Annotated in this window: 47 protein-coding genes, 1 tRNA gene and 1 pseudogene (1 of these 49 running past the window's edge); 21 read left to right on the top strand and 28 right to left on the bottom strand. The window is 70.2% G+C overall.

The genetic code is table 11. The annotated features are described in order from the left end of the window. From MKK75_RS26910 to MKK75_RS26895, 4 genes are all read right to left on the bottom strand, one after another. A protein-coding gene (locus MKK75_RS26910; protein WP_244045546.1) for a M20 family metallopeptidase crosses the window boundary here: on the bottom strand, window positions 1-784 show its 5' portion. The gene continues 377 nt to the left of window position 1, outside the view; 784 of the gene's 1,161 nt are visible here — the first part of the coding sequence; the start codon lies at window positions 782-784; its stop codon lies off the left edge, out of view. Between the two features lie 168 nt (window positions 785-952). Beyond that, window positions 953-2,779: a glutamine--fructose-6-phosphate transaminase (isomerizing) gene (glmS, locus tag MKK75_RS26905; protein WP_244045545.1), complete on the bottom strand. Its 1,827-nt coding sequence runs from the start codon at window positions 2,777-2,779 to the stop codon at window positions 953-955. Between the two features lie 100 nt (window positions 2,780-2,879). After that, complete coding sequence (locus MKK75_RS26900; protein WP_244045544.1) at window positions 2,880-3,806, bottom strand: bile acid:sodium symporter family protein; 927 nt, start codon at window positions 3,804-3,806, stop codon at window positions 2,880-2,882. A 376-nt stretch (window positions 3,807-4,182) separates the two neighbouring features. Then, window positions 4,183-5,436, bottom strand: coding sequence for a cation:proton antiporter (locus tag MKK75_RS26895; protein ID WP_244045543.1), 1,254 nt, complete (start codon window positions 5,434-5,436; stop codon window positions 4,183-4,185). A gap of 111 nt (window positions 5,437-5,547) precedes the next feature. Between MKK75_RS26895 and MKK75_RS26890 the strand changes: the two genes are divergently transcribed. Continuing rightward, on the top strand, window positions 5,548-6,864 hold the full coding sequence (locus MKK75_RS26890) for a DUF2254 domain-containing protein (RefSeq protein WP_244045542.1): 1,317 nt from the start codon (window positions 5,548-5,550) through the stop codon (window positions 6,862-6,864). A 475-nt stretch (window positions 6,865-7,339) separates the two neighbouring features. Here MKK75_RS26890 and glmU read toward each other — a convergent pair whose 3' ends face one another. From glmU to MKK75_RS26855, 7 genes are all read right to left on the bottom strand, one after another. Continuing rightward, window positions 7,340-8,716: a bifunctional UDP-N-acetylglucosamine diphosphorylase/glucosamine-1-phosphate N-acetyltransferase GlmU gene (glmU, locus tag MKK75_RS26885; RefSeq protein WP_244045541.1), complete on the bottom strand. Its 1,377-nt coding sequence runs from the start codon at window positions 8,714-8,716 to the stop codon at window positions 7,340-7,342. A gap of 67 nt (window positions 8,717-8,783) precedes the next feature. Continuing rightward, the gene (gene rpoN, locus MKK75_RS26880; protein ID WP_244045540.1) at window positions 8,784-10,355 is read right to left on the bottom strand and encodes an RNA polymerase factor sigma-54; all 1,572 of its coding nucleotides are present in this window, start codon (window positions 10,353-10,355) and stop codon (window positions 8,784-8,786) included. Window positions 10,356-10,837: 482 nt separating this feature from the next. Further along, window positions 10,838-11,218, bottom strand: coding sequence for a hypothetical protein (locus tag MKK75_RS26875; RefSeq protein ID WP_244045539.1), 381 nt, complete (start codon window positions 11,216-11,218; stop codon window positions 10,838-10,840). 4 nt (window positions 11,219-11,222) lie between these two features. After that, window positions 11,223-11,453 carry a hypothetical protein gene (locus MKK75_RS26870; protein WP_244045538.1) on the bottom strand — a complete coding sequence of 77 codons (231 nt, stop codon included), beginning with the start codon at window positions 11,451-11,453 and terminating at the stop codon, window positions 11,223-11,225. A gap of 104 nt (window positions 11,454-11,557) precedes the next feature. Continuing rightward, on the bottom strand, window positions 11,558-13,144 hold the full coding sequence (locus MKK75_RS26865; protein ID WP_244045537.1) for a glucan biosynthesis protein: 1,587 nt from the start codon (window positions 13,142-13,144) through the stop codon (window positions 11,558-11,560). Window positions 13,145-13,447: 303 nt separating this feature from the next. Beyond that, window positions 13,448-14,113, bottom strand: coding sequence for an SCO family protein (locus MKK75_RS26860; protein WP_244045536.1), 666 nt, complete (start codon window positions 14,111-14,113; stop codon window positions 13,448-13,450). A 437-nt stretch (window positions 14,114-14,550) separates the two neighbouring features. Next, window positions 14,551-14,898, bottom strand: coding sequence for an ArsR/SmtB family transcription factor (locus MKK75_RS26855; RefSeq protein ID WP_244045535.1), 348 nt, complete (start codon window positions 14,896-14,898; stop codon window positions 14,551-14,553). Window positions 14,899-15,004: 106 nt separating this feature from the next. Between MKK75_RS26855 and MKK75_RS26850 the strand changes: the two genes are divergently transcribed. Then, window positions 15,005-15,751: a glucose 1-dehydrogenase gene (locus tag MKK75_RS26850; RefSeq protein ID WP_244045534.1), complete on the top strand. Its 747-nt coding sequence runs from the start codon at window positions 15,005-15,007 to the stop codon at window positions 15,749-15,751. 95 nt (window positions 15,752-15,846) lie between these two features. Here MKK75_RS26850 and MKK75_RS26845 read toward each other — a convergent pair whose 3' ends face one another. The 10 genes from MKK75_RS26845 to MKK75_RS26800 form a co-directional block, all read right to left on the bottom strand. Next, window positions 15,847-17,433, bottom strand: coding sequence for a putative bifunctional diguanylate cyclase/phosphodiesterase (locus tag MKK75_RS26845; RefSeq protein ID WP_244045533.1), 1,587 nt, complete (start codon window positions 17,431-17,433; stop codon window positions 15,847-15,849). Window positions 17,434-17,678: 245 nt separating this feature from the next. Beyond that, complete coding sequence (locus tag MKK75_RS26840; protein WP_244045532.1) at window positions 17,679-18,923, bottom strand: O-antigen ligase family protein; 1,245 nt, start codon at window positions 18,921-18,923, stop codon at window positions 17,679-17,681. 73 nt (window positions 18,924-18,996) lie between these two features. After that, window positions 18,997-20,517: a lipopolysaccharide biosynthesis protein gene (locus tag MKK75_RS26835; RefSeq protein WP_244045531.1), complete on the bottom strand. Its 1,521-nt coding sequence runs from the start codon at window positions 20,515-20,517 to the stop codon at window positions 18,997-18,999. Beyond that, on the bottom strand, window positions 20,514-21,737 hold the full coding sequence (locus MKK75_RS26830; RefSeq protein ID WP_313901895.1) for a glycosyltransferase family 4 protein: 1,224 nt from the start codon (window positions 21,735-21,737) through the stop codon (window positions 20,514-20,516). Before MKK75_RS26830 ends, MKK75_RS26835 begins: the two co-directional genes overlap by 4 nt. 110 nt (window positions 21,738-21,847) lie before the next feature. Further along, the gene (locus tag MKK75_RS26825; RefSeq protein WP_244045529.1) at window positions 21,848-23,095 is read right to left on the bottom strand and encodes a glycosyltransferase family 4 protein; all 1,248 of its coding nucleotides are present in this window, start codon (window positions 23,093-23,095) and stop codon (window positions 21,848-21,850) included. Next, window positions 23,076-24,212, bottom strand: coding sequence for a glycosyltransferase family 4 protein (locus MKK75_RS26820; RefSeq protein ID WP_244045528.1), 1,137 nt, complete (start codon window positions 24,210-24,212; stop codon window positions 23,076-23,078). Before MKK75_RS26820 ends, MKK75_RS26825 begins: the two co-directional genes overlap by 20 nt. A gap of 39 nt (window positions 24,213-24,251) precedes the next feature. After that, entirely contained in the window at window positions 24,252-25,451 is a 1,200-nt protein-coding gene (locus tag MKK75_RS26815) for a glycosyltransferase (protein WP_244045527.1), read from the bottom strand. Continuing rightward, the gene (locus MKK75_RS26810) at window positions 25,448-27,649 is read right to left on the bottom strand and encodes a GumC family protein (RefSeq protein WP_244045526.1); all 2,202 of its coding nucleotides are present in this window, start codon (window positions 27,647-27,649) and stop codon (window positions 25,448-25,450) included. The genes MKK75_RS26815 and MKK75_RS26810 overlap by 4 nt, the downstream gene beginning before the upstream one ends. Window positions 27,650-27,654: 5 nt before the next feature. Further along, window positions 27,655-28,824, bottom strand: coding sequence for a glycosyltransferase (locus MKK75_RS26805; protein ID WP_244045525.1), 1,170 nt, complete (start codon window positions 28,822-28,824; stop codon window positions 27,655-27,657). A gap of 360 nt (window positions 28,825-29,184) precedes the next feature. After that, entirely contained in the window at window positions 29,185-30,273 is a 1,089-nt protein-coding gene (locus MKK75_RS26800; protein WP_244045524.1) for an acyltransferase family protein, read from the bottom strand. Between the two features lie 367 nt (window positions 30,274-30,640). Here MKK75_RS26800 and MKK75_RS26795 point away from each other — a divergent pair, with 367 nt between their 5' ends. The 9 genes from MKK75_RS26795 to MKK75_RS26755 all read left to right on the top strand — a co-directional run bounded on the left by MKK75_RS26795 (window position 30,641) and on the right by MKK75_RS26755 (window position 40,819). Next, complete coding sequence (locus tag MKK75_RS26795) at window positions 30,641-30,895, top strand: acyl carrier protein (RefSeq protein WP_409567615.1); 255 nt, start codon at window positions 30,641-30,643, stop codon at window positions 30,893-30,895. Then, the gene (locus MKK75_RS26790) at window positions 30,892-32,055 is read left to right on the top strand and encodes an acyl-CoA dehydrogenase family protein (protein WP_244045523.1); all 1,164 of its coding nucleotides are present in this window, start codon (window positions 30,892-30,894) and stop codon (window positions 32,053-32,055) included. Before MKK75_RS26795 ends, MKK75_RS26790 begins: the two co-directional genes overlap by 4 nt. Continuing rightward, entirely contained in the window at window positions 32,055-33,011 is a 957-nt protein-coding gene (locus tag MKK75_RS26785; protein WP_244045522.1) for an amino acid--[acyl-carrier-protein] ligase, read from the top strand. Before MKK75_RS26790 ends, MKK75_RS26785 begins: the two co-directional genes overlap by 1 nt. A 4-nt stretch (window positions 33,012-33,015) precedes the next feature. Continuing rightward, window positions 33,016-33,987: a DUF1839 family protein gene (locus MKK75_RS26780; RefSeq protein WP_244045521.1), complete on the top strand. Its 972-nt coding sequence runs from the start codon at window positions 33,016-33,018 to the stop codon at window positions 33,985-33,987. A 9-nt stretch (window positions 33,988-33,996) separates the two neighbouring features. Next, the gene (locus tag MKK75_RS26775; protein ID WP_244045520.1) at window positions 33,997-36,432 is read left to right on the top strand and encodes a glycoside hydrolase family 2 protein; all 2,436 of its coding nucleotides are present in this window, start codon (window positions 33,997-33,999) and stop codon (window positions 36,430-36,432) included. After that, window positions 36,422-38,209 (top strand): alpha/beta fold hydrolase, encoded by a 1,788-nt coding sequence (locus tag MKK75_RS26770; RefSeq protein ID WP_244045519.1) that lies wholly within the window; start codon window positions 36,422-36,424, stop codon window positions 38,207-38,209. Before MKK75_RS26775 ends, MKK75_RS26770 begins: the two co-directional genes overlap by 11 nt. After that, entirely contained in the window at window positions 38,206-39,483 is a 1,278-nt protein-coding gene (locus MKK75_RS26765; protein WP_244045518.1) for a hypothetical protein, read from the top strand. The genes MKK75_RS26770 and MKK75_RS26765 overlap by 4 nt, the downstream gene beginning before the upstream one ends. Window positions 39,484-39,656: 173 nt before the next feature. Beyond that, complete coding sequence (locus tag MKK75_RS26760) at window positions 39,657-40,481, top strand: alpha/beta hydrolase (protein WP_244045517.1); 825 nt, start codon at window positions 39,657-39,659, stop codon at window positions 40,479-40,481. Window positions 40,482-40,645: 164 nt separating this feature from the next. Next, window positions 40,646-40,819 carry a hypothetical protein gene (locus MKK75_RS26755; protein ID WP_244045516.1) on the top strand — a complete coding sequence of 58 codons (174 nt, stop codon included), beginning with the start codon at window positions 40,646-40,648 and terminating at the stop codon, window positions 40,817-40,819. A 279-nt stretch (window positions 40,820-41,098) separates the two neighbouring features. On the opposite strand, the gene MKK75_RS26750 is transcribed toward MKK75_RS26755, so the two are convergent. After that, window positions 41,099-41,175, bottom strand: a tRNA-Pro gene (locus MKK75_RS26750). Window positions 41,176-41,317: 142 nt separating this feature from the next. On the opposite strand from MKK75_RS26750, the gene MKK75_RS26745 reads away from it, so the two are divergent. From MKK75_RS26745 to MKK75_RS26705, 9 genes are all read left to right on the top strand, one after another. Beyond that, on the top strand, window positions 41,318-42,601 hold the full coding sequence (locus MKK75_RS26745) for a glycosyltransferase family 4 protein (protein ID WP_244045515.1): 1,284 nt from the start codon (window positions 41,318-41,320) through the stop codon (window positions 42,599-42,601). Between the two features lie 116 nt (window positions 42,602-42,717). After that, window positions 42,718-43,038 carry a rhodanese-like domain-containing protein gene (locus MKK75_RS26740; RefSeq protein WP_244045514.1) on the top strand — a complete coding sequence of 107 codons (321 nt, stop codon included), beginning with the start codon at window positions 42,718-42,720 and terminating at the stop codon, window positions 43,036-43,038. A 143-nt stretch (window positions 43,039-43,181) separates the two neighbouring features. Next, the gene (locus MKK75_RS26735; protein ID WP_244045513.1) at window positions 43,182-44,336 is read left to right on the top strand and encodes an efflux RND transporter periplasmic adaptor subunit; all 1,155 of its coding nucleotides are present in this window, start codon (window positions 43,182-43,184) and stop codon (window positions 44,334-44,336) included. 107 nt (window positions 44,337-44,443) lie between these two features. Beyond that, a complete protein-coding gene (locus MKK75_RS26730) occupies window positions 44,444-47,641 on the top strand; it encodes an efflux RND transporter permease subunit (protein ID WP_244045512.1) in 3,198 nt (1,065 codons plus the stop codon). Between the two features lie 97 nt (window positions 47,642-47,738). Continuing rightward, window positions 47,739-48,248: a hypothetical protein gene (locus MKK75_RS26725; protein WP_244045511.1), complete on the top strand. Its 510-nt coding sequence runs from the start codon at window positions 47,739-47,741 to the stop codon at window positions 48,246-48,248. A 117-nt stretch (window positions 48,249-48,365) separates the two neighbouring features. After that, window positions 48,366-49,145: a lysophospholipid acyltransferase family protein gene (locus MKK75_RS26720; protein ID WP_244045573.1), complete on the top strand. Its 780-nt coding sequence runs from the start codon at window positions 48,366-48,368 to the stop codon at window positions 49,143-49,145. Window positions 49,146-49,265: 120 nt separating this feature from the next. Next, window positions 49,266-49,712 (top strand): hypothetical protein, encoded by a 447-nt coding sequence (locus MKK75_RS26715; RefSeq protein ID WP_244045510.1) that lies wholly within the window; start codon window positions 49,266-49,268, stop codon window positions 49,710-49,712. A 137-nt stretch (window positions 49,713-49,849) separates the two neighbouring features. After that, on the top strand, window positions 49,850-50,956 hold the full coding sequence (locus tag MKK75_RS26710) for a DUF2125 domain-containing protein (RefSeq protein WP_244045509.1): 1,107 nt from the start codon (window positions 49,850-49,852) through the stop codon (window positions 50,954-50,956). 77 nt (window positions 50,957-51,033) lie between these two features. Beyond that, a complete protein-coding gene (locus tag MKK75_RS26705; protein ID WP_244045508.1) occupies window positions 51,034-51,696 on the top strand; it encodes a phosphoribosylanthranilate isomerase in 663 nt (220 codons plus the stop codon). A gap of 2 nt (window positions 51,697-51,698) precedes the next feature. Here the strand turns inward: MKK75_RS26705 and MKK75_RS26700 are convergent, their stop codons facing one another. From MKK75_RS26700 to rpsA, 5 genes are all read right to left on the bottom strand, one after another. Further along, on the bottom strand, window positions 51,699-52,067 hold the full coding sequence (locus tag MKK75_RS26700) for a LapA family protein (protein WP_244045507.1): 369 nt from the start codon (window positions 52,065-52,067) through the stop codon (window positions 51,699-51,701). 18 nt (window positions 52,068-52,085) lie between these two features. Next, window positions 52,086-52,397 carry an integration host factor subunit beta gene (locus tag MKK75_RS26695; protein WP_244045506.1) on the bottom strand — a complete coding sequence of 104 codons (312 nt, stop codon included), beginning with the start codon at window positions 52,395-52,397 and terminating at the stop codon, window positions 52,086-52,088. 50 nt (window positions 52,398-52,447) lie between these two features. Then, a complete protein-coding gene (gene sppA, locus MKK75_RS26690) occupies window positions 52,448-53,410 on the bottom strand; it encodes a signal peptide peptidase SppA (RefSeq protein WP_244045505.1) in 963 nt (320 codons plus the stop codon). Window positions 53,411-53,621: 211 nt separating this feature from the next. Then, complete coding sequence (locus MKK75_RS26685) at window positions 53,622-53,861, bottom strand: HigA family addiction module antitoxin (protein ID WP_244045572.1); 240 nt, start codon at window positions 53,859-53,861, stop codon at window positions 53,622-53,624. Window positions 53,862-54,298: 437 nt separating this feature from the next. Next, window positions 54,299-56,011 carry a 30S ribosomal protein S1 gene (rpsA, locus tag MKK75_RS26680; RefSeq protein ID WP_244045504.1) on the bottom strand — a complete coding sequence of 571 codons (1,713 nt, stop codon included), beginning with the start codon at window positions 56,009-56,011 and terminating at the stop codon, window positions 54,299-54,301. Between the two features lie 472 nt (window positions 56,012-56,483). On the opposite strand from rpsA, the gene MKK75_RS26675 reads away from it, so the two are divergent. After that, on the top strand, window positions 56,484-57,251 hold the full coding sequence (locus MKK75_RS26675; protein WP_244045503.1) for a Crp/Fnr family transcriptional regulator: 768 nt from the start codon (window positions 56,484-56,486) through the stop codon (window positions 57,249-57,251). An 18-nt stretch (window positions 57,252-57,269) separates the two neighbouring features. Here MKK75_RS26675 and MKK75_RS26670 read toward each other — a convergent pair. After that, a pseudogene (locus MKK75_RS26670) lies at window positions 57,270-57,671 on the bottom strand (transglutaminase family protein); the annotation flags it as partial.

Raw genomic sequence — 57,671 nt, 5'->3', positions numbered from 1 at the left:
GCAGGTCGATCTCGCAGATGGCCCGGGGCGCCACGGTGTTGACCGACTGGCCGCCGGAGACGAGCCCGACATTCACCGTGATGCCGCGGTCTAGATCCGTGATCGCGTGGAACGCCACGGTCTTGTGGGCCAGTTCGAGGATGGCGCTGCGGCCATCCGCGTAATTGCCGCCGGAATGGGCCGCCTTGCCCAGCACGTCGAGCTGCATGAACACGCCGCCCTTGCGGCCGGTGACGACGTTGCCGGTCGGCCGGCCCGGCTCGGAATTCAGCACCGCGCGGGCGCCGCGTGCGGTCTCCTCGATGATCGGCCGGCAGGCCGGCGAGCCGATCTCCTCGTCGCTGGTGAACAGGCCGACCAGCGGCACCGTCGCCCCGCCGGCCCGGTGATAGGCCGCCAGCACGAAGGCGTTCATCACGAGCCCGGCCTTCATGTCGGCGACGCCGGGGCCGTAGGCGCGGCCGTCGGCCACGTGGAACGGGCGGCGCGCCACCACGCCCTTCGGGAAGACCGTGTCGCGGTGACCCATCAGCACCACCGGCCGGTTGCCGCCGCCGGAGCCCGCGACCTCGGCCTTCAGAGCATCGCCGTAGCCCTCTACCGGGATCGTGGCGACGGGGATGCCCTCGCCGGCCAGGAACGCCGCGATGCGGGTGCCGACCGCGTCCACGCCCGGCTTGTCGTAGGAGCCCGAATCGATGTTCACGAGCTCTTCGAGGAGCGCCAGCATCGCGCCCTCCTGCCCATCGAGCCAGCGGAGTGCGTCGGTCTGACGTGCGGTCATGCGGAGCCTCGTTCCGGAATCAACTGAATTGCGCGAACCGTCTTCGCGCGCCCAGCGAAGCAAGCCAGGCGCGCGTGTAATCCGTGAACCTCGCGCCGACCGGATTGCTTCGCTCCGCTCGCAAAGACGGCGCCGTATCCAGACACACGCGGATGCGATCGGCCGCGCCTACTCCACCGTCACCGATTTTGCGAGATTCCGCGGCTGGTCGACGTCTTTCCCCATGAACACCGCCGTGTGATAGGCCAGCAGCTGGATCGGCACCGCATAGACGATCGGCGCCACGGTGGCGTCGAGCGCCGGCATGGTGAAGGTCGCGAGCGTCTCGAGCCCGTGCTCGGCCGCGCCCTTGGCGTCGCCGATCAGGACGATCCGCCCGCCGCGGGCTGCCACCTCCTGCATGTTCGAGACCGTCTTCTCGAACACCGCGTCGTGGGGCGCGATCACGATCACCGGGACGCTCTCGTCGATCAGGGCGATCGGCCCGTGCTTCAGCTCGCCCGCCGCGTAGCCCTCGGCGTGGATGTAGCTGATCTCCTTGAGCTTCAGCGCGCCCTCCAGCGCCATCGGGTAGCTGGTGCCGCGCCCGAGATAGAGCACGTCCCGCGCCTTCGCGACCTCACGGGCGAGGCCCTCGATCGCGCTCTCCTGGGTCAGCGCCTCGGCCATCAGGCCCGGCGCCTTGATCAGCGCGTCGACGAGACGCCGCTCGCCCGCCGCGTCGAGGGTGCCCCGCGCCCGGCCAGCCGCGATGGCGAGGCACAGCAGCACGGTGAGCTGGCAGGAGAACGCCTTGGTCGATGCCACGCCGATCTCCGGGCCGGCCAGTGTCGGCATCACCACGGAGGATTCCCGCGCGATGGTCGAGGTCGGCACGTTGACCACGCTCAGCGTGTGCTGGCCCTGCGATTTCGCGTAGCGCAGCGAGGCCAGGGTGTCGGCGGTCTCGCCCGATTGCGAGATGACCAGCGTCAGCCCGTCTCGCTCGAGCGGCGCCTCGCGGTAACGCGCCTCGGAGGCGACATCGATCTCGACCGGCAGGCGCGCCACCTGCTCGAACCAGTACCGGGCGACGAGGCCCGCGTAATAGGCCGTGCCGCAGGCGGTGATGGTGATGCGGCTGAGCTTGGCGAAATCGAAGGGCAGCGCCTCGGGCAGCATCACCCGGCCCTGCGCCAGGTCAACATAATGGGCGAGCGTGCGGCCGACGACCTCCGGCTGCTCGTGGATCTCCTTTGCCATGAAGTGGCGGTACTCGCCCTTGTCGATCCGGTAGGCCTGCGTGGCGATCTTTTGGCGCGGGCGCTCGACGGTGGCGCCCGACGCGTCGCGAATCTCGGCGCCGTCGCGGGTCAGGATCGCCCAGTCGCCTTCGTCGAGGTAGGTGAGTGCGTCGGTGAAGGGGGCGAGCGCCAGGGCGTCCGAGCCGAGATAGGTCTCGCCCTCGCCGAACCCGACCGCGAGCGGGGCGCCGTGCCGGGCGCCGATCAGCAGGTTCTCCTCACCGGCGAACAGGAAGCCCAGCGCGAAGGCGCCGCGCAGCCGCGGCAGGGCGGCGGCCACCGCCTCCACGGGGGCCATCTGCCGGTCCATGTTGCGGCTCACCAGCTGGGCGATGACTTCGGTGTCGGTCTCGGTCTCGAAGACGACGCCGTCGGCCTCCAGCTCCTGCTTCAGCTCGCGAAAGTTCTCGATGATGCCGTTGTGCACGACCGCCAGTCGCTTCGTGGCGTGCGGATGGGCGTTGGTCTCGTTGGGCCGGCCGTGGGTCGCCCAGCGGGTGTGGCCGATGCCGATCGTGCCGGTGAGCGGCTCCTTCGCGAGCCGCGCTTCCAGATTGACGAGCTTGCCCGACGCCCGGCGCCGCTCCAGCCGCCCGTGCTCCAAGGTGGCGATGCCGGCGGAATCGTACCCGCGGTATTCGAGCCGCCGCAGCGCCTCGATCACCTCTCCCGCCACCGCGTCGCGCCCGACGATGCCGACGATGCCGCACATGGGATTGTCTCTCGCTCTGTGGCCGGGATCGCCGCGCGGACGCGCCGCGCAAGGTCCGGACCGTTCGCTCAGGCCCAAGCCAAGCGTGACGTGTACCGGATCAAGGCCGTTCAGGGCCAGCCCCGGCCAGACCGCGGCTCGACCAGTAGCTGGCCAGCACCGAGCCCGACAGGTTGTGCCACACGGAGAAGACCGCCCCCGGCAGGGCGGCGAGCGGCGAGAAATAGAGCTTGCCGAGGGCCGCCGCGAGGCCGGAATTCTGCATGCCGACCTCCAGCGCCAGGGTGCGGCAGGTGCCCTCATCGAAGCCGAGCAGGCGCCCGCTCCAGTAGCCGCAGACCAGACCGGCTCCGTTGTGGAGCACCACCGCCAGCAGCACGAGGGGCCCGACCGCGGCGATGCTTCCCCGGCTGCCGGCCACGACGGCGCCGATGATCAGCAGGATGGCGGCCATTGAGATGGCGGGCAACGCGCGCTCGACGCGTCCGACGAGGCGCGGTGCGAGCTGGTTGAGCGCCAGTCCCAGGGCCACCGGCGCGGCCACGATCTGCGCGAGGCTGGCCAGGAGCCCCGCCACGTCCACCGGCACGGCGGCGTCGACGTAGAGGCGCACCAGAAGGGGCGTCGCCACGAGGCCGACCAGCGTCGAGGCCACCGCGACCGTGACCGACAGGGCGACATCGCCGCCGGCGATGTAGACCATCAGGGTGGAACTCGTGCCGCTGGCGACGCTGCCGACTAGAACCATGCCGGTCGTGAGGTCCGTGCCCATGCCGAGGGCGTGGGCGATGGCCCAGGCGGCGGCGGGCATCACGAGGTAATGGACGACCACGCCGGCCGCGACCGGCGCGGGGCGGGCCAGGATCCGCCCAAAATCCGCGGGCCGCAGCGTCACGCCGAGGGCGAACATGATCACGGCCAGCAGGACGGCGACGTGCGGGAGTATCGGGAGGAACGCGTCCGGCGCGACATAGGCCGTGGCCGCAGCCAGGACGGCGCAGACGGGAAACAGGCGGTTAAGCAGCATCGTGCGGGCCGATGTCCGGGGAGGCGGCGGCCGTGTCCCAGCTGCGCCGAAGCCCGTCAAGCGTGGGCCGCCCCGCGGGCCCCGCTGTTGGATCCGAGCCTGCCGCCGCCGGGGCGCGGCGGTCTTCCCGGCGCCGCCGGATCGACGGGTTGCCCGGGCCACGCGCGGGCGGCTGTCCGCAGGGCGGCCATCGGGTGTATGCCGAACGCGAGATCCGAGGGGAACCAGCTCTCGACGCCTGAACCGGAACCAGACATCCCGTCGCCGACCCGAGCGAGTCACTTCGTCTATCGTGCTGCTCGCCAGCGCGGGGACGTCGAGCCGCGCGGAGTAGAATTCAATTTCTGTAGCGAGGATAAAGAGATTTCGGTTCGACTTACTTCGCGTGGAGGGTCCGCCGCGCCACGAAGCGGAGGGTCGAGCCCTGGACGACGATGGTGAACAGCACCACCGCATAGGTCGCGGCCAGGATGGCGGGCTTGGCTTCGCTCTCCGGTATTGAGAGCGCCAGCGCCACCGAAATGCCGCCGCGCACGCCCGCCCAGGTCAGGAACGGTACGTTGCCGAAGGAGAGGTGGCCGCCCCAGCGGAACAGCAGGACAGGCGCCGAAACCGCCACGACGCGGCCGAGCAGCACGATCGGCACGGCGCAAGCGGCCAGCGTCAGCCCGGCGACCTGAAAGCGCAGGACGAGGACCTCCAATCCGATCAGGAGGAACAGGACCGAGTTCAGCACCTCGTCGATCAATGTCCACAGGGCGGATACGTACTTCTGGGTGTTGTCACTCATCGCGTAGCGCGGGGCGCGCTCGCCGACGAGCAGCCCGGCTGCCACGACCGCGAGGGGGCCGCTCGCGCCGAGCTTCTGCGCGAGCGCGTAGGTACCCGTGACGAGGGCGAGCGTGATCAGCACCTCGACCGGAAAATCGTCGATGGCCCGCATGGCCCGGTAGGCGGCGTAGCCGGTCGCCACGCCGAGGGCGAGGCCACCGCCCGCCTCCTGCAGGAGCAGCCGCGCGACGCCGCCGGCCTCCGTCGCCTCGCCGCCCGACCCGGCCGCGAACGCGACGAGCACCGTGAACAGGACGATGCCGATGCCGTCGTTGAACAGGGCCTCGCCCTGCATCTCGATTTCGAGGGCCTCCGGCACCTCCACGTTCTTCAGGGTCGCCAGGACCGCGACCGGATCCGTCGGGCTGATCAACGCTCCGAACACCAGCGCCCAGGGCAGCGGCACGGGGCGGCCGACGAAGTGCCCCGCGGCCCAGAAGGCGCCACCGACGAGCGCCGTCGAGATCAGGGTCCCGACGAGCGCCAGCGTCGCGACCGCAACGGCCCGGTCGCGCAGGGCCCGCAGATCGAGGCTCATCGCCCCCGCGAACAGGAGGAAGGCCAGCATGCCGTTCATCACCACCTCGGTGAAGTCGACTTGCTCCAGGATGCGGGTGAGATCGCCGTAGAGGTGCTGTTTCGGGAAGACGACGTCGAGGCTCACGAGGGCGAGCGAGGCGAGCAGCCCCATCACCAGGAGGCCGATGGTGTGCGGCATCCGCAAGAAGCGGCGGTTGAGCCAGCCGAACAGGGCCGACAGCGTCAGCAGCATCGCCGCGAGGTCGAAGATCGAGATCAAGGGAGGTCCTTCCCGCCCGCGGCCTTCCGGGCCGCCGCGTTCGATGTGCCACGACCGGAACGCCCCTACGTGCCGTCCGTTGCCGGCGTCGGAAGGTATCGGTCCGCAACGATGAACGCGCGCGTCAAAGCCTGGCTCGAGATCCTGGGCGACCTGTTCTGGCTCCGCCCGGCCCTGGTCGTCCTCGGCTGCATTCTGCTGGCCCAGTTCGGGGTCTGGCTGGAAACGGCCCACGTCGCCGGCTACGACACCTCCTCGCCCGACGCGAATTGGGGTTATTCCGGCGGCGCCGAGGGCGCGCGGGCGCTGCTCAGCGCTATCGCCTCCTCCAACATCGGGGTCGCCGGCACGACCTTCTCCATCACGATTGCCGCGCTGACCCTGGCGTCCGGCCAGATGGGTCCCCGCCTGCTGCGCAACTTCATCCGCGATGCCCGCAACCAGACGGTGCTCGGCATCTTCCTCGGGACCTTCGCCTACGCCCTGATGGTCCTGCGTACGGTGCGCACCGTGGAGGAGAACCCGTTCGTCCCGCACCTCGCCATCACCGGCGCTCTGGTCCTGGTGCTTGTCGCGGTCGGCACGCTGGTCTGGTTCGTCCACCACATCGCCACCAGCATCAACGTCGAAACCGTGGTCGACGTCGTCCAGCAGGATCTCTGCAGGGCCATCGCGAGCCATACCCGCGACGCGCCCGGGGCCGTCCGCCCCGCCGACGCGCCGACCGGACATGCCGTCGCCACGACCCGGGGCGGCTATGTCCAAGCCATGGACGATGCAGCGCTGGCGGACTGGGCCGATGCGAACGGGGCCATCGTCACCTTGCGGGTGCGGCCGGGCGACTACGTGCCTGTTGGATATCCGATCGCCTTCCTGTCGACGGAGGTCGAAGGGGCCGAGACCACCATCCTCGACGCGCTGAGGCTGGGCCGCCGTCCCGCCGCGCTCCAGGACCCGGAATACTCGGTCCGGCAGTTGGTGGAGATCGCGGTTCGCGCCCTCTCGCCCGGCATCAACGACCCGTTCACCGCCGGCAGCGTGGTCGACCATCTCGGCGATGCCCTGTGCCGGATCGCTCCGCGGCACCTCCCGACCGGGGTGATGCTCCGGGGCGGCCGAGCCGTACTCGTCCGTCCAGTTACGGACTACGACGGGCTGTGCGACGCCATGCTTCACATGATCCGGCAGAACTCTGCCGGCTCGGTCCACGTCCTCGGCCGGATGCTCGACGTCCTCGCCCGCGTCGCCGAGGTCGAGAGGCTGCCGGATCGGGTGGCCGAACTCTCCCGGCACGCCGGTCTCGTCATCGCCACCGCCCGCCGCGAAGTCGCCGACCCGTCCGACCTCGCCGAACTCGAAGACCGCTATCACCGGTTCCGCGATACCACGTCGGGCGATGGCTACGGGGCTTCCGATCGGGAATGTTGAGGCCCGTGCCGCAACATCTGCGGATCACCGTGTTCAACCCGTAGCGCCGCATCCCGCAGGTCGTGCAGCGGGAACGCACGGCGCGGCTGCTCCGCACCCCGTGAGCGAGGCGGACGAACACGGAAGTCAGCCGGGCCGTCGGTCCCGGTCGGGGAATGTCTACTTAATTCGCCGATGGCCGTGTCCCGACGTATCGCCCGAGGAGCGGCCCGTCCGCTTCCCGACCCGCTCGGATGGAGGGGCGGTTCCCGCCGATTGGCCGGAAACGGACCTTCCGGACTCCGGACAGGGCTCGTCCCTAACCCTGCCCTTGTCTGCACGGGAGAGGGGACCCGCGCCACATTCGGCGGGGATGGCGTGACTGTCGTCGGCCGTCGGCAGGCCAACGCTTCATCCGCTCAGGTCCTTGTTCGGCCCCAGGGTTCATCTCAGATTCGGAGGCCGCTTTCGCGGAATCTGCTCGGGCCAGCGCGTCTCAACGCCCGCCGCGCAAAGCCTTCTCGGCGAGCAGCGCGGCCCGCTTCAGCTTCGCCCAGCCGGGCTTGACCGCCTGTCGGCCGCGGGCGACGGCCATGGCGTCCGCCGGTACGTCGGCGGTGATGACCGAGCCCGACGCCACGTAGGCCCCCTCCCCCACGGTCACCGGGGCGACCAGCGCGGAGTTCGAGCCGATGAACGCGTGGGCGCCGATCGTGGTGCGGTGCTTGAGCACCCCGTCGTAATTGCAGGTGATCGTGCCGGCGCCGATATTGGCTTTCGCTCCGATCTCGGCATCGCCGAGATAGGTCAGGTGCGCGGCCTTGGCGCCGGCGCCCATGTGGGCGTTTTTCAGCTCGACGAAGTTGCCGAGTTCGGCGCCGCTCTCCAGCAGCGCATGCCCGCGCAGGCGCACGAAAGGCCCGATGCGGACGCCCGCCTTCAGCTCGGTCTCTGTGAGATGCGCGAAGGCCCGCACGGTGCAGCCGTCGCCGACCCGCACGCCGGGTCCGAACACCACGTTGGGCTCAACGATCACGTCGCGCCCGAGCACCGTGTCGTAGCTGAGGAACACCGTCTCGGGGGCGATCAGGGTGGCGCCGCCGAGCATCGCGTCGCGCCGAAGCCGGCCTTGGATCGCCGCCTCGGCGACGCCGAGCTGCACCCGGTCGTTGACGCCCTGCGCCTCGGCCTCGTCCACCGGCACGACGGTGACCGCGAGTCCGTCCGCCACCGCCAGCGCCACGGCATCCGGCAGATAGTATTCACCGGCGGCGTTATCGTTGCCGATGCGGGTGAGCAGGCCCAGCGCGTGCCGCCCGGAAAGCGCCATCAGCCCGGCATTGCACAGGGTCACGGCCCGCTCGGCCTCGCTCGCATCCTTCTCCTCGCGGATCGCCAGGACGCGGCTGCCCTCGGTGAGCACCCGCCCGTACCCGGTCGGGTTCGCGCCCTCGAAGGCCAGCACCGCCACCGCCGCACCGTCGGCCAAGGGCGCGCGCAACCGCAGAAACGTCTCGGCGGTGATGAGCGGCGTGTCGCCGAAGGCGATGACCAGGTCGTCGTCGGGACCGGCCAGCACGTCCCGGGCGGCCAGGACCGCGTGGGCCGTGCCGAGCCGCTCTGCCTGCGGAAAGACCCGCGCGCCGGGGGCGGCCTTCGCGATCTCGGCGGCGACGTCGTCGCGGCCGGGCTCGGCCACCACGGCGATCCGGCCGGCACCGGCCGCCTGGACCGCCGCCAGGACATGGCCGAGCATGCTCCGGCCGGCGATCGTGTGGAGCACCTTCGGCAGGTCCGAGCGCATCCGCGTGCCCTTCCCGGCCGCGAGCACGATGGCGGTGAGGCTGCGCGTTCCTGTTCCGGTCGGTGTCATCGCGAGTCCAGACGTCGGGATGGGGCGCCACCGATGGGCCGGACCCGCCCGCCGCGCAAGTCCGGACTCAGCGCAGCGCCAGCGCCGCGTGGTGGGCCGAACCGTTGGCGAAATGCTCCCGGCGGCGCTCGATCGAACTCGGGATCCGTAAGGATTCCCGATACTTCGCCACCGTCCGCCGGGCGATGTCGATGCCTTCGCCGCGCAGCTTCTGCACGAGCGCGTCGTCGGAGAACACGTCGTCCGGCGTCTCGCCGTCCACGAGTTGCTTGATCCGGTGGCGCACGGCCTCCGAGGAATGGGCCGCCGCGCCGGCCGCCCCCGGGATTGCCGCGGTGAAGAAGTACTTCATCTCCAGCGTGCCGCGGCTCGTGCCGATCGCCTTGTTGGAGGTGACCCGCGAGACGGTCGATTCGTGCATGCCGATCGCTTCCGCCACCGTCTTCAGGTTGAGCGGGCGCAGGTGCGCGACGCCGTACATGAAGAAGCCGTCCTGCTGTCGCACGATCTCGGTGGCGACCTTCAGGATCGTGCGGGCGCGCTGCTCCAGGGAGCGCGTGAGCCAGTTGGCGTTCTGGAGCGCTTCCGACAGGAAGGCCTTGTCGCCCTCGGCGGTCGCGCCGCGCACGACCCGGGCGTAATAGCTCTGGTTCACCAGGACCCGGGGCAGCGCCTCGCTGTTGAGTTCGACCAGCCAGGACCCGTCCGGCGCCGCACGCACGAACACGTCCGGGATCAGAACCTCCGCGGCGCTCGAGCCGAAAGCTCGGCCGGGCTTCGGATCGAGCCGGCGGATCTCGCCCAGCATGTCGACGAGATCCTCGTCGTCCACGCCGCAGAGCCGGCGCAGCGCCCCGAAATCGCGCTTGGCCACGAGATCGAGGCGCGAGACCAGCGCCTGCATGGCCGGATCGAACCGGTCACGCTCGCGCAACTGGATCGTCAGGCATTCCGCGAGGTCGCGGGCGGCGATCCCGGGCGGGTCGAAGGTCTGCACCAGGCTCAGGACCCGCGCCACGGTCTCCGTTTCGGCGCCCAGGCGCTCGGCCACGCCCTCGACCGATTCGCGCAGGTACCCGGCCTCGTCGACCGCATCGATCAGGAAGCCGCCGATCAGCCGCTCCTTCGGGTCTCGCGTTGCGAGGTCGAGCTGGCTCGCGAGATGGTCCCGCAGGGAGGTCTCGGCCGTGAGGGTAGCCTCGAAATCCGGGGCCTCGGCGTCGAAGCTGCCGCCGGTGCTGCCGTAGGGCGGCGGCGTCAGCGAGAGCATGTCGCCGCCGCCGACCTCCCGCGCCTGGACCGGCACCTCGTCGGGGAAGACGTTGTCGAGCCGCGTATCGAAATCGCTCTCGATCTCGCCCCGGCTCGGATCGAGATCCGATGAGAGCCAGGGTTCGGGCTCGGCCGCCTCGAAGCCGTCTCCGGCTCCGTCCTCTGCGTAGCCGGGTTCGGCCGGCTCGTCGGCACCGGCGGGCTCGGTTTCCGCCCGTTCAAGGAGGGGATTCCGTTCCAGCTCGGCCTCGACATAGGCGGCGAGGTCGAGCTGCGAGAGTTGGAGAAGCTTGATCGCTTGCAGGAGCTGCGGCGTCATCACCAGGGCTTGGCCCTGACGTACTTCCAGCCGTTGCACCAAACTCATGCGGGGCCCCGATGCCTTCCTGCGCGGTTCGCCGACAGCCGCCGAGGGACTGGCGGCATGAATTTTGCTTGGGTCAGTCTGTCCTCTCTAGCCCGATCGCGGCGGCGCGTCAAAGCGTGTGCGCGACGATCCTGCTCCCACGAATGCCGTCGAACGAATCGCGCACTGAACATGACGCATTTCACGTCGTCGCAGGCAACCTAGAGGTTTCCCTTCAACGAAGCTTTGCGCGCCGATCCCGTTGTCGGACCGAAAGTCCGTAGCAAGTTATCCCCATCTCGATCCGTCGCGATTGTCCGATTGCAGACGCTTTGAACGCCGGACACACTATCAGCTCGCATTCATGAGACGTTCCGAGCCCGGTTCGAACGCTGTCCTGGCTCACGAGGGTAAGCCTACGGCCGTACGTCTTGTCCTGCGTAAGCCTCGATGGATGAACACAATCGTCTTCTGACTGCTCTGTCCGTGTCGGACCGGGCGGCTCACCAGCCGCAATTCGGGACCGGCGGCTGAGCTTTCGCGAGCGCCGACTTCTCGATCTGCACCATGGCCCCCCAGGCGTATTTCTGAGCGTAGGGCGTGACGTTCGTGAATAGGCACCCGAGCTGGAAATGGGTCGCGCCCATCTCGCCCGAGAAGGCCATGCAGTCCACGAAGGTCCAGGTCTTGGGGACCGGGGTCATCGAGCGCCAGCGCGGCATCGCCACCGGCGAGCAGACCTTCACGGCGCCGGTCGCCGCATCCGCGTTGAGGGCATCTCCGGGCGCCTGAGCCGCCGCGGACCAGACGGCCGGGGCGAACGGGAGAAGCGCGGCGCACGCAGACAGGCGCGCGCAGGCGCGGAGACGGTCGTATCGCATCATCGGGTCAGTGCATCGTCCGCCAGAGGGTCGCGAGGATCGCGAAGCCGACGAGATTATACAGGATCGCCCAGAGCCAGACACCCAGGACGGCGCGGCTCGGCTGGCGCGGCCTCTGGCGGCCGAGCCGCGGGCGGTGCCGGTCCTCCGGCGTCGGCCAGATCGCGCTCTTGGGGGCCCGGAGCAGGCGCGTCAGCGTCTCGGGCAGGTTCGGGCCGGGCGGTCGTTCGCCGTTCATGACGGCCTCGGAGGCGACGGGCGAGCCGGCCTCCAGGCCGACCCATGCCGGGCTTCTACAGGGGGCGGACCGGACCCGGCAATGCGGCCCGCACGGCCGGTCGGTCAGAGGACCGTTCCGGGGGCCTCCGGGTCATAGCGATATGCCCAGGTCTCGGAGAGCAACCGGTCGCCGGATTTGAGCTGCAGCCGCATCTCGACCGGCTCCGGACCCTCGGCATAGACTTTGAAGAAAACCCGCCACGGGCTCGGCTTGCGGTAAGGCGCCCAGGTGGCGCCGACCTCCTCGGCGCTGCCGCGGGAGAGCGTCAGCGCGACGGCGGCCGTCTCCGGATCGAGTCCCGCCAGGGCCGCGCCCTCGAATTCCAGCACGAATTGCCGCACGAGGTCGGCCCGGCCCGGGCGGCGGTCCGCATCGGCGAGCCAGGATGCCTTCGTGGCGCGGGTGGCGACGCAGCGGGCGAGATCGGTCGCGACCGGCTCCTGCACGGTCCAGCGCAGGCGGTAGGCGAAGCTGCGCGTGTCTCCGGCCTTCGGCGGGTCGGCCGGCACCCACATCGCGCCGATGTTGTCGTCGGTCTCCTGATGCGTCGGGATCTCCACGAGCTGGACGCTGCCCGGTCCCCAATCCCCCTGCGGCTCGACCCAGATGTCGGGCCGGTTCTCCTCGAACCCGTCGTCGATGTAGTGGTCGAAGACGCGGTCGCGCTGGAGCAGACCGAACCCCTTGGGCGCGCGGTCGGCGAAGGCGCTGACGCTGAGCCGCGGCGGGTTGTTGAGCGGGCGCCAGATCAGCTCGCCGGCCCCGGTCTGCATCAGCAGACCGTCGGAATCGTGGACCTCCGGCCGCCAGTCGCTGGCGACGAACCGGCTCATCCCCTCCGAGTACCACAGCATCGAAGTGAGCGGCGCCATCCCGAACCGCTCGACCTTCCGGCGCATGTAGAGCGTGCAGGCAACGTCGATGACGACGTGCGGCGCCTTGCGGGCGACGAACCGGTAGGCGCCGGTCAGGCTCGGCCCGTCCAGCAGGGCGAGCACCGTGACCGCGCCCTCTACGGCCGGGCCGACGTAGAATCGTGTGAAGATCGGGAACTCTTCGGTCTTGCCGGGTCCGGGCGCCGTGTCGATGGCGATGCCCCGGGCCGAGGCGCCGTACTGCTCGCCGTCGCCGGCGGCGCGGAAGTAGGAGGCGCCCAGGAAGGCCAGCCAGTCGCCGTCGTCGCCGGGCTGGCCGGCCGGGAATTTCTGGTAGCGGAAGCCCGCGAAGCCGGCGCCGTCCGGCACGTCCTTGGCGGGGTTGCCGGGCGGGTAGGTGAACAGGTCGTGGCTGTAGAGCACCGGGCGGGCCTGTCCGCCTTCGAGCGCGTAGACCTGCACGGGGTGCCGGAAGAAGTTGCCGAGGTGGAAGAAGGTCACCGGGTATTGGCTGTCGGCGTAGAGCGCCCGGGCGGGCGGATAGCGGATCTCCTGAAGCGGCCCGTACGTCAGGGCGTCGAGCGCCTTCGCGGCCGGTGCCTCCGGCGGCGGGGCATAGGGCCGGTCCCGCACGCTGCGGGCGAGGTCCTTCAGCCGGTCGAGATCCATCGGCTCGGGCGGGCCCAGGCGCGGCCCGGCGGCGGCGCGCGCGGGCTCTGGGAACGGCGCGAGAGCGAGGAGCCCGAGGGCGGTCAGGACGCGACGCGTGATCAAGCGAGTGCCTCGGCGATTCGGCCGGGCCTTGAGGCCGGCGTCGCCGTCTAAGCAGACTTGCGCAGGCAGGCCAAACGGGACGCGACAGCACCGCGTGTCAGGTTCATCGGGTGATCCGACCCAGACCCCCGATCCGGAGGCAACCGCGATGCGGGCCTCGAAGGAGGGCTCCAGCCGGCCGCGCGACTCCTCGGGGGCTCCTTCGAGGCCGCGCTGCGCTCCGGCACCTCACGATGAGGGTGTTGATAGAGATCCAACTTTTGGTTGCAGGCCGGCACCTTGGTCGTCGGGTCAGACGGGCTCTCAGCTCCGCGGGCCGCAGGTGTCCGTTGCGCCGTTCGCCGACCAGAGATCGGCCCCGCCGCCCGGGGCGCACTGCCCCGGCAGCGCCAGGGTGATCAGCTTGGACAAAGCCCGATCCTCATCCTCACCGTAGCCGATCTCCCCGACCATGCGGCCATTCCTGTCGAACAGCGCGACGGTGGCCGAATGCTCCATCGTGTAGTCGCCGTCCTTCATCGGGATGCGCCGATAGGCGACGTGATACGCGTCCGCCATGCGGGCGACCTGATCCGGCGTGCCGACGAAGCCCCGGATGCGCGGATCGAACGTCGTGAGGTAATCGCGCAGCGAGTCCGGCGTGTCGCGCTCCGGGTCCAGGGTGACGAAGACCACGTTGAGGCGGTCCGCGTCCCGGCCCATCCGGTTGAGGGCCGCCGACAGGGTGGCCAGCGTCGTCGGGCAGACCTCCGGGCAATGGGTGAAGCCGAAGAACAGCGCGGTCGGCTTGCCGAGGAGATCGGCCTGGCTCACCGGACGGCCGTCGAGATCCGCCATGGCGAAGGGACCGCCGACCTTGCGCGGATGGCTGAATTGCGAGCCTTGCTGAGCGACGATCGCCCCGGTACCGGCGGCGACCGCGCCGATCAGGGCGGCGGAGGCGATGAGGGCGAGCGGGCTCGGTGCCATGCTGTGACCTGCGACGACGCGTCGATGCCCGCCATATGGGATCCCCGTCGACCGGCGCGATGGCGCGCGGGGTCGCAATCCTGGGAACACCCATAGGGGCGGCCGGTCGGTTGGTCGAGACCGGTGCCGCGGCGCTGCCGGCACCCTGCGTCTCCCTCCCCCCCCCGTCCGGGCTACGATGTTCACGAAGCTCCGGCGAACACCGAGGCTGGCGATGGAGCGCGACCGGCCGTCTTTCCCGTGCGGGAGAGGGTCGGGGTGAGCGACGAGAATGCGCAGGAGCACGCGCGTTCGGCGCGCCAAGTCCGAATTCGTCACACCCCTCACCCGGCTCGCTGCGCGAGGAGACCTCGCCCGTCCGGTGAGCGGTCCCGCGCCTGGACCGGACCAGATGGCGTTCTCGTCGTGTCCTAGGTGGCCTACCGACGCAGATCTGCTCAGGACGGTGGCGGCTCGTCGTTCAGGGAGCGCGCGTAGGCATTCATGATCGCGGGCAAAAGACCGGGAAAACGCGCTTCCACTTCGAGGATCCGCGAGTGGTTGCGCATTTCGGTGCCGTGGCGTTCGCACCGGATCAGTCCGGCCTCGCGCAGCACCTTGAAGTGGCTGGAGAGCGACGATTTCGGGATGACCCTGTCGCCGAGCGCCGAGACGGCCGAGCAGGCCTCGACGCAGCCCTCCCGCGTGATTCTGGCGAAAATGGCCGCGCGCGTCGGATCGGACAGCGCATGGAGGATCGCCGCCGGCTGGACATCCTCGACCGCGGGATGAAACAGGGGCCTCATCTTTCTTCTCTACCGCGCTTGAACCGCGATCCCATAGTTCCGAAATTCGGAACTATGGGATCGCGGCACTCGGACCGAGGCCGGCCCATGGAGAAGGTTGGCGCGCATGTCAAAGCTCGATGGGAAGGTTGCCGTCGTGACCGGTGCCTCGAAGGGGATCGGTGCGGCGATCGCCAAGACCTTGGCGAAGAACGGAGCGGCCGTCGTGGTCAATTACGCGTCGAGCAGAGCCGGCGCGGATGCGGTCGTCGCGGCGATCACCGCGGCAGGCGGCAAGGCCGTTGCCGTGCCGGGCGACGTCTCCAAGGCTTCGCAGGCGGATGGATTGATCGAGGCCGCCGTCGAACGGTTCGGCCGGCTCGATATCGTGGTCAACAATTCCGGCGTCTACGAATTCGCAGCGATCGCCGACATGACCGAGGAGCAGTACCGGCGCCTGTTCGACGTCAACGTCCTGGGCGTCCTGCTGGTGACACGGGCTGCGGCCCGGCATCTCGGTGAAGGCGGCAGCATCGTCAACATCTCGTCGGTCGTCACGAGCGTCAACATGCCGACCACGGCGGTCTATACCGGGACGAAGGGCGCGGTGAACGCGATTTCGGGCGTTCTCGCCAAGGAACTGGCGCCGCGCAGGATCCGGGTGAATGTGGTGAGCCCCGGTTACGTGGTGACCGAAGGCACCCATGCGGCAGGCGTTGCCGGCTCTGAGATGGAAGCCGATCTGGTCGCGCAGACTCCGCTCGGACGCGCCGGCCAGCCGGACGACATCGCCGAGGTGGTGGCATTCCTGGCATCCGACGAGGCCCGCTGGGTCACCGGTGAGGTGATCTCCGCCAGCGGCGGCACGCGCTGAGCTGCCGCTTGCGACCGGAACCCCGCTCGGGCTGAACGATGCCCCGGCCCCTGAATGCCGGGCCGTGCCCGATCGCGACGCGGTCGGGCACACGGTCAGGAGGCGCGCGCGAACGCCTCTTGCGGCATCGGACGGTGCGCCGCCGTCCCCACCTTGAGCACGTCGTCCATCTCGGCCTTGGGCATGGCGTGCCCGAACAGGTAGCCCTGCCCGAAATGGCAGCCCTGGTCCGACAACCAGTCGAGGCTGGCATCGGTCTCAATGCCCTCCGCCGTCGTGGTGAGGCCGAGGCTGGTGCCGAGCTTGATGATCGCGTCGACCAGCTTGGCGCGCTCGTCGCTCATCGTGATGGCGTCGACATAGCTCCGGTCGATCTTCAGCTTGTCGAACTTCAATTCGCGCAGGTGGTAGAGGCTCGAATAGCCGGTGCCGAAATCGTCGAGCGCGATGCGCACGCCGAGCTGCCGCAGCGACAGGAGCGTCGCGCGCGTCGCCTCCAGATCCTGGATCAGGGCGCTCTCGGTGATCTCCACCTCGAGCCGCTGCGGCGGGAAGCCGGTTTCAATCAGGATCGCCAGGATCCGCTGGGCCAGCCACGCGTCCTGGAACTGGTGCGGGGCGATGTTGACCGCCATGATCAGGTGGGAGGGCCAGGCTCTGGCATCGAGGCAGGCGCGGCGGATCAGGTTGTAGCTGAGATCGGCGATCATCCCGGTCTCCTCGGCGACCGGGATGAACTCCGAGGGGCCGATCAGGCCGCGGACCGGATGGCGCCAGCGCGCCAGCACCTCGACGCCGACGATGTCCTTCTCGGGCAGCGAGACGACGGGCTGGTAGAAGGGCTCGATCGCCCCGGTCTCGATCGCGACCCGCAGCTCCGATTCCGTCCGCGCCCGGGCGCGCAGTTCCTCGTCCATGGCGCTGCGGAAGAAGCGGTAATTGCCGCGCCCGTCCTTCTTGCCCTGGTACATGGCGAGGTCCGCCGCGTGCAGGACGGCGTCGGAATCCACGTGCTCCGCGGCTACCACGGCGACGCCGACGGTCGCGCCGACCTTGAGGTCGTTCTGGTTCCACGAGACCGGTTCGGAGATCGTGGCGATCACCGCCTGGGCGAGGCGCGTGAGGCCCTCGCTGCCGTGCTCGACCGGGACCAGCATGGCGAACTCGTCGCCGCCGAGCCGGGCCGCGACGCCCCCTGCGGGCAGGAGGTGCTGTAGCCGCTCGGCCACGGCGCAGAGCACCGCGTTGCCGGCCGCGTGGCTATAGAGGTCGTTGACCGGTTTGAACCGGTCGAGGTCGATCAGCAGCACGGCCGAGGACGGCTCGGTCCCGACGACCGCGTGGGCCCGGGTGACGGCATCGATGAAGCGGCGCCGGTTGGCGAGACCCGTGAGGCCGTCGTGCCGGGCGATCGCCTCGGCCTGGGCGGCCGCCGCGTCGCGCTCCAGCATCAGGCGGCGCAGGAGGATCGACTTGCGCACCACCGCGCCCCACAGCGCCACGCCCATGCAGGCGGCCAGCATCAGCAGGTCGTTGAGATGGTACACGGATACGAAGCTGCTCAGGGAGTCGAAGGTCCCGAGATTGACGCCGACGAACCAGATTCCGGTGCCGATGATCAGGAGGCACAGTGTCTCGTACAGCTGACCCCGGCCCCACGCGTTCGACGTTTCGCTCGGCATGTTTTGCGTCCAACTTTTGACACTGCAAGAAAGCATGCCAATCACTAAAAGGCTGTGAATCCAATTATCATCAAGTCGTTCCGATATTCATGGACGACCATCGATTTCGTTGCGACGAATTAACCGCGATCTCAAGCCGCCTCGATTCGGCGAGACGCCCGCGCCACGGCTTCGGGGGTGGCCTCCGCATGCGCGGGCGCGACGGGTTCCAGGTCGCGTCCAGAACCCCCGATCTCCCCGCTGCGTCAGCGCCCGTCCTGCGGGGTCGGTTCGGGCGACCGGGCGAGCGAGGCCAAGATGAACGCCATGAAGAACAGGAAGTACTGGTTGACCGAGAGTTCCTCGAACATCATCGACGGGATCAGGAACAGGGCGCTGTAAGTCAGGAACGGGCCAAACCGTCCCGGTGCCGACAGGATCCGCACCAGCCCGGCGATCAGCAGCAGGGCCACCGCGACGCCGTTCTGGAGCGCCAGCGAGACGAAGCCGTTATGCGGCGTCACGAGGCCGGTCAGCGCCTTCAGCTCTTCCCGGCGGGCGATCTCGCCGACGCCGAACGGGTAGGCGACGACGAGGCGCAGCGCCGTGATGCCGGAGAGGAACCGCTCGTCGAAATTCTCCGACACGTTGTGATCGTCCGCGAACCGCCGCTCGATCGCCTGCGCCAGCTTGTCGGGCAGCGGGATCTCCCCGGTCACTGACCACACGATGACGAGGACGCCCAAAATCCCGAGCACGCTCAGGACCATGGAGGCCTTGAGGTCGCGCCGCATCAGAAGGGCGAAGACGATGAGCGGCATGAACAGGCCGGCCCGGTTGTTGGTGAGCGGGAAGCTCGCCATCAGGGCGGCGAAGTACACGAGGTAGATCGCCTTCATCCGGTGGCGCAGGCTCAGGATCAGCGCCGCGACGCCGCCCAAGGCGAAGACATGGCCGGTCTCGTTGCCGGACGCCCAGAGCCCGCCCTGCTTGTCCTCCACGAACAGTTTCAATTCCTCGTCGAGACCGTCGGTCGGGACCGCGAGGCCGAAGCGCTCCAGCGCCATGCCGGACGAGGCGAGCATCAGCACCGCCAGGGAGGCCAGCAGGCCCGCGAGCAGCCCGAGGCAGAAGGCGTCCTCGACGCGCGTGTCCGCGAACAGGACCAGCAGGATGAAGGCCTGCACGACGTAGAGCAGCAGGACGAGCGTCAGGTAGACGTCGCCCGCCTGCTTGTGCGCCTTCAGCACCATCGCGATCCCGACGAGCGCCAGGATCCCGGCGAGCGGCGCGGCGCTGCGCAAGGCCTCGGCGATCACGGGACGGCGAAGCCCGAGCCAGGGGATGAGCAGGAACGGCAGCAGGTCGGACAGGCGCTGGAACGGCAGCCCGAAGCTGGAGGTCAGCACGTTGAGCTGGAGCGCGGCCCCGAGCAGGAAGACGGCCGCGCGCTGGGTCCCGACGGAGACCGCCGGAACCCCTGCACTGATCGGCACCGCCTGTCCTGCCATCGTCCCGATCCGTTCGAAGCGCGCCGATTCCCGACCGCCATCCTGGCGTACAAAGGTTGGCGGAGGGTGGAGATCAGGCGGTTCGGCGCAGGAAGAAGCCGAGCGCGCTGCGGACCGTGTCCCGCATGAACACCTGCGCGAGGCCGGCATAGGTTAGGAGGCCGACCCCCACCGTGGCGAACAGGCCGAACCGGTCACCCAAAGCCGCATGGATCGGCTCCTGAGCCAGCAGCACGAGGGCCGCCATGGCAGCCGAGCACGTCGTGACCGGCAGGAGCGCCCGGGCGAGTTGCCGGTTGCCCAGCGGAACGAACCGTCCCGCCGCGGACACGATCGCCGGCGTGAACAGGTACGCCCGCGCCACGTGCCCGACCGCCAGGGCGACGAGCCCGAGCGGCGCGGTCAGCACGGCCGCCAGGGCGCCGAGGCCGAACTGGGCGCCCGCCAGCCGGAGCGCCGTGCCGTTGCGACCGAGCGCCGTGAAAATCATCCACAGCATCGAGGTCGCGACGAATTCGGGGGCCAGCAGGGCCAGGATCCGCAGGACCGGCGCTGCCTCGTGCCACTGGTCGCCGAACAGGAACGGGATCAGCGTCGGCGCGACCGCCGCCATGCCGAAGAAGGCCGGCACCGCCACGAAGGACGAGGCCACGGTGAAATTCCGGAAGGCGGTCGCCAGCTCCTCCGGGCGGTCCTGGAGGCGGGCGTAGGTGGTCAGGCCGACCGTCGTCAGCGGGATCACCGCGACCTGGCTCACGAGGTCGATGCAGCGCCACGCGAGGCGGAGGTAGCCGACATCGGCGGCCGACAGGAAATAGGCCGCGATCACCTCCTGGCTGCGGATCGACAGGACCAGCAGCAGGTAGGTGCAGAACACCCGCGAGCCGAAGGCGATCTGGCTCCGCGCTGCCGCGAGGTCGAGGCGGCGGGCCGGCACCCAGCGGGAGGCCACCCAGGTCAGGAGCGTCGTGGCAGTGGCGGCGACGAGGCGCTGGACCACGAGGCTCCAGACGCCGTAGCCAGCATACGCCATCGCCAGGGCGACCGCCCCGCCGACGAGGTTGGAGCTCAGGGCGCGCAGGGCGAGCTTGCGAAAGCCGAAGCTGCGCTGGAGCCGCGCCTCGTGGATCGCGCCGGCGGCCGTGATGACGAAGCAGACCGAGAGGGCGCTCAGGACGGGGCGCAGCTCCGGCAGATCGAACATCCAGGCGATCGGGCCGGCGAGGGCCGCCAACGCGACCGCGCAGAGGGTGCCCGCCCCGAGCATCACCCAGAAAGCGGTGGCGGCGAAATCCTCGTCGAGGTCGGCCCGCTGCACCACCGCGTCCGGCAGGCCGCAGCGCGCCACGATCTGCAGGATGTCGATGAAGACGGCGGCGATTGCCACCATCCCGAACTCGGCCGGAGCGATCAGGCGGGCGAGCACAAGGAACACCCCGAAGCTCAGCACGACGTTGCCCACCGAGGCGAGCGCGACCCAGCGCGCCGCCGCGAAGGAGCGGCCGGTCACCTCCGCGCCGGTGGCGCCCGGTACGATGTCGGTGGCGTCGGCCGCCGCGGCGGCCTCGGTGAGCGTCGGCGTGCCGGCGGTCACGGCCGGGCCGCCCGACGCTCGGCCACGAGCTCGGCGTAGAGGGCGAGGTATTTTTCGGCGACGCGCTCCGAGGTCGATTCCCGGATCACGTCCTGGAAGTTGCGCTCGTCCGGCAGATCGCCCCGGCCGCGGGCGATCACGGCAGCCAGGCGCTTGGCGAGGTCGGCATCGTCGCCCGGGGTGAACAGCCAGTCGGTGTTGTCCTCGCCGATCAGCTCGGGGATCCCGCCCGAGGCCGCGCCGATCACCGGCACGCCCATCATGTAGGCCTCGTAAATCGTCCGCGGCGAGGGCTCCGCCCAGAACGAGGGCACGACCAGCACGTCGACTTCGCTCAAGAAGTCGGCTGGCTTCGCCCAGCCGACGAATTCGATCGGCAGCCCCTCGGCCTGTGCCGTGAAACGCTCGATCGAGTTGTCCATCGCGTGTCCGGCCACGAGGCAGCGCCAGTTGCCAGGGCCGATCCGCCGGAACGCGTCGACCAGCGTGCCGACCCCCTTCTCGGTGTTGATCCGGCCGAGATAGCCGAAGGTCATCGGCTTGCCCGCGCGGTCGATCCGGCGGCGGACCTCGGGATCACCCCCCGGGACGGTGCACGAGTAGAAGATGACACGGCGGCGCTCCGGCGGGAGGTGCGTGAACAGGCCGTGATCGACGTGGGTCTTCAGGATCTCGGTGCCGACGCTGACGACCGCGTCCACCGCGCGGTTGGTGATCTGCTTGCCCGCGTTGACCACCTTGCAGCCGAGGTGCCAGCGCTCGCAGGGCTTGCCGTTCTTGAACATGGCGGCGTTGCCGCAGATCAGGTCGTACTCGCAGACCGTGTGGACGATCGGGATGTTGCGCTTGGCCGCCTCGCGCCAGACCAGGGTCGAGACGTCGAGCAGCGAATGCGTGTTAACGATGTCGGGCTTGAAGTCGTCAAGGACCCGGCCGAACTCGGCGGCGACCGCGAAATTCCACTGCTGCTTGAGCTTCGCCCAGGCGCGGCCGAACCGCGTCGCCTTGGGCCAGTCCTCCAGCCAGAAATCGTTGTGATGCGCCATGCGGTAGACGGTGACGCCGCCGCGCACGGTCTTCGGCTCGGGCTCCCGGGTGATGCAGGCCGCCGCCACGGTGTGGCCGGCCGCGACCAGCTCCTCGGCGAGATGCTCCACCGAGCGCTCGGCGCCACCCACGATGTAGGGTGGGTAGAGGGTGCTAAGATGCAGAATGCGCAGGGGGCCGGTCGCGGCGGGCGGGGCAGCAACGTCCGGCGCCCTGTCGCGGGCGGCGGTGATTGGGGCCTGGGGCAGGTCCCGGGCGTAGGCCTGGGACAGCGACGGGGTGATCATGGACGGCACTCGCTGAGCTGCGGGCGCTCCGCGGTCGCGGGGCGTGGTTCGGGGCACGCGGCGTCGCGGGTCGCCGCGTAGAGGTCGAGGTAGGCGTCCGCCACGGCGGCGGGGTCGATTCCGGCGCGGATCGCCGCGGCGCGGCCGAGGCCCTCCGCGAGCCGGCCCGGCTCGGCGACGATCCGGGTCATGGCGCTCGCGAGGGCGTCGGCATCCCCGGGCGGGACCAGCCAGGGGCCGGGGCCGATCTGCTCCCCGATGCCGCCGATGGCGGTCCCGATCACCGGAACGCCCCGGGCATAGGCCTCCGCGACGGTACGGCCGAAGGGCTCCGGCCAGATCGGGGGGACGACCAGGCAGTCGATCCCGTCGAGGAAGGCGTCACGCTCGGCGAAGCCCAGGAAGCTGACGGGCAGCCCCTCGGCCATGGCGCGATAGGGGGCGAGCCCGTCCACCGCACGCCCGGCCACCGCGAGGCTCCAGCCCTGCGGCGGCAGGCTGCGGCAGGCGGTGAACAGGATGTCGGCGCCCTTGCAGGCTTCGATGCGGCCGAGATAGCCGAAGCGCACGGGCTCACCCGGCGCCCGCGGCCGCCGCGTCGAAGGGGCGCCGGGCGGGATCGGGTTCCATATGACCCGGCGCAGGGCCGGCGCAACCGTGCCGAAGAAGCCGGCGGCGAGGTGGCGGTCGAGCAGGTCGGTCCCCACGGCGGCGACGGCGGAGATTGCCCGCTGGCAGTGACGATGCGGCTCCGCGTAGAGCCGGCATTTCAGGTGCTGGCCGGCGCAGGCCTTGCCGTGCCGGGACATCGCGCCGTTGGTGCAGAGGCTGGTGAAGTCGTGGAGCGTGTGCACCACCGGCACGCCGAGCCTCTCCAGCATCGGCCAGACCGCAGGCGGCAGCTCCGAGATCGAGTGCGTGTTCGCCACGTCCGGCGCGAAATCGCGGACCGCCGCGGCCATCCGGGCGAGGATCGTCCGGTTCCACTGGTTCGCAAGCTTGAAGCGCAGGCGGCTGAGGCGCCCGTGCTTCGGCCAGTCGAGGATGTGGAACGGCGTGGCGTATCCGGTCCGGTAGACCGTGACACCGTCCTGTACGACCGGCGCCGCCTCCTGCCGCGCCGTGCAGGCGACCGCGACGGCGTGGCCGAGGGCGGCCTGCGTCCGAGCGAGGGTCTCCACCATCAGCTCGGCGCCGCCGACCTGCTCGGGCGTGTAGAGGGAGCTAAGGTGCAGGATGCGCATGGGGCACCTCTTGGGCGGGTTTTCCACGCGCGGCCTCGCGGAGCACGTCGAGCATCAGCGCCTCGTAGCGGCGGGCGGTCTCGGCCCAGTCGTACTGGCGCACGTTCCCATGCCCGCGGGCGATCAGCGCGGCGCGCAGATCCGGCGTGTCGAGGAGGCGGGCGAGGCAGGCGGCGAGCGCCCCAGCGTCGTCCGGGTCGAAGGTCAGCGCGCCCGCGCCCGCGATCTCGGGCGTCGCGGACCGGTCGGAGCAGATCACCGGGCAGCCCAGGGCCTGCGCTTCCAGGATTGGGAGGCAGAACCCCTCCGAGAACGATGGCACGCACAGGCACAGGGCGGTCCGGTAGAGCGAAGCCAGTTGGCCGTCGCTGATCCGGGAGAGGCGCATCAGCCGGACCGGCGCCCCGTCGAGCGCCGCGGCGATCGTCTCGCCGGGATCCTCGCCGACGTGGACGATGCCGATTTCCGGGCGTCCCAGGGCGGACACGGCCCGGGCGAGCGTGGAGAAATTCTTGTTGTACAGGGCGTTGCCGACCGCAAGGACGAACGGTCCGGCCGGCGGCTCGGGGGCCGGGTCGGCGGCCTCCGGATCGAGCATCGCGGCCGAGGGAACGGTGTGGGTGCGGTCCCGGACGAAGGGGTAGGACCGGCAGAGGTCGGTCCTCGTCGATTCGGAGACGGTGATCACACGGGCGCTGTTGGCCAGGACGAAGCGGAAGATCGGATCGGTGGTCAGCGCTTCGCGCGAGCGGCGCCGGCCGGGCATCGTGCGGAAGTAGAGGTCGTGCACGACGCTGACCCGCGCGCGGCCCCCGAAGGCCGCGCCGTAGGGGTCGGCGTTCAGCACGAGATCGATGTCCAGGGCGCGGCACAGCCTCGGCACGGCGACGGCCTGCCGCACGACGTCGAGCAGCATGATGCGCGGGCGCGGCACGGTCACGACCTCGATCCGGTCGCGGATGGCGGGTGGGAGCTGTTCGCGGGTCCAGGGCGAGCGCAGCACCACCGCGAAGGCGCCCCGGTCGAGCAGGCCGGCGATGACCCGGAAGGCCACGAGGGCCACACCTGACGGGCGGCCGCCGAACTGGCTCGGCATGTTCACGAGGACGCGCGGCATGGCGGCTCCGGCAACTCCGATCGCGGTCAGGATCGCCCGTCAGGCGCGGGCAACGGTTTCGAGGATGAGGGTCGCGAGGGCCTGCTGCATGCCGGCCGCGCCGTAGCGCGTGCGCGCCCGGTCCCGCGCGAGGCGGGTGCGCTCTGCGAACGCATCAGGATCGGCCAAGACCGCGGCCAGGGCGGCGGCGAGACGATCGGGCCGGCGCGGCGGTACGAGCGTGCCGGCCGCACCGCCATCGAGGATCTCGGCGGAGGCGCCCGCATCGGTGGCGATCACCGGCACGCCGGCCAGCATCGCCTCCACGAGCGTCCGGCCGAAGGGCTCGGGATCGACCGAGGGATGCACCACCGCGTCGACCGCCTGCATCAGCCGGGGTACATCGGAGCGCTGGCCGAGGAACAGCACCCGGTCCGCCACGCCGAGTTCCGCCGCCAGCGTGCGCAGCCGGGCCGCGTAGGCATCCTCACCGAACAGCGCCGTTCCGACCACGATGCCGCGAAGATCCGGGATCCTCGCCAGCGCCTCGATCACCACATCCTGACCCTTCCAGGGCGCGAGGCGGCTGAACACCCCGATCAGGGGGCCGGCCGGCAGGCCGAGTTCCGCCCGCAGGGCCGCCGGGGATCGGGGATCGAGGTCGAGATCGAGCCCGTTCGGCACGACGCTGACGCGGGACGCAGATCCGCCAACCTTGATGAAAGCGTCCGCCGCGGCCCGCGAGGGCACGACGACCCGGGCCGCGCACAGGTTGGCGAGGCGCGCCTGCACGATGCGCTGGGCGCGACCGAAATGGGCGCCGTCGAGGATGTCGTGCAGGTGCCAGAGGATCGGCCGCCCGACGAGGCGCGCGGGAATCGCCGCGAGCAGGAAGGCCTTTTGCGAGTTGGCGTAGACGACATCGCAGGCGCGGGCCGCGCGGGCGATCTCCAGCGCGAGCCCGGCGAGCCGCCCGAGTTTCGGCAGAGCCCGCAGGACCGAGGCGTCCCGGCGCAGGCCCGACAGGCCGCTGCCCCGCCGGGCGAGGCGGATCGTGAGGCCGGCGCCGCGGAGGACATCGGCCAGCGCGCCGTCCTCGAACAGGAACGCCGTCGAGCCGGTCCAGGGGCGAACGGCGTCGCGCAGGACGAGCTCGGCCCCCGACATCGTGCCGGTGTGGGACACGAACAGGACGCGGGGGCGGGTCCCGGGCTCGCCGGTGCGGATGGCCAACCCGTCGGCGGACAGCGCACCGGTCATCGCGCGGCCCCGGCGGCACGGGGCTCGGGCAGCCGCATGACCTCGTAGGTCGGCTGGCGGCCCGAGCGGACCATGGTCATCGCAATCCCGAGCACGGTGCCGCCGGCCTGCCGGAGGTTCGTGACGGTCTCGACGATGTCCGAGAGCTGCGAGCGGCCGTAGCGGGCGCAGCAGAGCACGCCGTCCGCGTGGCGGGCGAGCATCGCGGCGTCCATCAGCAGGCTGGTCGGCGGGCTGTCGAGCAGCACGAGGTCGTAGCGGCGGGTCCAGCGCAGGAAGTCCGCCATGCGCTCGCTCATGAGCAGGTCGGTCGAGCCCGAGGTCGGCGTGCCCGCCGGGATCACGTCGTACCGGTCCGCCCTGATCACCGCCTCGGCGGGGCTGACCTCGCCACGCAGCACCCCGACGAGACCCGGTCCCCGCCCGAGACCGAGCGAGGCATCGAAGTTCGGCCGGCGCAGGTCGCACTCGACCACCAGCACCCGCCGCCCGCCCGCCGCGCCGACGGCGGCGAGCGCGAAGGCCGTGAAGGATTTGCCCTCGCGCGGCTTCGACGAGGTTACCAGGACGAGCCGGGACTCGCCGCCCCCCGCCAGGACGAGATGGGCGTGCAGGTTGCGCAGCACGGTCTGCATCACCGGATCGACCCGGGCGCGCTCCAGGGCCTCCGGCAGATCGAGCTCCCGGCGCCGGTCGGAGAGGCGCTCGACCAGCCCGGGGGCCTCCAGCGAGGGAAGCTGGGCGAAGACCGGGGCGCCGGTGCCGGCCATGATCTGTGCCGGGTTGCGGACCCTCTGGTCGGTGAAGTCGCGCAGCAGGGCCGCCGCCGCCGCCAACACGCCCGCCAGCACGAACCCGCCCGCCAGGAACGGCACGGCCTTGGGCGAGAACGGCTCCTGCGGCAGCTCGGCGAGGCTCACGAGCCGCGTGCTGCCGGTGAGGATGCGTCGCTCGGTCTCCAGCTCGCCCGCGCGCTTCACGAGGTCGGCGTAGCGGGTGCGCTTGATCTCCGCGTTGCGGACCATGCCCTCGATCGAGGCCTCGTCGTCCATGGCTGCGGCGGCCTCGGTCTTGGCACTTTCCAATTGCGCGCGCAGGGACTGGGCCAGGGCGTTCGAGGCGTCGTAGGTCTTGCGCAGGCCCTGGGCGACGTTGCGGATCTCCTGGTCGATGCGCTCGCGCAGGCTGGCCCGCTCCGTCGTCAGCGCCCGGATGGCCGGGTGGTTCGCCCCCAGCAGCGTGCTCTGGTTGGCGAGCTGCGCGGAGACGCCGCTCAATTGCTGCTTCAGCGCAACGATCGTGGGGCTCGATAGGACCGCCGGGGCGGTGTCGGCGCCGCGCGGATTCCGGCTCTCGATCTCGCCGAGGCGCGCGGCGGCGTCCGCCTTGGACGCCTCGGCGGCGGCGAGCTGCTGGCTGATGCTGGTCAGGCGCTCGGCGCTGATCGGCGCGTTGGTGCCCTTCAAAAGGCCCTTGCGGCGGCGGAACGTCTGGATCCGGGTCTCGTCCTCGCGGATCGAGGCATCGAGCTGGCTGATCTCCGTGTGGAGCCAGTCGGAGGCCGCCTTGCGGCTGGAGGCCTGGGCCTCGCGCTGGTCGTCGAGGAAGGCGTCGATCAGCGCGTTGGTCATCGTCTGCGCCACCTCGGGCAGCGGCGACCGGTAGGCGATGGTGATGATCCGCGAGCGCCCCGAGCTGATCACGGTGTAGCGCTTGAGCAGGTACTCGACCAAGGCGTTGCGGTCGGCCACGAGCTTGGTGCAGGCGGCCTCCTTCTTCTCCGAGATCGGTCCCGGCTTCCCGCCGCTGGCGGCGGCGCGGCACTCGGCCAGGACGGATGTGGTGAGGCCCGCATCGATCGCGAGCCGCAGCAGCCGCGGCGAGCGGATCACCAGGATCTGGCTCTCGATGTCGGCCGGGTCGCCGATCTTCTGGATCCAGGCCATGGAGGCGTTGTGAGCGCCGGGCTCCGCTTCGGCGACGATCACCGAGCCGCTCGCCACGTATTGCGGCGGGATCATCGTCAGCGCGGTCACGGCGAGGCCGAAGACCAGGACGAAGACCGTCGCGAACAGGTAGCGCCGCCGCCAGATCCGCAGCAGCGGCGCGGCGAGCGGGCTGCCGCGCGTCTGCTCCGGCGGCCCGGCGCGGACCGGATTCCGCTCGTTCAGATCGACCGTGACCAGAGACATGGACATCGGCGTCAGCTCACAGCTTCCAGGCGCGGCAGGATGCGCGTCGGCGGTTCGCAGACCGTTTGGTGCAGGGCCATCTGTTCATCCACGAAGCGGGAGAAGCGGACCCGGAACAGTTCGGCCGAGAACTGGTCGGCCTGCGCCCGGCAGGCCTCGCGGGTGAAGTTGTGTTCCTGCTGGATGAAGCCGCGCACGCAGCCGGCGATCGCCTCAGGCTCCGGCTTGTCGAAGAACATTCCGGACCGCTGGGGGCCGCGCACCTGGACCGTCTCGCGCGCGCCGCCGCGGCCGAGCGCGAGGACCGGCGTGCCCTCCGAGGAGGCCTCCAGCACGATGATCCCGAAATCCTCCTCGGCGGCGAAGATGAAGCCGCGGGCGGTGGCCATGAGCTGGCGCAGCCCCGCGTCGGACACGAAGCCCGTGAACGAGACATTGGGGCCGGCGATCGCCCGCAGCCGCGCGGCATCGGGACCGCTGCCGGCCACCACGAGGTGGAGATCCGGGAGTTCCGCGAAGGCCCGGACCACGGCCTCCACGTTCTTGTAGGGGACGAGCCGGCTCGCCACCAGGAAGTGGTCGCCGCGCGGGCCGTCGGACCGGTCGCTCGACAGCGTGATTGGCGGATGGATCACCTTGGCGGTGCGGCCGTAGACCTTCCGGATGCGCCGGGCCACGAAGGCGGAGTTGGCCACGACCGCGTCGGGTCCGGCGGCCGTGCGGACGTCCCACAGGCGCATCCAGTGCAGGACGATGCGGGCGAGCGCCCCCTTCAGACCCGTGTCGCAGCCGCTCTCGCGCAGGTAGGTGTGCTGCAGGTCCCAGGCGTAGCGCATGGGCGAGTGCACGTATGAGATGTGGAGTTGGTCGGGGCCGGTCAGGACACCCTTGGCGACGGCGTAGCTCGACGAGATGATGAGATCGTAGCCCGACAGGTCGAACTGCTCGATCGCGATCGGCATCAGCGGCAGATAGGCCCGGTGCCGGGTGCGCGCGAAGGGCATGCGCTGCAGGAAGCTCGTTTGCGCGTGCGTGTAGCCGATCCGTGCCCGATCCGCCGCAGGCAGGAAGTCGAACAGCGTGAAAACGTCCGCGTCCGGGTAGATCCGCAGGATTTGCTCGAGGACGCGCTCGGCTCCGCCGACGACATACAACCAATCGTGAACGATGGCGACCCGCATTACAACTTCCTCGTCGATGCGCCGGGATCGGAAAAAGACTATCCGCCTGCCGACCTCACGAGGGACGGTGAGCAGAGGCGCACTGGCTACGTTAGATGAGCCCGGGTGTTTAAAAAAGAAGTGAATACGTAGCGTTTGGCCTCAATTAGTGCTGATGTTGAGTCAACGCCCGATATTAAGCTTAATTTCTGTTTCAATTTTTGGTTAATGATTTGGCGGTGTCGCGCCGCGTCTTTCCGGGGTCGCAAGGCCCGTAACGGGACGACGCCGAACAGGAGCTGCACCGGAGCCGTGCCGATCCGGCTCCGTCTCTTGCACGCGCACATTGCCGGGAGTTGGTCCGTGCGGGCTGGATCGCGATCAGGGCGTCAGTGCGCTGCGGAGCGGTGCGGGGATCGGTCGGCGGTCGAACCGGCGCCGCAGGATCGCGTTCATCGGGGCTTCGACCCAGCGAAACAGCGCTTCTCCCAGAGCGGCGGAGGCCCCGAACGCGATCAGGAAGATCAGCCCGGCCCGGGTGAGGCCTGAGACGGGCAGGACGGAGACGACCTTGGACGTGGCGTGCAGCATCAGATTGTGGACGAGGTAGAACGAGTAGCTGGCGTTCCCCTGAGACAAGAGCCAGGGCGAGCGCAGCCTGATGCCGCCGCGCTCCAGCAGCAGCATCGCACCGACGACGAGGGTCGCGGCGGAACCCCAGACCAGGGGCCGGACGAAGCCCGAAAATTCGGGCTGCACACCGAAGGCGAAGGCGGCGGCGTGGCCGCCGAGGATCAGCAGTCCGGCCGCCGCGAAGGCGGTGCCCGCAGCGCGCCGGACTGGGAACCCCGCCGGCGGTGTCCTCAGCCGCAGATAGGCGTAGCCGAGCCCGATGCCGGCGGCGAATTCGAGCAGGATCGGCTTTGTATAGTAGGCCCAGTACAGGCCCGGGACCGGCACGAGACCCAGCAGGGTCAGGCCGAGGAAGATTCCGGCCGCCGCCACGGCGCGCTGCCCCAAAGCCGGCACCAGCAGCAGCCCTGCGAAGACCACGTAGAAGAACATCTCGTAGTTGAGGGTCCAGCCGACGGAGTTCAGCGGCTCGATGTAGCCGCCCCGGGAGAACGGCAGGAACAGCAGCGACTGGATCAGGTAGTCCGGCCGGAACTCCACGATGCCGATCGGCTTCAGGCCGGCCAGCGCCATCGACGCGAGTGCCAGGGTGACGAGCCAGTAGACGGGAACCACCCGTGCGACCCGCCGCAGCAGGAACGCGCCGACGCCCTCATCGCGCCCGCCCGTGCTCACGAACATGATGAAGCCCGACAGGACGAAGAACACGTCCACGCCGGCCGCCCCGAAGGCAAGGAAGTCTGGTCGCGGCAGGACCGGGCCGGCGTACAGGCCGAAATGCGTCACGAAGACGAGGTAGGCCGCCAGGGCACGCAGGATCTGCAGATTGTAGAGCATCGCGCGTCGGCCACCTGCCAGAGATCACTCGCCCGGCCGGGGCGAGGCGGCACCATGCCGGATCCGCCCGTGCGGAGTCACGAAGTCTCGGGATTCTTGCTGAACAGGCGGCGGCGATGACGGCACTCAGGGGCCGAACGTCAGTCTTGTCCACATGTCCAGGCTGAAACATGCGCCGATTCGCGCTCGAAAGTCATTGGAAAGCGAATGCGTGCAAGAAGGAGCAGCCGATGGCGTCCCGGCCTACGCCAAGCCCGACATCTTAACGGCTCCGATCGGCCGGTTATTTACTATTAATCACCAGAATATTTGACGCCCCGCAGCGCGGATCAATAAAGTGCCGGTCACTGAATTAAGGAGTTCCGCCTTGAACATCGCTCACGATATCCGCGAGATCCTGGGCTCGAACGAGGCCTTCGCGGGCAAGGCCGATCAGCTCTCGGACGACGACAGCCTGTTCGACAAGGGCCTCGATTCGTTCGGCTCGGTGCAACTGATGCTGGCGCTCGAAGAGCGCTTCAACATCGAGTTCCCCGACGAGCTTCTCAACCGCAAATCGTTCTCGTCGATCCGGGCGATCAGCGAGGCCGTGTCCACCCTGATCCAGCAGGAAGCCGCATGAGCACGCTTGCCGCGCGTGCGGAGCGGGCGGCGGCGGTGGCGGCACGCCACGCCGACGCCGTCGACCGCGAGGGCCGCTTCCCCGCGGAGGCGGTCGCCGCCCTGAAGGAGGAGCGCCTTCTGGGCCTCCAGATCCCGGGACAGTTCGGCGGCGAGGGCGCCGGGCTGGTGCAGATCGCCGAGGTCTGCAGCACGCTCGGCCATGCCTGCAGCGCGGCCGCGATGGTCTTCGCCATGCACCACATCAAGGTGTCGAGCCTCGTGACCCACGGGCTCGACAGCGCGTGGCACTGCCGGCTGATGGAGCGGATCGCCCGCGAGCAACTGCTGGTCGCCTCCTCGACGACCGAAGCCGGCATCGGCGGCGACCTGCGCAACTCCCTCTGCGCCGTCGAGACGACCGGCGAGACCTTCTCGCTCGGCAAGGACGCCTCCGTGATCTCCTATGGGGCGCAGGCCGACCTCATCCTCGCGACTGCCCGCCGCCACCCGGAGGCGGCGACCTCCGACCAGGTGCTGGTCGCGCTGATGGCCGATCAGATCTCGCTCGACCGCACCAGCCAGTGGGACACGCTCGGCATGCGCGGCACCTGCAGCGACGGCTTCCGGCTGGAGGCCCGCGGCGTTCCGGTCGAGCAGATCCTGCCCAAACCCTTCGCGGAGATCGCCGCGGTGTCGATGCTGGCCTCCTCGCACCTGCTCTGGAGCAGCGTGTGGTACGGCATCGCCACCTACGCGGTCGATCGCGCCCGGGCCTTCGTCCAGGCCGAGGCGCGCCGTGCCCCCGGCAAGGTGCCGCCGACGGCCCTGCGGCTTGCCGAGGTCGTGAACGCGCACCAGGCCATGCGCGGCACCGTCGTGGCGGCTTTGCGCCGCTTCGAGGACGCGCACGGCGACGCCGACACGATCGGGTCGCTCGGCTTCAGCGTGATGCTCAACAACCTGAAAGTCACCGTCTCCGACATGGCGGTCGACATCGTGCGCCGCGCCCTCTCGATCGTGGGGCTGTCCGGCTACAAGAACGACACCCCCTTCAGCCTCGGCCGACCGCTGCGCGACGTCCTCTCGGCGCCGCTGATGATCGGCAACGACCGCATCCTCGCCAACACCGCCAAGCTCCTGCTCGTGCAGAAGGGCAGCGGCCAGCTCATGAGCGCGTGATGGACTCGATCTCCTCTCCCCAGGGCGACCTCATCCTCGACGAGGAGCCCGAAGGCGGCCCGACCTTCCTCGACCGCCTGTTCGACCACGGCCTGCTGATCCGCACCGGGGTCGACGGCCTCTACGGCCGCAGCGGCGCCTTCGAGAGCGTGGTCGAGGGCCTCGACCGGCTGATCTCGCGCCTCGGCGCCGCCGATGGCGCCGAAGTCATGCGCTTCCCGCCCGGCATGAGCCGGCCGGCCTTCGAGCGCAGCGGCTATCTCAAGGGCTTCCCGAACCTCGCCGGCACGATCCACAGTTTCTGCGGCGACGGGGCAGGACATGCCGAGATCCTGGCCTGCGTCGAGGAGGGCCGGGACTGGACTGGCCAGCAGGAGGCGACCGACGTCGTCCTGACGCCGGCGGCCTGCTACCCGCTCTACCCGGTCGCCGCCGCCCGGGGGCCGCTGCCCGCCGAGGGCCGCCTGTTCGACTTGCAATCCTACTGCTTCCGGCGCGAGCCCTCGCTGGAGCCCACCCGCATGCAGCTGTTCCGGATGCGCGAATACGTGCGCATGGGCAGCCCCGAGCAGGTGCTGGCCTTCCGCGAATCCTGGCTGGAGCGCGGCACCGCCATGATGCGTGACCTCGGCCTGCCGGTCGCCATCGACGCCGCCAACGACCCGTTCTTCGGCCGCGCCGGCCGGATGCTCGCCAACAACCAGCGGGCGCAGGGCCTGAAGTTCGAGCTGAACGTCCCGGTCAACAGCGTCGAGAAGCCGACCGCGTGCCTCAGCTTCAACTACCACCAGGACCATTTCGGCAGCACCTGGGAGCTGCGCCAGGCGGACGGCAGCGTCGCCCACACGGCCTGCGTCGGCTTCGGCCTGGAGCGGATCACCCTGGCGCTCCTGAAGCATCACGGCCTGGACCTCGCCGCATGGCCCGAGGCCGTGCGCACCGCGCTCTGGGGCTGAAGCCGTGACCGCCGCGTTGCGCCTGCCCACGGGGCTCTCGATCGCCAGTCCATACGTCCCGCACCCGCTCCATGACGGGGAGCGGGACTGGCCGGAAACCAACTGCTACGTCGATCTCTGGATCGAGCTGCTGCACGGGCGCGGCCTCGTCCCGGAGGCGATGCTGGGCTTCACGCTCCGGCAGGATTTCGAGGGCGACCAGTTCACCTTCTTCAAGCCGCCGCCCGGCGAGATCGAGCGGCTCTACGGCCTGGAGGTGCTTGAACTCGCCGTCTACGCGGGTCTCGAGGCGCATGCCCTGATGCAGATGGCGGCGGGCCGGCCGGTTCTGGTCGAGGTCGACGCGATCCACCTACCCGACACGCACGGGACGACCTACAGGCGCGACCACGGCAAGACCACGATCGGCATCCTGGCCCTCGACCCCGTCTCCGGCGAACTCGACTACCTGCACAATGCCGGCCGCTTCCGGCTCGCGGGGGCGGATTACGCCGGGATCTTCGGCCCCGCGACGCTGCCGCCCTACGCGGAGTTCGTGAAGTCGGTCGCCCCGCCCCTGCCGGCCTCGGAGCTTCCGGGCGTCGCGCTGGAGCTGCTCGCCAAGCATCGCGCCCGGGCGCCGGAGCGGAACCCGGTCCTGGCCTTCCGCGACGCGCTGAGCGTCACGGCCGACGGGCTCGTGTGCCAGTCGCTCGGCGTGTTCCACGCCTACGCGTTCAACACGACCCGCCAGCTCGGCGCGAATTTCGAGATGCTGGCGAGCCACCTCGCCTGGCTCGACGCCAAAGGGGCCGGCGCCTTCGCGCCCGCCGCCGAGGCGGCCGCCGAGCTGAGCCGCGAGGCGAAAGCGTTCCAGTTCCAGCTCGCCCGCGCCTTCCACCGCCGCAAGGCCGACGGGCTGGCCCCGCGCCTCGACAAGCTGGCCGCAACCTACGAACGCGTCTTCGCGTCCCTGGACGACGCGCTCGGCCGCTAGGGGCGCGCGATGGCCCTCATCCGCAGCGTCGACCGACGGGCGCCGCGGGACCTGCCCGGTCCCTGGCGGCTCGCTGTGACGCCGCCCGGCGCCTGCGCGGGCCCGGGCGATCTCGACGGCGTGACCGACTGGATCGCCGCCGAGGTCCCGGGAACAGCGGCGTCGGCCCTGCGGGCGGCCGGGCGCTGGTCGGAGACGGCGCCGACGCCGATCCACGATCGGGACGTCTGGTATCGGACGCGGCTTGCCGGCCCCGGCCGGTTCCGCCTGCGCTTCGAGGGCTTGGCCACGCTCGGCGAGGTCTGGCTCGACGGCGTTGCGATCCTCACCACGCGCTCGATGTTCGAAGCGCATGCGGTGGAGGTTGAAGTCTGCGCGGAATCCAATCTGGCGCTCTGTTTCCGATCGCTGCGCGCGGAACTCGACCGGCCTTCCAAGCGCGGACGCTGGCGGCCGCGGATGATCACGCCGGGCGCGCTGCGCCATGTGCGGACCAGCGCGTTGGGCTTCATGCCGGGCTGGTGCCCCGAGATCGACCATGTCGGCCCCTACCGGCCGATCACGATCGAGCCCGTGGGTCCCGGCGCCATATCGGCCGATCTCCGCGCCAGTCTGGACGGGGAGACCGGCCGTCTGAGGGCGCACGTGACTGTCGATGGCGGGGCCGCGGCAGTCACGCTCCAGTGCGACGGGCGCGAGACGACGCTTGCCGGGATTGGCCCGGGCCAGTTCGCGGGCGAGCTGGTGCTGCCCGGGATCGCCCCCTGGTGGCCGCATTCCCACGGCGCGCCGAACCTCCACGTGGTCTGCGCCCGTGTCGACGGGGTGTGCATCGATCTCGGCCACGTGGGCTTCCGCTCGCTCTCGCTGACGCGGCCCTTCTCGGAAGGCCTGTCGCTCGCGGTCAACGGCGTGCCGGTCTTCTGCCGCGGCGCCCTCTGGACGCCGCCGGATCTCGTCGGGCTGGGCCCGGACGGGACGCGGACGCTGCTGACGCTGGCCCGCGAGGCCGGCATGAACATGCTGCGCGTGCCGGGCACCACCCTCTACCCGGCGACCGATTTCTTCGACCTTTGCGACGCGCTCGGCATCCTGGTCTGGCAGGACCTGATGCTCGCCAACTTCGACTACCCGCACGACGATCCGCGCTTCTCGGCGGCCCTGACCCGGGAGGTCACCGCCTTCCTCGACCGGACCCAGGCGGCGCCCTCGCTCTGCCTCCTGTGCGGCGGCAGCGAGGTCTGGCAGCAGGCCGCCATGCTGGGCGCGCCGCGCACGGTCTGGGCCGACGCCTTCTGCGACACGAAGCTGCCGGCGCTGGCGGCGGCCCAGAGACCCGATATCGTGGTCGTGCCCAATTCGCCCTCCGGCGGGGCCCTGCCCTTCTCGCCGCGCGGCGGCTGCACCCATTATTTCGGCGTCGGCGCCTATTGCCGGCCCCTCGACGATGCCCGCCGGGCCGAGGTCGGCTTCGCCAGCGAATGCCTCGCCTTCGCCAACCCGCCCGAGTCCGGGACGCCGGGGCCGGCGGGTCCGGCCGATCCGGGCGGGGCGGCCGGGATCCCCCGCGACCGCGGCGCCGACTGGGATTTCGAGACCGTCCGCGACCACTATGTCGGCCACCTCTACGGCGTCGATCCCGCCGCGCTGCGCGTCGAGGATCCCGAACGCTACCTCGATCTCGGCCGCGCGGCCGTGGCCGAGGTGATGGAGGCGACCTTCGCCGAGTGGCGCCGCCCGCGTTCGCCGACCGCCGGCGGTCTGGTCCTGATGCTGCGCGATCTCGGGCCGGGCGCCGGCTGGGGCGTGATCGACTGGACACAGCGCCCCAAATCGGCGTGGTACGCTTTGAAGCGCGCCTTCCGCCCCGTTCAGGTCGTCTTGACCGACGAGGGGCTTGACGGTCTGCACCTCCACCTCCTCAACGAGACCGCGGATGCCCGCGCCCTGACGGTGACGCTGACCTTCGCCGATCGCGGCGGCCGCGTCGCGGCGCGCGCCGACCGCGCCGTGGTCCTCGAAGCCCGCGCGGCGCTAACCCTGACCTCCGCCGATCTGCTCGGCCGCTTCTTCGATGCTACCGACAGCTATCGGTTCGGCCCGCGCGTCCACGATGTCGCTCATGCCTGCCTGACCGGCGCGGATGGCGCCGTAATCGCCGAGTCCTTTCATTTCCCCGGCCCGCGCCCGATCAGCCGGGATGCGATCGGCCTCACCGCCGAGCCCGTGACGACGGAAGCGGGTCCGGCCCTGCGGATCGCCACCGAGGGTTTCGCCTTCGGCGTTCAAGTCCGCACGCCCGGCGCACGCCCTGCCGACAGCGGCTTTCATCTCGCTCCGGGAACGGCGCGGCTCATCGCCTTTCCCGATCGACCGCGGCTTCCCCGCGGCGTCGTGCAGGCCATCAACGGCACCGAATGCGTGGAGTTCGGCCATGACGCCTGAGACCCGGCCCGCCTCGGCCCCCTGCCCCGGCCTGCACGATCCGACGCCGGTGACGTTCGACGGGCTGTTCGGCTGGCTGCATCCGGCCGCCGGGCGGCGCGGCGTCGTCCTCTGCGGCGCCTACGGATTCGAGCAGATGGCGGCGTACCGCCCCTGGCGCGCGCTCGCCGAGCGATTGGCCCAGTCGGGCTGCCCGACCCTGCGCTTCGACTATCCCGGCGAAGGCGATTCCGCCGATCCCGACGCGACCGCCGTCACGGCCTGCACGACTGCCATCCGCCAGGCCGTCCGCTTCCTGCGCGAGACGGCGGGCGTGACGGAGATCGTCCTCGTCGGCCTGCGCCTGGGGGCGGCCTTCGCGGCTCTGGCCGCAGAGGCGGAACCCGTGGACCGCCTCGTCCTCCTCGCGCCGGTCGTCACCGGACGCGCCTATCTCCGTGAGATGCGGCTGCGGGCCCAGACGATCGGGCGCTTGCCCGACGGCTCGGCTCCGGCCGCGGAGCCCGAAGCCCTGACCGTCGGCGGGTTCAGCATGGACGCCGCGTTTCAGGCGGAACTTTCGGGCCTGAACCTCGCGCGGATCGCGACGCCGCCGGCACCGCGCGTGCTCCTTCTGGCGCCCGAACCCGGCGGTTTGGGTACCCGCCTCGGCGCCCTCGGCTGCGCCGTCGAGACCGGGCCGTTCGCGGGCCTCGCGCATCTCGTCGGCGATCCGATCTTCGTGAAGGTGCCGGAGGCGGATTTCGCCCGGATCAGCGCCTACGCCGCGGAGGGGGCCGCAAAGGCCGAGGCGACCCCGCCAGCGGTGCCTCCGGCGCGCTTGGCCGGCCCCGGATGGAGCGAGGCGCCCACTCGGTTCGTCCCGGGCCTGTTCGGCATAAGCTGCACCCCGGACAGGCCGGAACCCGGGGCGCCGACGATCCTGTTCGTCTCCACCGGCATGACCGTCCGGTCCGGCTGGGGACGGCAGACCACGCGGCTCGCCCGGAGCCTCGCCGCCGAGGGCATCGCCTCGTTCCGATGCGATGTCGCCGGCGTCGGCGACAGCGTCGAGCGGCCGGACGGGCATTGGCCCCTCTTCGCGCCGGACGGGTTCGCCGACGTGGTCCGGGCGGTCGATCACGTCGCCGGCGGCGGCCCGATCGTGCTGGTCGGCGGGTGCAGCGGCGCCTACGCGGCCTTCCACGCGCTCTGCCGGGATCCGCGGATCGACGGGGCGCTGCTCGTCAACCTCTACTGCTTCGACTGGGATCCTGAGCAGAGCGTCGACAGCGTCATCCGCCAGACCTACGGCAGCGCCGCGACCTATGCCGCCCTCCTCGCGCAGGGCGATACGTGGCGCCGGCTGATCCGCGGCCAGATCCGGGTCCGGGCGATCGGCCGCGTCCTGGCTCGGCGCGGTGTCGACTTGGCGCTGCGGCGGATCCGCCGGGCGTTCCGTCCGGGGGCGCCGGGCGGATCGGTCGCCCGGCGCGTCGCAACGATCCGGCGCCGCGGCGCCGCGATTCGCCTGCTCTACAGCGCGGGCGATCCCGGCTTGGCGGCCCTTCGCCGACACCTGGGCCGCACTCCGGACCGCAGCGCCGCGCGCCTCGGCGCACCGGTCACCATCGTGCCGGGGGCGGACCACAATCTCGGATCCCGCGAGGCTCAGGCCGCCCTCGGCCAGGCGGTCCGCGATCTCGTGCGCGCGGTCCGGTACGCCCCGTCCGTCCAGGTAAAGCGCCCGGCTCCGGCCGCGTTCAGGCGGCTCCACGCCGCGACGGACCGGGCATGAGCGCCCTCACACGTCGGTCGGCCCTGGCGCTGGCAGCGGGGGCCCTCGCGGCCGGCCGTGCCGAGGCGGCGCCGCCCCCGCACCGATGCGAGGATCTGATCGACTCGATCGGCGTGAACGTCCACCTCGGCCATGGCGGCACGCCCTACGTCGAGCGCTTCGAGGCCTGCGCCGCCGCCCTCGACGCACTCGGCGTGCGGCACCTGCGTGACGACATCGTGCTTACCGGCGGCGAGCCGGCCGGACAATTCGCGCGGATCGCCACCCTGGCCGGGCGCGGCTACCGCTTCAGCCTCGTCTTCTACGACGGCCTGACCCCGGGCCCGCGCGTGCCGCCGGACAAGTTCGCTGCAATCGCACGCTGGGCCGGCGGCGGGCTTGTGATCGCGGAGGGCGGCAACGAGCCGCCGATCGCCGGACGGCGCGACCTCCCGCGCCTGTCGGCCGACCATCAGGCGGCCCTGTTCCGGGCGGTGCGGGCGGACGCGCCCGCCGTCGAAGTCGCCGGACCGAGCTACATCCAGGGCAACGTCGCAGCCGCGCAGAACCTCGCGGCCCTGGTCGATCTCGGCAACATCCACGCCTATCCGGGGGCCGAGCATCCGGAGACCGGCGGCCCGGGCAGCCTCGCCCGCTTCATCGCGGCGGCCCGGCCGGTCTTCGGGCCGGCGCCGGTGATCGCCACCGAGAACGGCTACCACACGGCGCTCGAGACCGGCAGCGCCCACCTGCCGGTCTCCGAAGGCATCCGGGCGCGCTACCTGCCGCGCCTCCTTCTGTGGAGCTACCTGCAGGGGGTGCGGCGGACCTACCTGTACGAACTGATCGCCAGCTTCGATCACGGCGACGGCGATCCGGAGAGCCGCTTCGGGCTCCTCGCCTATGACGGCCGCCCGACGCCCGCCTTCGCCGCCGTGCGCAATCTCGTCCGGCTGTTCGGCGGCGGGGCCGCCGCAGCCGCCCCCGTCCCCGGCGACGTCGCGGTGGCCTCCGATCCATCGATGCCGGATCTCGTCTCCGCACGCTTCGCCCGGCGGGATGGCGCCCTGCTGGTGCCGATCTGGCTGGGCCTCGACGGCTGGGACCGCCGCAGCCTCTCCGCGCGGCCCGATGCGAAGCCGCATGCGGTGGATATCCTGCTGTCGCACATGCCCCGGAGCGTGCGGCTGCATCGTTTCGCGGATGACGGTACGGTGCGTGCCGCCGCGCTTCCCCCCGAGCGTCGCATCCCGGTTCAGATCACGGACCGACTCGCCGTCGTGGAGATTACGTAGGCCAACCGTACGGACAGATTCACCCCGACAGCCGCGCTAGATTGTGGGGGTCGGGAGGCGGCCTCATCGACGGGAAGCGGTGTCCGGACCGGACCGCACAGGCCCGCGCCCGACGCGAACCCGGATGCCGCGACCCACGCCGGTCGCGCCCGCAGACCGCAACGGACCGAGTGATGTTAGGCTATCTCTGCGACAAGCTCGTCAGCGCGACCCTGGTGGTCCTGAACCTGCTGGCCCCGGTCGAAGTCCACGTCGATGCGAACGTGGCCTACGCCGCCGGGGATGGGCATCAAGCCGACATCTACCGGCCGAACGCGTCCGGTCCAAGCCCGGTGATGGTGTTCCTCTACGGCGGCGGCTGGCGTAACGGCTCGAAGGCGGACGTGGCCTATGTCGGCGCCGCGTTCGCGCGGCGGGGCTTCGTCGTGGTGATCCCCGAGTATCGGCACGTCCCGGCGGTCGGCCTGTCGGATATCCTAGCCGACAACGCCGCCGCAATCGCCTGGACGATCGGCCACGCGTCCGAGTTCGGGGGCGATCCGCACGGCGTCGTGGTGGCGGGCCACTCGTCCGGCGCCTGGGCTGCGGCCATGCTGGGGCTCGACGCCACGTGGCTGGAGCGGGCCGGCTCCAGCCCCGACGACCTCGCCGGCATCGTCGGGCTGGCCGGGCCCTATGCGACCTCCGCGCTGACCGATCCCCTGGACAAGCAGGTCTTCTCGGGCGCCGATCCCGCGATGCAGCCGATCAATCACGCGGCCGGGCATCACCCGGCGCTGCTGCTGCTGACCGGCGCTGAGGATCGGGACGTGCGGCCGTCCGGAACGGTCGCACTCGCGGATCGGTTGCAGGGCGGCCAGGATCATCCGCAGACCCACATCTACCCGGGGCTCGGCCACGGCGCGATCGTCCGGTCTTTGAGCTTCCCGTTCAGCGTTCAGGCCCCGACGGCGGACGACATCGCGCGGTTCGTGACATCGGCGCATTCCGGTTCGTAACACGCCGTTGCGGCACATTTGCACCGCGACGGGCACCCAGCCTTAAGCTTGCCGAACGTCCGCCACGGCGCGGCCGCTCTCATTGCACGCGGCTGTGCTTTCTCCGCGGCAGCCAGCGCGCATCGGCTCGGATACCGTGCAGCCGTCTCCCCGAGGCGCCCTCAATGCTGATCCCCGCGCTCACCCTTCGCCGTTGCCTGCTGCTCGGGCTGCTGCTGGCTTGTCTGGTCAAGCTCGCGGACGGCATCGCCCGGTACGAACTGCGGCAAGCGGCCGGCGCGGTGACGATCACCGCCGCCGCGACCGGCCCGGTCCCCGCCAACTCCCTCGACGAGTAGCCGCGCCTGTCTCACCGACTTGGCGGTGGGATCGGCGCCGGTTCGACCGAAATCTCGCGGCACGCGCTGCGGCCGTACGTCGTGTGGGCGTAACCCGCTCCTAATCGCAATCCAGGGTCGACATGGTTGCTGGAGAGCGTGCGCGACCGATAGAGTTCGAAGGCCAGCCGCCACAGAAGGAGACAACTGCGCGGTTCGGCGCAGCGCCGTCACAACGCGTAAGTCGAAGTTCAGACTTCAATCCCGCGTGAACTGACGGGTTGTGGCCTGTTCAAGAAATGGTCGGAGTGGCCGGACTTGAACCGACGACCCCCTGTCCCCCAGACAGGTGCGCTACCGGGCTGCGCTACACTCCGACGCCGCTAGGGCCCAGGGCTATTAGCCGTCGCGGAGCGCCCGTGCAACCCCTTCGCGCCGGCCCCTTGAACCCGGAAACGCTGGCGCGCGCCGCGATCGGCCGCTACGGGATGCGCGCGTCCCCGACACCATACAAGGTTCATGACCGACCGACCGATCGCCTTCGATCTCACGCGCCTCGTCACGCGCCTGCGCCACGCCAGCCCGTCGGGAATCGACCGCGTCGATCTCGCCTATGCCCGCGCGTTCCTGGGCTCAGCCGCGGACGGCGTCGGCCTCGTCTCCACGGCGTTCGGGCCGCGCGTCCTCAACCGGGCTCAGGCGCTCGCGATCGTCGAGGCGGTGGCCGCCGGCTGGGTCGAGGACCGGGAGGCGCCCGACGATCCGGTCTACCGCCAACTGGCGTCGCGGTGCGGCGCCCCCGGGCTCGCGCCCGTCGCCGGAGCGACTGCGCCGCGGATCGGCACCGGGAGACGACGCCGGATCCAGGCCCGGACGGCGGCCGAGATCGCCCTGCGCGGCCGCCCGGTCGCGGCGCTCCCCCGGGACGCGCTGTATCTGCACACGTCGCACCTGCGGCTCGACGATCCCCGGCGCTTCGACTGGCTCTACACCCGACGGGACGTGCGCGCCGTCTTCTTCGTTCATGACCTGATCCCGATCACCCATCCCGAATACGGCCGCGCCGGCGAGGCCGAGCGGCACCGGGCGCGTCTGCGCACCATCGGTCGGCACGCCGCCGCCGTCCTGGTGAATTCGGCCGACACCGGGCATCGCACCCTCGATTATCTGGCCGCGGAAGGGTTCGGGCGGCCGCCGGTGGCGGTGGGCCATCTCGGCGTCGAGCCCGCCTTCGGGCGCGCCGGACCGCGCTTCGAGCCCGATCGGCCGACCTTCCTGGTCTGCGGCACGATCGAGTCGCGCAAGAATCATCTGCTCCTGTTCCAGGTCTGGCGGCATCTGGCGGAGAGCCACGGCGCCGCCACGCCGCGGCTTGTCGTCGTCGGACGCCGGGGCTGGGAGGCCGAGAGCGCCATCGACATGCTGGATCGGTGCCCGGGCGTGCGCGTCCACACCATCGAGGCGACCGGCCTGTCGACGCATGGACTCGCGGCGCTGATGCGCAGCTGCACGGCGCTGCTGATGCCATCCTTCACCGAGGGTTACGGGATCCCCCTGGTGGAGGCGGCCGCCTCGGGGCTGCCGGTGGTGGCCTCCGACATTCCGGTCCATCGAGAGATCGCCGAGGGTTTCGCGCTGTTCCGCGATCCCCTCGACGGCCCCGGCTGGATCGCGGCGATCGAGGCCCTCTCGGAGCCCGCCTCGCCCGTGCGGCGGGATCTCGCTGGCCGTCTCGACAGCTACGGTCCACCGACCTGGGCCGCCCATTTCGACGCCATCGGGCCGACCCTGGCAGCCCTCTGACGGCGACCGCGTTCCGCTCCCCAGGCGCGGCGAGTTGCACGGCTCCGGCCTGACGAATATGGAAAAGCGTCAGTCCGACAGGCTGAACCCATTCGGGCAGAACGGAGATCCTGCCGATGCAGGTGGTCGACCTCGATCGCGATACCGTCAAGCGCGGGCTTGACGACGGCTCGATGCTGCTCATCGATGTGCGAGAACCGAACGAATACAGCGCTGGACATATCCCCGGGTCTGTCTCCCATCCGCTCTCAAGCTTCGATCCGCAGGAGGTGGCCGCCCTGGTGGCCGAGGATGGGCGACTGCCCGTCTTTTCCTGCGCCTCCGGGGTCCGGTCGGTTCACGCGCTGATGGCGGCGCAGCAGGCCGGCGTCGATATCACCCGCCACTACAAGGGCGGGTTCAAGGATTGGTACGGCGCGGGCGAAGCGATCGCGTAGGGCGCCGGATCGATCCAGGGGTTGGACCGCCATGTGCGCCCGCGCACAAGCAACATCGTTGCGCGCGGGTTACGGCGCGTCAGCGGCGGAACTATCGTCAAGCTCGGCGCGACCGTCGGTCGGCCAATGGACAGCAGGACCCGATGCGCAGCCGGCTTCCCAGCCTTCTCACCGTGCTCTCCGGACTGGCCGTCGGCCTCACCGCGGGGCCCCTCGCGACGCCGGCGCAGGCCCAGGCGCCGGGCGGCCCGCCGCCGAAGATCACGGTGGCGAAACCCGTCGTGCGCGAGATCATCGAGCAGGACCAGTATACCGGCCGCTTCGACGCGATCGAATACGTCGAGGTCCGTGCCCGCGTTACCGGATATCTTGAGAAAATCAATTTCGTCGACGGCCAGACCGTGAAGAAGGGCGACGTCCTGTTCGTCATCGACCGGCGGCCCTACAAGGCGGCCCTGGAGCAGGCGCAAGCCGCCCTGGCCTCCGCCAAGGCGCGCCAATCCTTCTCGCAGACCGATCTGGAACGCGCGCAGACCCTGTCCCGCAGCGGCAACATCTCCGAGCAGGTCACCGACCAGCGCCGTCAGGCCTCGCAGACCGCCCAGGCCGACGTCGACAGCGCCCAGGCGGCGCTCAACAACGCGCAGCTCAACTTCGACTTCAGCGAGGTGAAGGCGCCGATCAACGGCCGGATCAGCCGCCGGCTGGTGACCGAGGGCAACATCGTCAGCGCCGACCAGACGATGCTGACCACGATCGTGTCGCTCGACCCGATCTACTTCAGCTACACGGTCGACGAGAAGGCGTTCCTGAAATACCAGACCAGCCTCGGCATCGGCATGGGCCAGACCCAGCAGGGCAAGGGCGTCCCGATCCTGATCGCGCTGTCCGGCGAGCCGAAGCCGACCCGCAAGGGCACCCTCGACTTCGTCGACAACCGCGTCGACAACGCAACCGGCACGATCCTGCTGCGCGCGACCGTCCCCAACAGCGACCTGTTCATCAAGCCGGGTCTGTTCGGCATCGTCTCGATGCCGGCGACCAAGCCGTTCCAGGGCATTCTGATCCCCGACGATGCGGTGGCCGCCAACCAGGACAAGCGGATCGTCTACGTCGTCGGGCCCGAGAATGTCATCCAGCAGAAGGACGTGGTGCTCGGCCCGAAGGTCGACGGCTACCGGGTGATCCAGTCCGGGCTGAAGGGTGACGAGATGGTCGTGGTCAACGGCACTTCGCGGGTGCGGCCGGGCGCGAAGGTGGCGCCCGACACGATCGAGCTGCCGCCGAGCAAGACGTGAGCCCGATCGGCTCGCTGGCACTGCCTTCGCGCGCGCCCCGCGGCGCGCCCCGCACCGACGACGCAGGGCCCCGGCCGGGTGACCGGCGGGCCTCAGAGGTTTGACCGATGCGTTTCGCCCATTTCTTCGTCGACAGACCGATCTTCGCGTCCGTCACGTCGATCGTGTTCCTGATCCTCGGCTTCGTGGCCTACGAGAGCCTGCCGGTCTCGCAATATCCCGAGATCGTGCCGCCGACCGTGACAGTGCGCGCCTCCTATCCCGGCGCCAACGCCGAGACCGTGGCGGCCACGATCGCGACGCCGATCGAGCAGGAGGTCAACGGCGTCGACAACATGCTCTACATGACGTCGTTGTCGACCAACGACGGCAACATGCTGCTGACCGTGACCTTCAAGGTCGGCACCAACCTCGATATCGCCAACGTGCTGGTGCAGAACCGGCTCTCGGTCGCCCAGCCACGCCTGCCGCCGGACGTGCGCAACCTCGGCGTCACCGTGCGCAAGGCGTCGCCCGACCTGATGCTGGTCGTGCACCTGCTCTCGCCGAACAAGACCTACGACCAGAACTACCTCGCCAACTACATCTACCTGAACATCCGCGACGAGCTGCTGCGCCTCGACGGCGTCGGCGACATCACGATCTTCGGCGGCAACGAGTATGCCGAGCGTATCTGGGTCGATCCCAACAAGCTCGCCGCCTACGGCCTCTCGGTCACCGACGTCACCACGGCGCTGCAGGAGCAGAACGTGCAGGTGGCGGCCGGCCAGCTCAACGGGCCGCCGGCCGCGCCCAGCGAGGCGTTCCAGCTCGTCGTGCAGTCGCAGGCGCGCTTCAAGACGCCCGAGCAGTTCGCCGAGGTGATCATCAAGGCGCAGGACGGGCGCCTCGTCCGGGTGAAGGACATCGCCCGCGTCGAGATGGGCCAGAAGGATTACACGACGAACTCCTACCTCAACGACACGCCGGCGGTCGGCATCGGCGCGTTCCAGCGGCCCGGCACCAACGCGCTGGACGCCGCGGCGTCGGTCAAGAAGGTGATGGAGGTCGTCAAGAAGAACTTCCCGCCGGACGTCGAGTACCGCATCGCCTACAACCCGACCGAGTTTATCGAGGAGTCGATCCAGGAGGTCTACAAGACCCTGTTCGAGGCGGTCGGCCTCGTGGTCATCGTGGTGCTGGTGTTCCTGCAGAGCTGGCGCACGGCCCTGATCCCGGTCATCGCGATCCCGGTCTCGCTGATCGGCACCTTCGCGGCGATGGCGGGGTTCGGCTTCTCGCTCAACAACCTGACCCTGTTCGGGCTGGTGCTCGCCATCGGCATCGTGGTCGACGACGCGATCGTGGTGGTGGAGAACGTCGAGCGCAACATGGCCGAGGGCCTGTCGCCGGGCGACGCCGCGCACAAGACCATGGATGAGGTCGGCGGCGCGGTCATCGCGATCGCGCTGGTGCTGGCCGCGGTGTTCGTGCCGACCGCGTTCATCCCGGGCATCTCGGGCCAGTTCTACAAGCAGTTCGCGCTGACCATCGCGGCCTCGACGCTGATCTCGGCCTTCAACTCGCTGACCCTGTCGCCGGCGCTCTGCAAGCTGCTGCTGGTGCCCCACCATGCCCGCAAGGAGCCAAAATTCTTCCTGACGCGGTTCGTGGCCTGGCTGGCCAACGGCTTCAACCGCGCCTTCGACGCGACCTCGAACGCCTACGGCCGGACCATCCGGGTGCTCACCGGCGGGATCGTCGGCCTCGGCGTCATGCTGCTGGTCTACGCCGCGGTGATCGCCGGCACGCTCCACCTCGCGCAGACCACGCCGACGGGCTTCATTCCCGACCAGGACCAGGGCTACCTGATCGGCGTGGTCCAGCTCCCCTCCGGCGCTTCCCTCGACCGCACGACGGACGTGATCCTGCGCGCCGCCAAGCAAGCGCGGACGGTGAAGGGCGTCGCCAACGCGGTCATCATCGCCGGCTTCGACGGGGCGACCTTCACCAACACCACCAATGCCGGCGTGATGTTCCTCACCCTCACCGGTGCGAAGGAGCGCGCTGCCGAGGGGCGCAGCGCCGGGGTGATCACGGGCGAGGTGCTGAAGGCCACGTCGGACATCCAGGAGGCCCGGGTCATCGTGATCCCGCCCCCGCCGGTCCGCGGCCTTGGCAACGGCGGCGGCTTCAAGATGCAGATCGAGAGCCGCCAATCGTCGGACATCGGCCCGCTGATGGCCGCCGCGGGCGCGGTGATCGGTCAGGCGAACCAGAGCGCGGACGTGCAGCGCGTCTTCACGACCTTTGACAACTCGACGCCGCAGCTCTTCCTCGACATCGACCGCACCATCGCGCGGATGCTGAACGTGCCGCTCGCCAACGTGTTCTCGTCGGTCCAGGCGGATCTCGGCGGCACCTACGTCAACGACTTCAACACGCTGGGCCGCATCTATCAGGTGCGCCTGCAGGGCGACGCGGCGTTCCGCACCTCGGTGCAGGACATCTCGCAGATCAAGGTGCGCTCCTCCACCGGCGCCCTGGTGCCGATGGGCACGCTCGCCTCCGTGCGCGACGTGACCGGTCCGCAGATCGTGCAGCGGTTCAACCTGTACTACTCGGTCCCGGTCCAGGGCGTCGCCAAGCCCGGTGTTTCGACCGGTCAGGCGCTCGACGCCATGGAGCAGATCGCCAAGAAGAATCTCCCCGACGGCTACTCCTACGACTGGACCGAGATCGCCTACCAGCAGAAGGCGGCGAGCGGCACCGCCGGCGCGGTCTTCGCCTTGGGCGTGCTGCTGGTCTTCCTCGTGCTCGCCGCGCAGTACGAATCCTGGGCGCTGCCGCTGGCGATCCTGCTGGTGGTGCCGACCGGCGTGCTGGCGGCGCTCGCGGGCGTGCAGTTCCGGGGGCAGGACAACAACATCCTGACCCAGATCGGCCTGATCGTGCTCATCGGCTTGGCTGCCAAGAACGCGATCCTGATCGTGGAGTTCGCCCACGACATCGAGCAGCGGGAGCATCGCGGCCCGGTCGAGGCGGCGGTGGAGGCCTGTCGCCTGCGCCTGCGCCCGATCCTGATGACCGCCTTCGCGTTCATCCTGGGAACGCTGCCGCTGGTGATCGCCACCGGCCCCGGCGCCGAGATGCGTCAGGCGCTGGGGACCGCGGTGTTCTTCGGGATGATCGGCGCGACCTTCTTCGGCCTGTTCCTGACGCCGGTCTTCTACGTGGTGATCCGCCGCTTCTCGCTCTGGCTCGGCCGGTTCCGGAAGAAGCACACCCCCGGCGACCACGGCGGCGCAGCCTCCGCCCACGGCTGACGCACCGCTTCGCAGGCTGGAAGCCGCGTTCGATCCGGGCGGATCGGGCGCGGCTTTCGCGCGACGGGCGGGCAGGCGCGGTGTAGAGGCTTGCCGTATGCACGCCCTCGGCCGCCTGTTCCTCGGGGCCTTCGCCCTTCTCTTCGCCGTCCCGGCGGGCTTCGCCGTCCTCGTGATGGCGCTCCTCGTCGATCCGGCCGCGCAGGCTTGGCTGACCGGTGGGGCGCTGGCGGGCCTCGACATGGCCCTGTCCGACCTCTCGGCCGGGCTGCCGCCGGAGGGGCTCGTCCTATTCGTCGCCGGTCTCGCCCAGGCGCTGTTCGTGTTGCTGGTCGCGCCGTCGGCCCTGGTGGGGCTCTGCGGCGAGCTTCTGGGGCGGCGGGGCCTGCTCTGGTACGGCGCCGGCTGCGGTGCGCTGACCGCCGCCCTCCCCTGGCTCACCCGCGGAGCGCTCCGCTCCGGCGAGGCCGGCCGGCATTCGGGGCTGCTGGCCGCCGAGGCGCGGCTGACGCTGATCCTGTTCGTCGTCGGCGCGAGTGCCGGACTCGTCTACTGGCTGATCGCCGGCCGCGGGGCAGGCCTTGCCCGGGACGACCGAACCGTTTGATCGGCGTCGCACAGGCAGCCCGAGCCATGGTTGCGAAAGGGCGTAGCCCTATGGAAACCCGGATTGGCTGAGAGCGGCCGGGCGCGCTACAGGAAGGCCCTCACGTTCCGGATTCCGATGCTCGCCCTGCGCTCCCTGGCCTTCAACATCTGCTTCTACGCCGCCACGACGGTCCTGGCGGTCGCCGGCCTGCCGACGCTGGTCTCCGGGCCGGCGGTGCTGCGACTTGCGCGCCTGTGGGCGCGGATCACCCTCTGGCTGCTGCGAACGGTCGCCGGCACCCGGGTCGAGTTCCGCGGTCTGGAGAACATCCCGCCGGGGCCGCTGCTGGTGGCGGCCAAGCACCAGTCGGCCCTGGAGACCCTGGCGCTCTGTACGGTACTGCCGAACTTCGCCTACATCCTGAAGCGCGAACTGCTCCTCATCCCGCTGATCGGCTGGTACCTGTCGCGCAGCGGCATGGTGGCGATCGACCGGTCCAAGGGCAGCCGGGCCATGGGCCTGATGAATGCCGCCGCCGCGGAAGCGATCCGGCAGGACCGCCAGCTGATCATTTTCCCGGAAGGCACCCGCCGCGCGGTGGGGGCGGAGCCGGCTTACAAGCAGGGGTTGTCCCACCTCTACACGGCGCTGCAGGTGCCCTGCCTGCCGGTGGCGCTGAACACCGGCCTGTTCTGGTCGCGCAACAGCGTCGTCCGCCGGCCCGGGACCGCCGTCATCGAGTTCCTGCCGACCATCCCGCCCGGCCTGCCCCGGCAGGAGTTTCAGACCCTGGCACAGGAGCGCCTCGAATCGGCCTCGAACGCCCTGGTGGATGGCGGATTGCAGAGCCTCGCGGCGGCGGGCCATCCCGTCCCGTCCGCCGAGGCGCCGGCTGCGGCCGCACCCCGCCGCTGAGGCGTTCACGCCGGTGCATGTCCGTCGTCCCGGCTTGTGGATAACGGACATCATCCCCACATCCTGCCTTAGGAACGTCGCCCTTGACGACTGTGGATATCGCGCGCTAGGTTGGAACAAATGGCGAACAGAAGAGCCCTGTCCTGGTCGGCCGCGCTCCGCGACCTCAAGGACGATCGCACCCGGAGGCAGGATGTGCGCGAAGAGCGTCTTAAGACGAATGCGGGCCTGCGCGGCGCGCCGGCGCTTCCCCTCTCGGCTTGGCGCGGGCGCTCCGGCCGGCGCTACGTGGTCGGGGTCCATCCGGCCGGGGGCTTCGACCTCGACGAGATGGCGCAGGCCGTGGTGATCGCGGTGCGGCGCGACGAGTCGGGCGTCGCCGAGATGGTGTCGGTGGCCACCTCGAAGGAGAGCCCGCGCGACCATCTCCGCCGGACGTGGCTGGATCGTGTCCGGCACGTAGGCGCCACCGAGATGCACGTGCATCGCCTCGCCGATACCGAGGCCGAGCGGACGGCGATCGCGAACGATCTGAAGGCCGATACGGTGGAGCCGGCTCAGGTCTGAACGGATGACGGGCTCATCCGCGCGTTTCCCTTCGCGTAATCGCCGACCCGGATCGCGACCGCCCCAGTTTCGCCCCTTGCGTGGGCTCATGGCGGGGCGGCGGCGTCCCTGACGGGATCACGGCGGGAGCGGAACGCATGGTGCAGGATCGGACGCAGCCGGAGAACGCGGCGCAGACGGCCCCGCCCGGCGGCAGGCGCCGCTCTCGGCTCGGGCTGTTCCTCCCCTACATCCTCCTCGCCGTCGTGGTGGTGGCGTGGTCCGTCGGCTGGTTCTGGATCCGCGGCCGGGCGGCCAGCGAGATCGACAGCTGGATGGCGCGAGAGGCGGCCGCGGGCCGCACCTGGGCTTGCGCCGACCGCAGTCTGACTGGATACCCCTTCCGCATCGAGCTGCGCTGCAGCGCCGTGACGCTCGAGCGCTCGGACGGCCGCTTCCGCCTCGGGCCGACCACCGCGGTGGCGCAGGTCTATCAGCCGAGCCTCGTGCTGTTCGAGAGCAAGGGTCCGTTCCATGTCGAGCAGGGCGCCCTGACGGGCGACGCGTCCTGGCGCGCCCTTCAGGGCAGCTTTCACGGTGCCTCGGACGGGTTTACCCGGGCCTCGGTGGTGATCGACGATCCGAAGGTCACCGTTGCGGGCGCGGCAACCGGGCCGATCGACGTTTCGGGGCAACATTTCGAACTGCATGCTCGGCCCGATCCCGGCCGCTACGCCTCCGAAGGCGCCGTGGATGTCAGCCTGCGCCTGACCCGGGCGGAGGTCCCGCAGCTCGATGCGCTCACCGGAACCCAGGACCCCGCCGATCTCGCCCTCGACGCCACGCTGTCCCAGGCGACCGTTCTGCGGACCGGGCCGGTGCCGCGGGAACTGGAGCGCTGGCGCCAGGCCGGCGGGACCCTCGACATCGCGGGGTTCTCCCTGGCGAAGGGCCAGCAGCGCGTCCAGGCGGCGGGTACGCTGGCCCTCGACGCGGCCCACCGGCCGGCCGGCCAGCTCAACCTCCGGGCCGCGGGCATCGATGCGCTGGTGGGCAGCATCGTCGGGCAGCGCTTTGGCTCGGATCGCGGCGCGCTCGTGGGCCAACTCGTCGGTGGCCTGCTGGGCTTGAGCCGCCGCCCGCCGCCCGATGCGCCGGCCGACGCGACGCCGTTGAAGGACCTTCCGCCCTTGCGGCTGATCGACGGCAAGGTCGTCTTCAGCGGCTTTCCGATCCCGAACGTCTATCTGCCGGCGCTGTATTGAGGGGCGGTGGCGCGCGGTGCATTCCGCTCCGCCAGCGGGTGCATGCGCCCGACCGCCGGATCGGCTATAGGACGCCCATGGCCGCCGCGAACATTCCCCCGGCCCGCATCAAGATCTGCGGGCTCAGCACCGAGGACACCCTCGACGCCGCCCTGGCGCTCGGCGTGGATTGGATCGGTCTCGTGCATTTCCCGCGCAGCCCGCGCCACGTGGCTCTCGCGCGGGCCGCCGCCCTGTCGTCCCGCGCGAAGGATCGGGCCGAGCGCGTGGTTCTGCTGGTCGATCCGGACAATGCTCTACTTGCCGGCGTGGTCGAGGCGGTCGATCCGGATCTGATCCAACTGCACGGGCAGGAAAGTCCCGAGCGCGTCGCCGCGATCCGCGCCCTGACCGGCCGGCCGGTGATGAAGGCGCTCGGTCTCGCCGTCCCGGCGGATCTCGCCCCGCTTGCCGCTTACGCGGCGGTGGCCGACCGCATCCTCCTCGACGCCAAGGCACCCGCGAATGCAGGTCTGCCCGGCGGCAACGGCCGGTGCTTCGACTGGACGATCCTCGCGGATCGCGATCTGCCAGAGGGCACGATGCTCTCCGGGGGGCTCGACGCGGCCAACGTCCCGGAAGCCCTCGCCCGCACCAAGCTCAACGCGGTCGATGTCTCCTCCGGGGTCGAGTCGGCGCCGGGCGTGAAGGATCCCGGGCGGATCGCGGCGTTCGTGGCAGCCGCGCGGGGAATGCGCTGAGCCTAACGCGGGGCCGGGAGCGCCGTCCGGCCGGTATTCGGGACCGTGTAGGGACCGGGCACCTCGCTCTCGGGCGCGTAGGTGCGCAGCCGCGTGGCCTCACGCTCGTAGCGCACGGCCTCCTGGCGGTGATGGCGCGCCCGGGCCCGGGTCTTGCCCTGGCCGAGCCACGTGAAGATGCCGCCGACGACGATCCCCAGCGCCACCGCCCCGAACAGGATCGCGTAGAGCGGCAGGTCCACGCTGAAGACCGGCGCGTCCGCGTTGAATGGATCGAAGGAGAGCCGGACCGGCGCGCGATTGGCCACCGCCAGCAGGATCACCAGAGCGGCGATCGGCAGCAGCACGAGGCTCTTCAGGAAACGGATCATCGCGCTCAGGACTCCTTCCTATTCTGCAGCCGAGGCGGCCTCGCCGATGCCGGCCGCGTTGAGGCGCTGACGCATCTCCTTGCCGGTCTTGAACACGGGGATCGCCTTCTCTGACACGGCAACGGCGGCACCGGTGCGCGGGTTGCGTCCCCGGCGCGCCTCCCGGCGCTTCACCGAGAAGGCGCCGAAGCCGCGCAGCTCCACCCGGTCGCCGCGGGCGAGCGCATCGGAAATGGTGTCGAGGATCGCGTTGACCAGGATCTCCACGTCACGCTGGTAGAGATGCGGGTTCTGCTCGGCGATCTTGAGGACGAGCTCCGATTTGATCATGGCGTCCGGTCTTCTCGCAGGATCGTGGCGGGCGTCGTGGGGACGGCCGTTCAGGGTTCCGGCCGCCAGAGGGCGAGGAGCCCGCCGCGGGCGGCCTGCGCCTCGGCGCCGACCGTCCGGAGGCGCGACGCGAGGCCGTCGAGCCCCAGCAGATCGGCCCCGATGCCGGCGGCGGACCAGAGCGAGAAGTCGCTCTCCGACCGAGGCTTCCAATCCTTGACCGGAAGATCCTTCGAGACGCCCCGGGCGCTCTCCAGCCAAGCCACCGCCTGGCGCTCGCTGCCGAGCTCGTCCACGAGCTTCAGGGGCACACTCTGGCGGCCGCTGAAGACCCGTCCGTCAGAAACGGAGGCGAGCTGGCCGGCATCCATGCCCCGGCGCTCGGCCACCAGCCCCTTGAACCACGCGTAGGTGTCGCCCACCACGGCCGCCAGGGCGGCGCGCGCCTCCGGTGAGGTCGGCGTGAAGCCCGAGGGCTCGGCTTTGAGCGGCGAGGACTTCACCGACTCGACCTTGACGCCGACCTTGTCGAGCAGGCCGGAGACGTCCGGGTACTGGAACAGCACGCCGATGGAGCCGACGAGGCTGGTCTCGCGCGCCACGATGTGATCGGCCGCGATGGCCGTGATGTAGGCGCCCGAAGCCGCCGTCCCGTCCACGAAGGCGACGATCGGCTTCTTGGCGGCGAGCGCCCGCAGGTTGCGGAAGATCTCCTCCGAGCCCGTCGTCGTGCCGCCCGGCGAGTTGATCGAGACGATGACGGCCTTGACCGCATCGGCGTCGGCGACGCGCTTCATCAGCTTGGCGGTGGCCTCGCTCCCGGCGATGAACCCGGAGACCGAGATGCGGGCGATCTGGGGCTGCACGGCGAAGCCGCCCTCTGCGCCGGTACGGACGCGGTAGCCCACGGCGCCGACTGCCACGAGGAGGCCGCCGATGCCGAGCACGCGCCACACGGACAACTTGCGGCGGAGGCGCCGCCGGTCAATCAGCAGTTCGGCGTCGGCAGCCATCGTGTCGCTTTCCCTGAAGCCCCCCGGCGACCCCTGGACGGGGTGCGGCAACCCCGTGCCGCGCCGGGCAAGTCCTTGGTTTCGTTCGGCTCGCCCGATCTGAACCGGGTCAGGCCGGTGTTCTAAGCATTTACCGCGGGCGTGGATACGGGGCCCGCGAAGAAATTCCGGTGCTTCGCCTAACCCTGAAAGCGCAGTCGTCTCAGGGGGCCTAGAGGGCGACGATTCCCGCCAGTTCCTCGGCCATTTGCGCCGCCAGACGGCGCAGATCGTAGGCTCGCTGGAGATCCAGCCAGAACTCGGCCTCAGTGCCGAACAGCTTCTCCAGGCGGAGCGCCCTGGCAGGCGTAACCGGTTGCCGCTCGGCGATCAGATCGAAGAGGGTCTGGCGCCGAACGCCCAGGCGGCGTGCGATCTCGGCCTTGGCCAATCTGGTCGCAGGCAAGATCATCTCGCGCAACCACTTGCCCGGATGAATCGGCGCGGCCTGAGAGAAGGGGATTGCCGCTCGCGTCGACGGCGAACCGCCCGCTCCGCGAACCCCTGTGACCGTGGAATCAAAGGCCTGGCTGACTCATCGCCCCCGGTGCTTTGGCGGAATCGCGGGGCAGCAGGATCAATCGGGCCCGTTTCGTAGTCGGCGCGCTCAGTTTGCGCGCATTCCCCGTTTCGGCGGGCAGGCGACGCGCTTTGCTGCGGAATGACCGGATCGCGGCTGTCGGGTCGCATCCGCCACCGTCGGATCTCAGCCCATGCCTGACAGTTGATCGGGCATCGATGGGAGAGACAAAAAGAAACCCGCGCGGGATGCAGGTCCCGCGCGGGTCTTCTTACGATCGATCCGAACCCGCCGCCCGGCTGAACGACCAGGCGGCAGGGACAGGGGGCTCAATCCTCGTCGGTGCGCTTCTTGTTGAAGGCCGCGCCCAGGATGTCGCCGAGCGAGGCGCCCGAATCGGCGGAGCCGAACTGGGCCATGGCCTCCTTCTCCTCGGCCACTTCCAGGGCCTTGATCGAGACCTGCACGCGGCGGGCCTTCCGGTCGAACTGCACGACGCGGGCGTCGAACTTCTCGCCGGTGGCGAAGCGCTCGGGGCGCTGGTCGCCGCGGTCGCGGGCGAGTTCGGCCCGGCGGACGAAGGTCTGCATGTCGGTATCGACGATCTTCACCTCGACGCCCGAATCCTTCACCTCGACGACCTCGCAGGTGACGATCTGACCCTTTTTGATCTCGCCGGCCTCGGCGAAGGGGTCGCCGCCGAGCTGCTTCACGCCCAGCGAGATCCGCTCCTTCTCGACGTCGACGTCGAGAACCTGGGCGCGGACCATGTCGCCCTTCTTGTACTCCTCGATGACCTGCTCGCCCGGACGGTTCCAGTCGAGATCCGACAGGTGCACCATGCCGTCGACATCGCCTTCGAGGCCGATGAACAGGCCGAACTCGGTCTTGTTCTTGACCTCACCCTCGACCTCGGACCCGACCGGGTGCCTCTCGGCGAAGCCCTCCCAGGGGTTCTGTAGGGTCTGCTTGAGGCCGAGCGAGATGCGGCGCTTGACCGGATCGACCTCCAGGATCTGGACCTCGACCTCCTGGGAGGTGGAGACGATCTTGCCCGGATGGACGTTCTTCTTGGTCCAGCTCATCTCGGAGACGTGGATCAGGCCCTCGATCCCCGGCTCCAGCTCCACGAAGGCGCCGTAATCGGTGATGTTGGTCACGCGGCCCTTGAGCTTGGCGCCCTCCGGATAGCGGGCGGCGATGCCCTCCCACGGATCGGCGAGCAGCTGCTTGATGCCGAGCGAGATGCGGTGCGTCTCGTGGTTGATCTTGATGATCTTGACCTTGACCGTCTGGCCGATGGTGACGACCTCGGACGGGTGGTTCACGCGGCGCCACGCCATGTCGGTGACGTGCAGCAGGCCGTCGATGCCGCCGAGATCGACGAAGGCGCCGTACTCGGTGATGTTCTTGACGACGCCGTCGATGACCTGGCCTTCCTCGAGGTTGGCCACCAGCTCCGAGCGCTGCTCGGCGCGGCTCTCTTCGAGCACGGTGCGGCGCGACACGACGATGTTGCCGCGGCGGCGATCCATCTTGAGGATCTGGAACGGCTGCGGCGTGCCGAGCAGCGGGGTCACGTCGCGGACCGGGCGGATGTCGACCTGCGAGCGCGGCAGGAACGCCACGGCGCCGTCGAGGTCGACCGTGTAGCCGCCCTTGACCTGGTTGAAGATCGTGCCGGTGACGCGGTCGTTGTTCTCGAACGACTTCTCGAGCTTGACCCAGCTCTCCTCGCGGCGCGCCTTGTCGCGCGAGATGACAGCTTCGCCGAGCGCGTTCTCGATCCGGTCGACGTAGACCTCGACCTCGTCGCCGACCTTCAGCTCGCCCTCCCGGCCGGGGCCGGTGAATTCCTTGAGCGCGACACGGCCTTCCGTCTTGGCGCCGATGTCGATGACGGCCACGTCCTTCTCGATCGCGACGACGCGACCCTTGACGACGGACCCTTCGGTGATCTCGTGTTCGAGGAAGCTCTCCTCGAGGAGGGCGGCGAAATCGTCGCGGCTCGGGCTGTGCCCCAGAGCGGTACCTGCGGTCATTCCATCTCCTGAACGGCCTCCCTCGGAGGCCCGTTGCGCCGGCGGCTCGCGTTGCAGGCGCCCCTGTCCGCCGCGGCCGCTCCCTGGATCTCTCGGGAGAGGCGACCGGTCCATGGAACCGGCTTGCCGACGCGTCGATACGGATGACGAGGGCGATCCGTCCGGCGGCTCGGCGGGCGCGACAGACGACGTGCGCGCGAGAGCGGGTCCGGAAGACCCGGCTCCCTTACAACACGGGGACCGAAACTTCAACGGGACGAAGTCCTGCGTCCCGAACCACCGCCGGAAACCGCGCTGACGCGGACGCCTTGCCGGTCAAGGCCGGAGCGCTGTACGTCCTGCCGTCGATACGAGAGCGGCCGGATCGGTCGCGGATATCCGACGCGTCAACGCCGTGATCCCAAGGAGGCATCTGTGAGGCACCAGGACGGCCGCTGTTCCGGAACCGAGCAGCGCGGAGGCTGAGCGTCCGATGCCCACCGGGTACAACACGCCGATGGAGATGCTGGTTCGGAAGCTCGATAGCTGCGCGCAGCTCGAGCAGGCCGAACGCGCCACCATCCTCAATCTGCCTCACGCGGTCCGGAACCTGCCGGCCCGCCACGACATCGCCGGCTTCGGCGACCGACCGACCCAATGCTGCCTTGTGCTCCAGGGATGGGTCTCGCGCTACGCGGCCCTGTCGGAGGGCGGACGGCAGATCCAGTCGTTCTACGTGGCGGGGGACATGCCGGATCTGCAGAGCCTGCACCTGCACCGGATGGACCATCACCTGGCCACGCTGACGCCCTGCACGATCGCCTTCATCGGGCACGAGGAGCTGCGGCAGGTCACGAAGCACTATCCGGGGCTCGCCGCCGCCCTCTGGCGCGATACGCTGATCGATGCGGCCCACTTCCGCGAGCGCATCACCAGTCTCGGCCGCCGGCAGGCGCTCGGCCGCGTTGCCCACATCTTCTGCGAGCTGTATCTCCGTCAGAGGGCCGTCGGCCTGGCCAGCGGGTCGAGCTGCCCGCTCGCGCCCAAGCAGGCCGAGCTGGCCGATGCCCTGGGACTGACCAGCGTGCACCTGAACCGCGTCCTGCGGACGCTGCGGATGCGCGGGCTGGTCACCTTGAGCGGCGGCATCCTGACGATCGAGAACTGGGACGAACTGGCTGCCCTGGCCGAGTTCGATCCCACCTTCCTCCACCAAGCCAACGACGCGGCCTCGGCCGAGGAAACGGCCGAACACGCCTGATCCGGCCGCAGGCCGGGTTCAGGCCGCCCGGGCGAGGGCGTCCACCGCGCCCGGCACTTCGTCGGTGTGGACGTCGAACCGCGTCAGGATCGCGGCGCCGAAGCTCGTCGTCAGGGCGCAGTCGGTGGCGTCGCGTCCGCGGGCCATGACGATGCGTCCGATGCGGGGGCAGTTGTGGCGGGCGTCGAACGTGTACCAGCGCGGGCCGGACGGGCCGGCGAGATAGACCTCGAAACAGGCGGGGAAGTCCATGGGCGCGGGGTCCTTGGGCCCGCCGATGTGGCCGAGATAGCCGGTGGCGTGGCGGGCGGGGGTGTTCATGGTGCGGCAGAGCGTGAGGGCGCGATTGGCGGAGTCGGGGTATACACGCTCGCGCTGCGAGAGGCAGTGACTGGCGGTGCGTGTGGCGTCGGGGCGCGG

The sequence above is a fragment of the Methylobacterium sp. J-030 genome (assembly GCF_022829545.1).
Lineage (GTDB): Bacteria > Pseudomonadota > Alphaproteobacteria > Rhizobiales > Beijerinckiaceae > Methylobacterium.
This window is presented reverse-complemented; position numbering and strand designations above follow the sequence as displayed.

Bases quoted from the DNA above. Each gene is read 5' to 3' on its own strand.
- glmS (WP_244045545.1), bottom strand. From the start codon at position 2,779: ATGTGCGGCATCGTCGGCATCGTCGGGCGCGACGCGGTGGCGGGAGAG.
- MKK75_RS26900 (WP_244045544.1), bottom strand. From the start codon at position 3,806: ATGCTGCTTAACCGCCTGTTTCCCGTCTGCGCCGTCCTGGCTGCGGCC.
- MKK75_RS26890 (WP_244045542.1), top strand. From the start codon at position 5,548: ATGAACGCGCGCGTCAAAGCCTGGCTCGAGATCCTGGGCGACCTGTTC.
- glmU (WP_244045541.1), bottom strand. From the start codon at position 8,716: ATGACACCGACCGGAACAGGAACGCGCAGCCTCACCGCCATCGTGCTC.
- rpoN (WP_244045540.1), bottom strand. From the start codon at position 10,355: ATGAGTTTGGTGCAACGGCTGGAAGTACGTCAGGGCCAAGCCCTGGTG.
- MKK75_RS26875 (WP_244045539.1), bottom strand. From the start codon at position 11,218: ATGATGCGATACGACCGTCTCCGCGCCTGCGCGCGCCTGTCTGCGTGC.
- MKK75_RS26870 (WP_244045538.1), bottom strand. From the start codon at position 11,453: ATGAACGGCGAACGACCGCCCGGCCCGAACCTGCCCGAGACGCTGACG.
- MKK75_RS26860 (WP_244045536.1), bottom strand. From the start codon at position 14,113: ATGGCACCGAGCCCGCTCGCCCTCATCGCCTCCGCCGCCCTGATCGGC.
- MKK75_RS26855 (WP_244045535.1), bottom strand. From the start codon at position 14,898: ATGAGGCCCCTGTTTCATCCCGCGGTCGAGGATGTCCAGCCGGCGGCG.
- MKK75_RS26850 (WP_244045534.1), top strand. From the start codon at position 15,005: ATGTCAAAGCTCGATGGGAAGGTTGCCGTCGTGACCGGTGCCTCGAAG.
- MKK75_RS26845 (WP_244045533.1), bottom strand. From the start codon at position 17,433: ATGCCGAGCGAAACGTCGAACGCGTGGGGCCGGGGTCAGCTGTACGAG.
- MKK75_RS26840 (WP_244045532.1), bottom strand. From the start codon at position 18,923: ATGGCAGGACAGGCGGTGCCGATCAGTGCAGGGGTTCCGGCGGTCTCC.
- MKK75_RS26825 (WP_244045529.1), bottom strand. From the start codon at position 23,095: ATGCGCATCCTGCACCTTAGCTCCCTCTACACGCCCGAGCAGGTCGGC.
- MKK75_RS26820 (WP_244045528.1), bottom strand. From the start codon at position 24,212: ATGCCGCGCGTCCTCGTGAACATGCCGAGCCAGTTCGGCGGCCGCCCG.
- MKK75_RS26815 (WP_244045527.1), bottom strand. From the start codon at position 25,451: ATGACCGGTGCGCTGTCCGCCGACGGGTTGGCCATCCGCACCGGCGAG.
- MKK75_RS26810 (WP_244045526.1), bottom strand. From the start codon at position 27,649: ATGTCCATGTCTCTGGTCACGGTCGATCTGAACGAGCGGAATCCGGTC.
- MKK75_RS26805 (WP_244045525.1), bottom strand. From the start codon at position 28,824: ATGCGGGTCGCCATCGTTCACGATTGGTTGTATGTCGTCGGCGGAGCC.
- MKK75_RS26800 (WP_244045524.1), bottom strand. From the start codon at position 30,273: ATGCTCTACAATCTGCAGATCCTGCGTGCCCTGGCGGCCTACCTCGTC.
- MKK75_RS26790 (WP_244045523.1), top strand. From the start codon at position 30,892: ATGAGCACGCTTGCCGCGCGTGCGGAGCGGGCGGCGGCGGTGGCGGCA.
- MKK75_RS26785 (WP_244045522.1), top strand. From the start codon at position 32,055: ATGGACTCGATCTCCTCTCCCCAGGGCGACCTCATCCTCGACGAGGAG.
- MKK75_RS26775 (WP_244045520.1), top strand. From the start codon at position 33,997: ATGGCCCTCATCCGCAGCGTCGACCGACGGGCGCCGCGGGACCTGCCC.
- MKK75_RS26770 (WP_244045519.1), top strand. From the start codon at position 36,422: ATGACGCCTGAGACCCGGCCCGCCTCGGCCCCCTGCCCCGGCCTGCAC.
- MKK75_RS26765 (WP_244045518.1), top strand. From the start codon at position 38,206: ATGAGCGCCCTCACACGTCGGTCGGCCCTGGCGCTGGCAGCGGGGGCC.
- MKK75_RS26760 (WP_244045517.1), top strand. From the start codon at position 39,657: ATGTTAGGCTATCTCTGCGACAAGCTCGTCAGCGCGACCCTGGTGGTC.
- MKK75_RS26755 (WP_244045516.1), top strand. From the start codon at position 40,646: ATGCTGATCCCCGCGCTCACCCTTCGCCGTTGCCTGCTGCTCGGGCTG.
- MKK75_RS26745 (WP_244045515.1), top strand. From the start codon at position 41,318: ATGACCGACCGACCGATCGCCTTCGATCTCACGCGCCTCGTCACGCGC.
- MKK75_RS26740 (WP_244045514.1), top strand. From the start codon at position 42,718: ATGCAGGTGGTCGACCTCGATCGCGATACCGTCAAGCGCGGGCTTGAC.
- MKK75_RS26735 (WP_244045513.1), top strand. From the start codon at position 43,182: ATGCGCAGCCGGCTTCCCAGCCTTCTCACCGTGCTCTCCGGACTGGCC.
- MKK75_RS26730 (WP_244045512.1), top strand. From the start codon at position 44,444: ATGCGTTTCGCCCATTTCTTCGTCGACAGACCGATCTTCGCGTCCGTC.
- MKK75_RS26725 (WP_244045511.1), top strand. From the start codon at position 47,739: ATGCACGCCCTCGGCCGCCTGTTCCTCGGGGCCTTCGCCCTTCTCTTC.
- MKK75_RS26720 (WP_244045573.1), top strand. From the start codon at position 48,366: ATGCTCGCCCTGCGCTCCCTGGCCTTCAACATCTGCTTCTACGCCGCC.
- MKK75_RS26715 (WP_244045510.1), top strand. From the start codon at position 49,266: ATGGCGAACAGAAGAGCCCTGTCCTGGTCGGCCGCGCTCCGCGACCTC.
- MKK75_RS26710 (WP_244045509.1), top strand. From the start codon at position 49,850: ATGGTGCAGGATCGGACGCAGCCGGAGAACGCGGCGCAGACGGCCCCG.
- MKK75_RS26705 (WP_244045508.1), top strand. From the start codon at position 51,034: ATGGCCGCCGCGAACATTCCCCCGGCCCGCATCAAGATCTGCGGGCTC.
- MKK75_RS26700 (WP_244045507.1), bottom strand. From the start codon at position 52,067: ATGATCCGTTTCCTGAAGAGCCTCGTGCTGCTGCCGATCGCCGCTCTG.
- MKK75_RS26695 (WP_244045506.1), bottom strand. From the start codon at position 52,397: ATGATCAAATCGGAGCTCGTCCTCAAGATCGCCGAGCAGAACCCGCAT.
- sppA (WP_244045505.1), bottom strand. From the start codon at position 53,410: ATGGCTGCCGACGCCGAACTGCTGATTGACCGGCGGCGCCTCCGCCGC.
- MKK75_RS26685 (WP_244045572.1), bottom strand. From the start codon at position 53,861: ATGATCTTGCCTGCGACCAGATTGGCCAAGGCCGAGATCGCACGCCGC.
- rpsA (WP_244045504.1), bottom strand. From the start codon at position 56,011: ATGACCGCAGGTACCGCTCTGGGGCACAGCCCGAGCCGCGACGATTTC.
- MKK75_RS26675 (WP_244045503.1), top strand. From the start codon at position 56,484: ATGCCCACCGGGTACAACACGCCGATGGAGATGCTGGTTCGGAAGCTC.